Annotated in this window: 63 protein-coding genes and 2 tRNA genes (2 of these 65 cut by a window edge); 27 read left to right on the forward strand and 38 right to left on the reverse strand. The window is 52.9% G+C overall.

Going from position 1 to position 56519, the window contains the following annotated elements; genetic code table 11:
* From HV127_RS03605 to HV127_RS03615, 3 genes are all read left to right on the forward strand, one after another.
* On the forward strand, nt 1–349 hold the end of the coding sequence (locus HV127_RS03605; RefSeq protein ID WP_182235038.1) for a PTS galactitol transporter subunit IIC. Its footprint begins 1025 nt before the window's first position; 349 of the gene's 1374 nt are visible here — the last part of the coding sequence; its start codon lies beyond the left edge, outside the window; it ends in the stop codon at nt 347–349.
* A gap of 48 nt (nt 350–397) precedes the next feature.
* Nucleotides 398–1441, forward strand: coding sequence for a galactitol-1-phosphate 5-dehydrogenase (gatD, locus tag HV127_RS03610; RefSeq protein ID WP_182235039.1), 1044 nt, complete (start codon nt 398–400; stop codon nt 1439–1441).
* A gap of 114 nt (nt 1442–1555) precedes the next feature.
* On the forward strand, nt 1556–2329 hold the full coding sequence (locus tag HV127_RS03615; protein ID WP_182235040.1) for a DeoR/GlpR family DNA-binding transcription regulator: 774 nt from the start codon (nt 1556–1558) through the stop codon (nt 2327–2329).
* Between the two features lie 115 nt (nt 2330–2444).
* On the opposite strand, the gene rsmI is transcribed toward HV127_RS03615, so the two are convergent.
* Nucleotides 2445–3308 (reverse strand): 16S rRNA (cytidine(1402)-2'-O)-methyltransferase, encoded by an 864-nt coding sequence (rsmI, locus tag HV127_RS03620; protein WP_182235041.1) that lies wholly within the window; start codon nt 3306–3308, stop codon nt 2445–2447.
* Between the two features lie 63 nt (nt 3309–3371).
* On the opposite strand from rsmI, the gene HV127_RS03625 reads away from it, so the two are divergent.
* Genes HV127_RS03625 through dolP form a run of 4 tightly spaced genes read left to right on the forward strand, consistent with a single transcriptional unit; the run spans nt 3372 to nt 7019 of the window.
* A complete protein-coding gene (locus HV127_RS03625) occupies nt 3372–5477 on the forward strand; it encodes a penicillin-binding protein activator (RefSeq protein ID WP_182235042.1) in 2106 nt (701 codons plus the stop codon).
* Nucleotides 5435–5821, forward strand: a complete 387-nt coding sequence (locus HV127_RS03630; RefSeq protein ID WP_182235043.1) for a YraN family protein — start codon at nt 5435–5437, stop codon at nt 5819–5821. The genes HV127_RS03625 and HV127_RS03630 overlap by 43 nt, the downstream gene beginning before the upstream one ends.
* Nucleotides 5822–5843: 22 nt before the next feature.
* Complete coding sequence (gene diaA, locus HV127_RS03635) at nt 5844–6434, forward strand: DnaA initiator-associating protein DiaA (protein WP_110272899.1); 591 nt, start codon at nt 5844–5846, stop codon at nt 6432–6434.
* A 9-nt stretch (nt 6435–6443) separates the two neighbouring features.
* Complete coding sequence (gene dolP / locus HV127_RS03640) at nt 6444–7019, forward strand: division/outer membrane stress-associated lipid-binding lipoprotein (RefSeq protein WP_110272898.1); 576 nt, start codon at nt 6444–6446, stop codon at nt 7017–7019.
* 157 nt (nt 7020–7176) lie between these two features.
* Here the strand turns inward: dolP and HV127_RS03645 are convergent, their stop codons facing one another.
* The 3 genes from HV127_RS03645 to HV127_RS03655 form a co-directional block, all read right to left on the reverse strand.
* A complete protein-coding gene (locus tag HV127_RS03645) occupies nt 7177–8217 on the reverse strand; it encodes a permease (RefSeq protein ID WP_182235044.1) in 1041 nt (346 codons plus the stop codon).
* Between the two features lie 46 nt (nt 8218–8263).
* Nucleotides 8264–8908, reverse strand: coding sequence for an NAD(P)H-binding protein (locus HV127_RS03650; RefSeq protein WP_182240555.1), 645 nt, complete (start codon nt 8906–8908; stop codon nt 8264–8266).
* Nucleotides 8909–8998: 90 nt separating this feature from the next.
* Nucleotides 8999–9436: a YhbP family protein gene (locus HV127_RS03655; protein ID WP_182235045.1), complete on the reverse strand. Its 438-nt coding sequence runs from the start codon at nt 9434–9436 to the stop codon at nt 8999–9001.
* Between the two features lie 55 nt (nt 9437–9491).
* Between HV127_RS03655 and HV127_RS03660 the strand changes: the two genes are divergently transcribed.
* Entirely contained in the window at nt 9492–9776 is a 285-nt protein-coding gene (locus HV127_RS03660) for a GIY-YIG nuclease family protein (protein ID WP_182235046.1), read from the forward strand.
* On the opposite strand, the gene HV127_RS03665 is transcribed toward HV127_RS03660, so the two are convergent.
* Nucleotides 9763–10266 carry an N-acetyltransferase gene (locus HV127_RS03665; RefSeq protein ID WP_181484746.1) on the reverse strand — a complete coding sequence of 168 codons (504 nt, stop codon included), beginning with the start codon at nt 10264–10266 and terminating at the stop codon, nt 9763–9765. The genes HV127_RS03660 and HV127_RS03665 overlap by 14 nt on opposite strands.
* Complete coding sequence (locus HV127_RS03670) at nt 10260–10784, reverse strand: SCP2 domain-containing protein (RefSeq protein ID WP_112213587.1); 525 nt, start codon at nt 10782–10784, stop codon at nt 10260–10262. Before HV127_RS03670 ends, HV127_RS03665 begins: the two co-directional genes overlap by 7 nt.
* 221 nt (nt 10785–11005) lie before the next feature.
* On the opposite strand from HV127_RS03670, the gene HV127_RS03675 reads away from it, so the two are divergent.
* From HV127_RS03675 to HV127_RS03685, 3 genes are all read left to right on the forward strand, one after another.
* Nucleotides 11006–12001, forward strand: coding sequence for a peptidase U32 family protein (locus HV127_RS03675; RefSeq protein WP_049014787.1), 996 nt, complete (start codon nt 11006–11008; stop codon nt 11999–12001).
* Nucleotides 12002–12009: 8 nt separating this feature from the next.
* Entirely contained in the window at nt 12010–12888 is an 879-nt protein-coding gene (locus HV127_RS03680) for a U32 family peptidase (protein ID WP_182235047.1), read from the forward strand.
* 143 nt (nt 12889–13031) lie between these two features.
* A complete protein-coding gene (locus HV127_RS03685; RefSeq protein WP_112213585.1) occupies nt 13032–14039 on the forward strand; it encodes a luciferase-like monooxygenase in 1008 nt (335 codons plus the stop codon).
* Nucleotides 14040–14071: 32 nt separating this feature from the next.
* On the opposite strand, the gene mtr is transcribed toward HV127_RS03685, so the two are convergent.
* The 12 genes from mtr to HV127_RS03745 form a co-directional block, all read right to left on the reverse strand.
* Nucleotides 14072–15316 (reverse strand): tryptophan permease, encoded by a 1245-nt coding sequence (gene mtr, locus HV127_RS03690; RefSeq protein WP_182235048.1) that lies wholly within the window; start codon nt 15314–15316, stop codon nt 14072–14074.
* Between the two features lie 145 nt (nt 15317–15461).
* Nucleotides 15462–17432: a DEAD/DEAH family ATP-dependent RNA helicase gene (locus tag HV127_RS03695; RefSeq protein WP_182235049.1), complete on the reverse strand. Its 1971-nt coding sequence runs from the start codon at nt 17430–17432 to the stop codon at nt 15462–15464.
* Nucleotides 17425–17505 carry a protein YrbN gene (gene yrbN / locus HV127_RS03700; RefSeq protein WP_085903200.1) on the reverse strand — a complete coding sequence of 27 codons (81 nt, stop codon included), beginning with the start codon at nt 17503–17505 and terminating at the stop codon, nt 17425–17427. Before yrbN ends, HV127_RS03695 begins: the two co-directional genes overlap by 8 nt.
* A 102-nt stretch (nt 17506–17607) precedes the next feature.
* Nucleotides 17608–18492: a lipoprotein NlpI gene (nlpI, locus tag HV127_RS03705; RefSeq protein WP_110272873.1), complete on the reverse strand. Its 885-nt coding sequence runs from the start codon at nt 18490–18492 to the stop codon at nt 17608–17610.
* Nucleotides 18493–18599: 107 nt separating this feature from the next.
* The gene (pnp, locus tag HV127_RS03710) at nt 18600–20735 is read right to left on the reverse strand and encodes a polyribonucleotide nucleotidyltransferase (protein ID WP_112213570.1); all 2136 of its coding nucleotides are present in this window, start codon (nt 20733–20735) and stop codon (nt 18600–18602) included.
* 241 nt (nt 20736–20976) lie between these two features.
* Nucleotides 20977–21246, reverse strand: a complete 270-nt coding sequence (rpsO, locus tag HV127_RS03715; protein ID WP_004106090.1) for a 30S ribosomal protein S15 — start codon at nt 21244–21246, stop codon at nt 20977–20979.
* A 147-nt stretch (nt 21247–21393) separates the two neighbouring features.
* Nucleotides 21394–22338: a tRNA pseudouridine(55) synthase TruB gene (gene truB, locus HV127_RS03720; protein ID WP_182235050.1), complete on the reverse strand. Its 945-nt coding sequence runs from the start codon at nt 22336–22338 to the stop codon at nt 21394–21396.
* A complete protein-coding gene (rbfA, locus tag HV127_RS03725; RefSeq protein ID WP_110272870.1) occupies nt 22338–22739 on the reverse strand; it encodes a 30S ribosome-binding factor RbfA in 402 nt (133 codons plus the stop codon). Before rbfA ends, truB begins: the two co-directional genes overlap by 1 nt.
* Nucleotides 22740–22830: 91 nt before the next feature.
* Nucleotides 22831–25521, reverse strand: a complete 2691-nt coding sequence (gene infB / locus HV127_RS03730) for a translation initiation factor IF-2 (RefSeq protein ID WP_112213568.1) — start codon at nt 25519–25521, stop codon at nt 22831–22833.
* Nucleotides 25522–25545: 24 nt separating this feature from the next.
* On the reverse strand, nt 25546–27033 hold the full coding sequence (nusA, locus tag HV127_RS03735; RefSeq protein WP_182235051.1) for a transcription termination factor NusA: 1488 nt from the start codon (nt 27031–27033) through the stop codon (nt 25546–25548).
* A gap of 27 nt (nt 27034–27060) precedes the next feature.
* Nucleotides 27061–27513, reverse strand: a complete 453-nt coding sequence (gene rimP, locus HV127_RS03740; RefSeq protein WP_142512701.1) for a ribosome maturation factor RimP — start codon at nt 27511–27513, stop codon at nt 27061–27063.
* 206 nt (nt 27514–27719) lie between these two features.
* Nucleotides 27720–27796 (reverse strand) — tRNA-Met (locus tag HV127_RS03745).
* Nucleotides 27797–28104: 308 nt separating this feature from the next.
* Between HV127_RS03745 and argG the strand changes: the two genes are divergently transcribed.
* Nucleotides 28105–29448, forward strand: coding sequence for an argininosuccinate synthase (argG, locus tag HV127_RS03750; protein ID WP_182235052.1), 1344 nt, complete (start codon nt 28105–28107; stop codon nt 29446–29448).
* 164 nt (nt 29449–29612) lie between these two features.
* Here the strand turns inward: argG and HV127_RS03755 are convergent.
* The 6 genes from HV127_RS03755 to rlmE form a co-directional block, all read right to left on the reverse strand.
* Nucleotides 29613–29699 (reverse strand) — tRNA-Leu (locus tag HV127_RS03755).
* Nucleotides 29700–29713: 14 nt separating this feature from the next.
* Nucleotides 29714–30043, reverse strand: a complete 330-nt coding sequence (gene secG / locus HV127_RS03760) for a preprotein translocase subunit SecG (RefSeq protein WP_004106103.1) — start codon at nt 30041–30043, stop codon at nt 29714–29716.
* A 228-nt stretch (nt 30044–30271) separates the two neighbouring features.
* Nucleotides 30272–31609 carry a phosphoglucosamine mutase gene (glmM, locus tag HV127_RS03765; RefSeq protein ID WP_182235053.1) on the reverse strand — a complete coding sequence of 446 codons (1338 nt, stop codon included), beginning with the start codon at nt 31607–31609 and terminating at the stop codon, nt 30272–30274.
* A complete protein-coding gene (gene folP, locus HV127_RS03770; protein WP_182235054.1) occupies nt 31602–32450 on the reverse strand; it encodes a dihydropteroate synthase in 849 nt (282 codons plus the stop codon). Before folP ends, glmM begins: the two co-directional genes overlap by 8 nt.
* A 97-nt stretch (nt 32451–32547) precedes the next feature.
* Complete coding sequence (ftsH, locus tag HV127_RS03775; RefSeq protein WP_110272863.1) at nt 32548–34482, reverse strand: ATP-dependent zinc metalloprotease FtsH; 1935 nt, start codon at nt 34480–34482, stop codon at nt 32548–32550.
* Between the two features lie 99 nt (nt 34483–34581).
* The gene (gene rlmE / locus HV127_RS03780; RefSeq protein WP_004106110.1) at nt 34582–35211 is read right to left on the reverse strand and encodes a 23S rRNA (uridine(2552)-2'-O)-methyltransferase RlmE; all 630 of its coding nucleotides are present in this window, start codon (nt 35209–35211) and stop codon (nt 34582–34584) included.
* 124 nt (nt 35212–35335) lie between these two features.
* Here rlmE and yhbY point away from each other — a divergent pair, with 124 nt between their 5' ends.
* On the forward strand, nt 35336–35629 hold the full coding sequence (yhbY, locus tag HV127_RS03785; RefSeq protein ID WP_003025016.1) for a ribosome assembly RNA-binding protein YhbY: 294 nt from the start codon (nt 35336–35338) through the stop codon (nt 35627–35629).
* Nucleotides 35630–35781: 152 nt separating this feature from the next.
* Here yhbY and greA read toward each other — a convergent pair whose 3' ends face one another.
* Nucleotides 35782–36258, reverse strand: coding sequence for a transcription elongation factor GreA (greA, locus tag HV127_RS03790; RefSeq protein WP_110272862.1), 477 nt, complete (start codon nt 36256–36258; stop codon nt 35782–35784).
* Between the two features lie 235 nt (nt 36259–36493).
* On the opposite strand from greA, the gene dacB reads away from it, so the two are divergent.
* Complete coding sequence (dacB, locus tag HV127_RS03795) at nt 36494–37927, forward strand: serine-type D-Ala-D-Ala carboxypeptidase (protein WP_182235055.1); 1434 nt, start codon at nt 36494–36496, stop codon at nt 37925–37927.
* A gap of 44 nt (nt 37928–37971) precedes the next feature.
* Here dacB and cgtA read toward each other — a convergent pair whose 3' ends face one another.
* From cgtA to rplU, 4 genes are all read right to left on the reverse strand, one after another.
* On the reverse strand, nt 37972–39150 hold the full coding sequence (gene cgtA, locus HV127_RS03800; RefSeq protein WP_181484725.1) for an Obg family GTPase CgtA: 1179 nt from the start codon (nt 39148–39150) through the stop codon (nt 37972–37974).
* 15 nt (nt 39151–39165) lie between these two features.
* Entirely contained in the window at nt 39166–40131 is a 966-nt protein-coding gene (locus HV127_RS03805) for a DMT family transporter (protein ID WP_182235056.1), read from the reverse strand.
* A gap of 95 nt (nt 40132–40226) precedes the next feature.
* On the reverse strand, nt 40227–40484 hold the full coding sequence (gene rpmA, locus HV127_RS03810; RefSeq protein ID WP_003861831.1) for a 50S ribosomal protein L27: 258 nt from the start codon (nt 40482–40484) through the stop codon (nt 40227–40229).
* 19 nt (nt 40485–40503) lie between these two features.
* On the reverse strand, nt 40504–40815 hold the full coding sequence (rplU, locus tag HV127_RS03815) for a 50S ribosomal protein L21 (protein ID WP_004106123.1): 312 nt from the start codon (nt 40813–40815) through the stop codon (nt 40504–40506).
* A 260-nt stretch (nt 40816–41075) separates the two neighbouring features.
* On the opposite strand from rplU, the gene ispB reads away from it, so the two are divergent.
* Together ispB and sfsB are read left to right on the forward strand one after the other, a co-directional pair.
* Nucleotides 41076–42047, forward strand: coding sequence for an octaprenyl diphosphate synthase (ispB, locus tag HV127_RS03820; RefSeq protein WP_110272858.1), 972 nt, complete (start codon nt 41076–41078; stop codon nt 42045–42047).
* Between the two features lie 187 nt (nt 42048–42234).
* On the forward strand, nt 42235–42507 hold the full coding sequence (sfsB, locus tag HV127_RS03825) for a DNA-binding transcriptional regulator SfsB (protein ID WP_110272857.1): 273 nt from the start codon (nt 42235–42237) through the stop codon (nt 42505–42507).
* Nucleotides 42508–42568: 61 nt separating this feature from the next.
* Here sfsB and murA read toward each other — a convergent pair whose 3' ends face one another.
* The 7 genes from murA to mlaF all read right to left on the reverse strand — a co-directional run bounded on the left by murA (nt 42569) and on the right by mlaF (nt 47374).
* Nucleotides 42569–43828, reverse strand: coding sequence for a UDP-N-acetylglucosamine 1-carboxyvinyltransferase (gene murA, locus HV127_RS03830; protein ID WP_112213559.1), 1260 nt, complete (start codon nt 43826–43828; stop codon nt 42569–42571).
* 54 nt (nt 43829–43882) lie between these two features.
* The gene (gene ibaG / locus HV127_RS03835; RefSeq protein ID WP_110272855.1) at nt 43883–44137 is read right to left on the reverse strand and encodes a BolA family iron metabolism protein IbaG; all 255 of its coding nucleotides are present in this window, start codon (nt 44135–44137) and stop codon (nt 43883–43885) included.
* Between the two features lie 134 nt (nt 44138–44271).
* Nucleotides 44272–44562 carry a lipid asymmetry maintenance protein MlaB gene (gene mlaB / locus HV127_RS03840; RefSeq protein WP_182235057.1) on the reverse strand — a complete coding sequence of 97 codons (291 nt, stop codon included), beginning with the start codon at nt 44560–44562 and terminating at the stop codon, nt 44272–44274.
* A complete protein-coding gene (mlaC, locus tag HV127_RS03845) occupies nt 44562–45197 on the reverse strand; it encodes a phospholipid-binding protein MlaC (protein WP_110272853.1) in 636 nt (211 codons plus the stop codon). The genes mlaB and mlaC overlap by 1 nt, the downstream gene beginning before the upstream one ends.
* Nucleotides 45198–45215: 18 nt before the next feature.
* On the reverse strand, nt 45216–45767 hold the full coding sequence (mlaD, locus tag HV127_RS03850; protein ID WP_112213556.1) for an outer membrane lipid asymmetry maintenance protein MlaD: 552 nt from the start codon (nt 45765–45767) through the stop codon (nt 45216–45218).
* Between the two features lie 4 nt (nt 45768–45771).
* Nucleotides 45772–46554, reverse strand: coding sequence for a lipid asymmetry maintenance ABC transporter permease subunit MlaE (gene mlaE / locus HV127_RS03855; protein ID WP_110272851.1), 783 nt, complete (start codon nt 46552–46554; stop codon nt 45772–45774).
* 7 nt (nt 46555–46561) lie between these two features.
* A complete protein-coding gene (gene mlaF, locus HV127_RS03860) occupies nt 46562–47374 on the reverse strand; it encodes a phospholipid ABC transporter ATP-binding protein MlaF (RefSeq protein ID WP_110272850.1) in 813 nt (270 codons plus the stop codon).
* A 209-nt stretch (nt 47375–47583) separates the two neighbouring features.
* Between mlaF and HV127_RS03865 the strand changes: the two genes are divergently transcribed.
* From HV127_RS03865 to npr, 11 genes are all read left to right on the forward strand, one after another.
* Entirely contained in the window at nt 47584–48561 is a 978-nt protein-coding gene (locus tag HV127_RS03865) for a calcium/sodium antiporter (protein ID WP_182235058.1), read from the forward strand.
* Between the two features lie 14 nt (nt 48562–48575).
* Nucleotides 48576–49562 (forward strand): arabinose-5-phosphate isomerase KdsD, encoded by a 987-nt coding sequence (kdsD, locus tag HV127_RS03870; RefSeq protein WP_182235059.1) that lies wholly within the window; start codon nt 48576–48578, stop codon nt 49560–49562.
* Between the two features lie 14 nt (nt 49563–49576).
* Entirely contained in the window at nt 49577–50143 is a 567-nt protein-coding gene (kdsC, locus tag HV127_RS03875; RefSeq protein ID WP_110272848.1) for a 3-deoxy-manno-octulosonate-8-phosphatase KdsC, read from the forward strand.
* Nucleotides 50140–50715, forward strand: coding sequence for an LPS export ABC transporter periplasmic protein LptC (gene lptC / locus HV127_RS03880; RefSeq protein ID WP_182235060.1), 576 nt, complete (start codon nt 50140–50142; stop codon nt 50713–50715). Before kdsC ends, lptC begins: the two co-directional genes overlap by 4 nt.
* Nucleotides 50684–51229 (forward strand): lipopolysaccharide ABC transporter substrate-binding protein LptA, encoded by a 546-nt coding sequence (lptA, locus tag HV127_RS03885; RefSeq protein ID WP_182235061.1) that lies wholly within the window; start codon nt 50684–50686, stop codon nt 51227–51229. The genes lptC and lptA overlap by 32 nt, the downstream gene beginning before the upstream one ends.
* 6 nt (nt 51230–51235) lie before the next feature.
* Complete coding sequence (gene lptB, locus HV127_RS03890) at nt 51236–51961, forward strand: LPS export ABC transporter ATP-binding protein (RefSeq protein WP_110272845.1); 726 nt, start codon at nt 51236–51238, stop codon at nt 51959–51961.
* A 47-nt stretch (nt 51962–52008) separates the two neighbouring features.
* On the forward strand, nt 52009–53442 hold the full coding sequence (gene rpoN, locus HV127_RS03895; protein WP_112213552.1) for an RNA polymerase factor sigma-54: 1434 nt from the start codon (nt 52009–52011) through the stop codon (nt 53440–53442).
* Between the two features lie 22 nt (nt 53443–53464).
* Nucleotides 53465–53752, forward strand: a complete 288-nt coding sequence (gene hpf / locus HV127_RS03900) for a ribosome hibernation promoting factor (RefSeq protein WP_112213551.1) — start codon at nt 53465–53467, stop codon at nt 53750–53752.
* A gap of 65 nt (nt 53753–53817) precedes the next feature.
* On the forward strand, nt 53818–54306 hold the full coding sequence (gene ptsN / locus HV127_RS03905) for a PTS IIA-like nitrogen regulatory protein PtsN (protein ID WP_182235062.1): 489 nt from the start codon (nt 53818–53820) through the stop codon (nt 54304–54306).
* A 45-nt stretch (nt 54307–54351) separates the two neighbouring features.
* Entirely contained in the window at nt 54352–55206 is an 855-nt protein-coding gene (gene rapZ, locus HV127_RS03910; protein WP_004106169.1) for an RNase adapter RapZ, read from the forward strand.
* On the forward strand, nt 55203–55475 hold the full coding sequence (gene npr / locus HV127_RS03915; protein ID WP_004106170.1) for a PTS phosphocarrier protein NPr: 273 nt from the start codon (nt 55203–55205) through the stop codon (nt 55473–55475). The genes rapZ and npr overlap by 4 nt, the downstream gene beginning before the upstream one ends.
* A gap of 61 nt (nt 55476–55536) precedes the next feature.
* Here npr and mtgA read toward each other — a convergent pair whose 3' ends face one another.
* Together mtgA and elbB are read right to left on the reverse strand one after the other, a co-directional pair.
* Nucleotides 55537–56262 carry a monofunctional biosynthetic peptidoglycan transglycosylase gene (gene mtgA, locus HV127_RS03920; RefSeq protein ID WP_182235063.1) on the reverse strand — a complete coding sequence of 242 codons (726 nt, stop codon included), beginning with the start codon at nt 56260–56262 and terminating at the stop codon, nt 55537–55539.
* Nucleotides 56259–56519: the 3' end of an isoprenoid biosynthesis glyoxalase ElbB gene (gene elbB, locus HV127_RS03925; RefSeq protein WP_182235064.1), read on the reverse strand. It continues 393 nt past the right edge of the window; 261 of the gene's 654 nt are visible here — the last part of the coding sequence; its start codon lies beyond the right edge, outside the window — the gene reads right to left on this strand; its stop codon occupies nt 56259–56261. Before elbB ends, mtgA begins: the two co-directional genes overlap by 4 nt.

Raw genomic sequence — 56519 nt, forward strand, 5'->3', positions numbered from 1 at the left:
GGCAATGGCGGTTGCGGTGCATCAGGGGAACCTGTTCCGTACGCTAATTTCCGGAATCATCCTGATGGGGATCACGCTATGGATAGCGACGCAGACCATCGGCCTGCATACCCAGCTGGCGGCTAACGCCGGGGCTCTGAAAGCGGGTGGTCTGGTGGCCTCCATGGACCAGGGCGGTTCGCCGATTACCTGGCTGCTCATCCAGCTCTTCACCTGGCAAAACGTGGTCGGTTTTGCGGTTATCGGCGTCATCTATGTTGCCGGCGTGCTGCTGACGTGGCGTCGAGCGCGCAATTTTGCAGCCGCAGAGAAAGCTGCCACAGCCCAACAAAGCCCAACCGTTTCTTAATCTCAGGGGGGAGCATTCGCTCCCCCGGACATTTCTGGAGAATTTTTTATGCAATCAGTGGTAATCCATGCTGAGGGGACAGTGTGCGTTGAAGAACGCCCAATACCTACTCTGCAAACGGAAAACGATGTCCTGGTAAAAGTCGTCAGCTCCGGGTTGTGCGGTTCTGATATTCCGCGCATTTTCGCCAAAGGCGCACACTACTACCCCATCACGCTGGGCCACGAGTTCAGCGGCTATGTTGAATCTTACGGCGCCGCAGTGACCGATCTGCAGCCGGGCGATGCGGTGGCCTGCGTGCCCCTGCTCCCCTGCTTTAACTGCCCGCAGTGCCAGCGCGAATATTTCTCGCTGTGCAAACAGTACCAGTTCGTCGGTTCGCGTAGCGAAGGCGGGAATGCGCAATACGTAGTAGTCAAACGCGCCAACCTGTTCCGCCTGCCGGATCAGATGCCGATTGACGACGGCGCGTTTATCGAGCCAATCACCGTTGGCCTGCACGCCTTCCATCTGGCACAGGGCTGCGAAGGGAAAAACGTCATTATTATTGGCGCAGGCACCATCGGCCTGCTGGCGCTGCAGTGCGCCCGCGAACTGGGCGCCAAAAGCATTACGGCAATTGATATCAACCCGCAGAAGCTGGAGCTGGCAAAAACGCTCGGCGCAACCCGCGTCTTCAACAGCAGAGAGATGAGCGGTAAAGAGATTCAGGCGGCGCTGGAAGAGATTCAGTTCGATCAGTTGGTGCTTGAAACCGCCGGTACGCCACAAACTGTGGCGCTAGGCATTGACGTCGCCGGGCCGCGCGCGCAGCTGGCGCTGGTCGGCACGCTGCACCATGATTTGACCCTGCCTTCCGCCACCTTTGGTCAGATTTTACGTAAAGAGCTGACTATCGTCGGCAGTTGGATGAACTACTCCGGCCCGTGGCCTGGGGAAGAGTGGCAAACGGCAGTACGCCTGTTAACTGAAAAACGTATTCAGCTTGCCCCGCTTATCGCCCACATAGGTGATGCAGAAAGCTTTGCCCGCGAAGTCCAGGCGCTCAACGGTGCGCCGATGCAGGGAAAAATCCTGCTTAAACTCTCCTGACCGATCGCCTGAGCCAGCAATCAGAGCTGGCTCACATAACCTTTCGAAAATTATCGTTCAACTTTCGTTACCCTTCGATTACACTGAGATTAGTTAATAATCAGGCAAAGCAATATGAACTCATTTGAGCGAAGGAATAAAATCGTCGAAATGGTCAATGCGCAGGGTAGCGTATTGGTACTGGACCTTTCGAATCTCTTTGGCATCTCCGAAGTCACCATCCGGGCCGATCTACGCTTGCTGGAAGAAAAGGGTTTACTCACCCGCTTTCACGGCGGCGCAGCCAGACCGGGCAGCAATTTGACCGAAGGGGATAGCCAGGAAGTTGTACTTGAGGACCGCTATCAGCTGGCCAGCGACCCTAAAAAACGGATTGCCCAGGCCGCAGCGACGATGATTAGCGAAGGGATGACGGTGATCCTTGATAGCGGCAGCACCACCCTGCTGATTGCCGAGGAACTGGTACGTATGACCAATATCACGGTGATTACTAACAGTCTGCCTGCGGCCTTTACGTTATCGGAAAACAAAGATATCACCCTGGTGGTTTGCGGCGGTACCGTGCGCCATAAAACCCACTCCATGCACGGGACTATCGCCGAACGCTCGCTACAGGGTATCAGCGCCGACCTGATGTTTGTCGGTGCTGACGGTATCGACACCACCAACGGCATCACCACCTTTAATGAAGGTTACTCCATCAGCGGCGTTATGGCTGCAGCTGCCCATAAGGTGGTTGCCGTGCTGGATGCCAGCAAATTTAACCGTCGCGGGTTTAATCAGGTCCTGCCGATGGAGAAGATCAACTGCGTCATTACCGATAACGGGATAACCGAAGAGCATTGTAATGCGCTAAAAAACACGTCGATTGAGTTACAGATCGTATAGATATAAGGCAGATGTGGTGACATCTGCCTTATTGATAATATCGCTTCCAACTCTGATATCCAGCTAAAGAATCCGCCCGTCAACGTCGTCACTTTTTCTTCCGACAGAACTGCGGTTATTCTCCCTGCTGCTCCAGGGCATATTTATACAGCGCATTTTTCTTCACACCGTGGATCTCTGCTGCCAGAGCGGCGGCTTTCTTTAACGGCAGTTCAGCCTGCAACAGGGCCAGAGTACGCAGCGCGACCGCTGGCAGCGCCTCTTCCTGCGCTTTAAAGCCTTCAACGATCAGCACCATCTCGCCTTTGCGGCGGTTCTCGTCCTCTTTCACCCACGCCAGCAGCTCGCCGATTGGCGCGCCGTGGATAGATTCCCAGGTTTTGGTCAGCTCGCGCGCCAGCACCACGTAGCGGGATTCGCCCAACACGGTGCAGATATCGTCCAGACTTTCCAGCAAGCGGTGGGTGGACTCATAAAAGATAATCGTGCGCGGCTCTTCTTCCAGCGCCTTGAGCGTATCGCGACGCCCTTTTGACTTAGCGGGCAGAAAACCTTCATAGCAGAAACGATCCGAAGGCAGCCCGGCAGCACTTAGCGCCGCAATCGCTGCGCAAGGGCCTGGCAGCGGTACTACGCGGATATTGGCTTCACGGCAAACGCGCACCAGATGGTAGCCAGGATCGTTGATCAACGGCGTTCCGGCGTCAGAAACCAGGGCGATGTTTTGCCCTTGTTTTAATTTCGCCAGAAGTGTTTCAGCCTTTTGCTGCTCATTATGGTCGTGAAGCGCAAATAAACGGGCGTTAATCGCGAAATGCTGCAACAGCAAACCGGTATGGCGAGTGTCCTCCGCCGCAACTAAATCAACGGCTTGCAACACTTCCAGTGCGCGTTGCGTGATATCAGACAGATTTCCTATCGGAGTGGGTACAATATAGAGCTGTCCCTGAGAATTATCCGCTGATTCGTGTTGTTTCATTGTCTCGTCCGTATTGCCGATTTAATATTGAGCATTGAGCCAAAAAAATATCACTGGATACATATGGTACCGTCAACATTTCTTCGTTCTAAACCCGTGCGTTGTCTGCCCGTACTGCTGGCCGCTCTGATCTTTGCTGGCTGCGGCACCCATACTCCGGACCAAAGCACGGCGTATTTGCAGGGTACGGCACAAGCAGACTCCAGTTACTACCTGCAACAAATGCAGCAAAGCGCGAATGATAGCAAGACCAACTGGCAATTACTCGCCATTCGTGCACTGCTGAAGGAAGGTAAGAAACCGCAGGCCATCGACCTGTTCAATCAGCTACCGTCTAACCTCAACAGTACGCAAAGCCGCGAACAATCGCTGCTGGCGGTTGAAGTAAAGCTGGCGCAGAACGATTTCCAGGGCGCGCAGGCGCTGCTGAGTAAACTCAACCCAGCAGGCCTTGAGCAAAATCAACTGCCGCGCTACTGGCAGGCGCAAATCGACGCCAGCCAGGGGCAGCCCTCACTAAACCTGCTGCGGGCCCTGATCGCCCAGCAGCCGCTGCTGAGCCTGCCCGCGCAAAAGCAGAAGAATATCGACGCGACCTGGGCAGCGCTCACCGCGATGACCCAGGATCAGGCCAACGCGCTGGTCATTAACGCCGATGAGAACGTTTTACAGGGCTGGCTGGATCTACAGCGCATGTGGTTTGATAACCGCAGCGACCCGACAATGCTGAAAGCGGGCGTTAAAGACTGGCAGACCCGATATCCGCAAAATCCTGGCGCAAAAATGCTGCCCACGCAGTTAGGTAATATGCAAAATTACCAGGCCGCATCGACCAATAAAATCGCCCTGCTGCTGCCGCTAAACGGTCAGGCGGCGATATTTGGTCGCACAATCCAGCAGGGTTTTGAAGCGGCGAAAAACGGCGCACCAGCCGTTACCGGAAGCGCAGTGCCTGCTCAGGTCGCTCAGGCGGCAAACGTTGCTGATAGCGCCGTTGTGAGTCCGTCACAGGCGGAAGTGACCGATCTCACCACCACCAATAATGCACAAACCCCGGTACAGGCCCCGGCAGCCGATCAGGTACAAACTGCGGCTCCGGTCACCGCACCGGCGGCGGTTCAGGCCTCGACGCATCAAACTACCGACGCGACAGCAGAAACCACCAGTCAACCGGCAACGACAGCTCCGCAAACTCAGACAGTGGCAGCCACTCCGGCGAACCCTTCCGCCGAGCTGAAAATTTACGACACCACCACCCAGCCGATGAGTCAACTGCTGGCCCAGGTGCAGCAGGACGGCGCAACCATCGTTGTTGGTCCGCTGCTGAAAGAGAACGTCGAAGATGTTATCAAGAGCAATACTTCACTGAACGTGCTGGCGCTGAACCAGCCGGAGAAAGTCGAAAGCCGGGCTAATATCTGCTATTTCGCGCTCTCACCGGAAGATGAAGCCCGCGATGCGGCGCACCACATTCACGATCAGGGCAAGCAGACTCCGCTGCTTCTGGTGCCGCGCGGCGCATTAGGCGATCGGGTGGTTAGCGCCTTTGCCAACGAGTGGCTGAAGCTGGGCGGCGGTACGGTACTGCAACAGCGTTTAGGTTCAACCGCCGAACTGCGCGGCAGCGTCAACAGCGGTATCTCGTTGAGCGGCTCTCCGGTATCAACCCTGCCATCAGCGCAGGATAGCACCCTGGGTAGCCCGAGCGACGTGCCTGTCAGCAGTGGCGGCAGCGTCGACGCCGCGTATATCCTGGCAACGCCGGAACAGATTGGCTATATCAAACCCATGATTGCCCTGCGTAACGGCAGCCAAAGCGGTGTGACGCTGTATGCCAGCTCCCGCAGCTCTCAGGGCACTTCAGGTCCTGATTTCCGTCTGGAGATGGAAGGCTTACAATATAGCGAGATCCCGATGCTGGCAGGCAGCAACCCGGCGCTGCAACAACAAGCGTTAGCCGCCGTTCGCAACGACTACTCGCTGGCGCGCCTGTATGCCATGGGTGCCGACGCCTGGTCGCTGGCCAACCATTTTTCGCAAATGCGCCAGGTTTCCGGCTTTGAATTGAATGGCAACACCGGCGATCTCACGGCCACGCAGGATTGCGTGATCAACAGGAAACTGTCATGGCTCAAGTACCAGGGTGGACAAATCGTCGCAGCCAACTAAGTAAGCAGACCGGCGACGCCTGGGAAATCCAGGCTCGCCGCTGGCTGGAGAGCCAGGGTCTGCGTTTTATCGCCGCTAACGCTCATGAACGCGGCGGCGAGATTGACCTCATCATGCGCGACGGCAGCGTCACCGTGTTTGTGGAAGTGCGCTATCGTCGCAGCGCAAACTACGGTGATGCCGCTGCCAGCGTCACGCCGCAAAAGCAACAAAAACTGCTCAAAGCCGCGCGTCTGTGGCTCTCCCGACATAATGGGAGTTTTGAGACTGTGGATTGCCGTTTCGATGTGGTAGCCTTCACCGGAAACGACATCCAATGGCTAAAAAACGCCTTTGGCGAATAGCGTATATGAATTAAGGGATCCCGTGCTCGACAGAATTAAAGCCTGCTTCACCGAAAGCATTCAAACCCAAATTGCAGCAGCGGAAGCACTCCCGGACGCCATCTCCCGTGCGGCTATGACGCTCGTCCAGTCGCTGTTGAACGGCAACAAAATCCTCTGTTGTGGTAATGGTACTTCCGCCGCCAACGCACAGCATTTTGCTGCCAGCATGATTAATCGTTTTGAAACCGAGCGCCCTGGTTTACCTGCCATTGCACTAAATGCCGATAATGTGGTCTTAACCGCGATTGCCAACGATCGCCTGCACGACGAAATTTACGCCAAGCAGGTGCGCGCGTTGGGACACGCTGGCGACGTACTGCTGGCGATTTCTACGCGCGGCAACAGCCGGGATATCGTGAAAGCCGTGGAAGCGGCGGTCACCCGCGATATGACTATCGTGGCGTTTACCGGTTATGACGGCGGTGAACTGGCCGGCCTGCTGGGTCAGCAGGATGTCGAAATCCGTATTCCCTCGCATCGCAGCGCGCGAATTCAGGAAATGCACATGCTCACCGTCAATTGTTTGTGTGATTTGATTGATAACACGCTTTTTCCACACCAGGACGATTAAGGAGAACACATGAAGGCTCTCTCGCCCCTCGCCATTCTGCTTTCTGCGCTACTGCTTCAGGGATGCGTTGCTGCAGCGGTAGTCGGAACGGCAGCCGTTGGCACAAAAGCCGCGACGGACCCGCGTTCAGTGGGGACTCAGGTTGATGACAGTACGCTTGAGCTGCGCGTCAACAGCGCCTTGTCGAAAGATGAACAAATCAAAAAACAAGCTCGTATTAACGTTACTGCGTACCAGGGGAAAGTTCTGTTAACCGGGCAAACTCCGGTCGCCGACCTCTCTGCCCGCGCCAAGCAAATTGCTATGGGTGTTGAAGGGACAACGGAAGTGTTTAACGAAGTGCGTTCGGGCCAGCCGATCGGCTTAGGTACCGCCTCTTCGGACACCTGGATTACCACCAAGGTCCGCTCCCAGCTTCTGACGACCGACCAGGTGAAATCATCCAACGTGAAAGTGACGACCGAAAACGGTGAAGTGTTCCTGATGGGTCTGGTGACCGATCGTGAAGGACGCGCGGCGGCGGATATCGCCAGCCGGGTGAGTGGCGTATCTCGCGTGACAACCGCCTTTACCTATATCAAATAAGCCCTAATACATCCCGGCTGGCGCTACGCACCGCCTCCGGGAAACCACATCCAACGCGGCTTCTGATTATCTCCCCGGTGGCGGCTGACGCCTTACCGGGGCTACAAGTTCATCATCGTCTACTGTCACGTAGCCCGCGCCGCCTCCGGGGAAACCATCAGATTAATGCCAGCCCGCCGACCACCGCGCCGCATAGCGCCACCAATCCACCGGTCAACCACAGCGCCTTCGCCGGAAACGCTTTACGCAGCATAACCAACGACGGCACGCTAACCGCAGGCAACGTGATGAGCAGCGCCAGCGCGGGCGCGACGCCCATTCCCGCCAGCATCATGGTCTGAACGATGGGGATCTCCGCCGCCGTCGGGATAACAAACAGGCAGCCCGCAATCGCCATCGCTATCACCCAGAACAGCGTATTATCAACGACGCCATCGGCATGCGGGAATAGCCACACCCGTGCGGCTCCCAGCACCAGCACCGCCAGGATATAGACCGGGATCGTATTCCAGAACAGCGTCCACAGTGCACGCAGCCAGCGGCTAAAGAAACCATCCTGCGTCGTTTCCATCGGCAACTCAGGTACCTTAGAGGGCTGCGTCGCCGCCTCTTTTACCCATTTCTGCACCAGCGTTGCCACCACCAGCACGGTCGCCAACCCGGCGACTAACCGAATCAATGCAAACTGCCAGCCCAGCACAAAGCCCATAAACACCAGGGTCGCGGGATTGAGCAACGGGTTACCCATCCAGAATGCCAGCGCGCCGCCCATAGAAACCTGCTGCTTACGCATTCCCGCCGCCACTGGCGCGGCGCAGCAGGTGCACATCATACCAGGCAGCGAAAAGACTGCCCCAAGCAGCGTACCGCGAAAACGTGATTGTCCTAGCGTGCGCAGCAGCCAGTCGCGGGGAATCAGCACCTGAATTAATGACCCCAACAGTACACCTAATACCGCCGCTTTCCATACTGCAAGGAAATAAACTAGCGCGTAGTTCCAGGCCGCATGTAAGGGGTTGGCATCGCTATTGGCAAGAATGGATTTACCGATGCTGTGCGTCTCGGCCGCAGTAAATGCTTTACCGTAATAGGGCTGCCATTTGACGAACCACAGGCCGATGATAACGACGAGAAAAAAGAGCGCGGGTTTCCACCATTGAAATGATGATGCCGCCTGAGATGAAGACTGACCAGCCATAGCATTCCCCAGCAAAGAGTGAGCTTATAAATTGAAGCGCTGAATACTACGCCTCGCGGGCAGCGATTTCACGCAGTTTTGCTGATGGCAGAATGGTGACGCCTTCTGATGAGGGATTAAGGGCTTCAGCGAGCATTGCTCGCGCGACGTCACGGGCATCGATTGACTTCCAGTTGCCCGGCAGCAGGCGAAAAAGCGGTGCCAACACCACTTCATTGCCCCGCTTCTTCTGACGATCCCCAAGCAGCATGGAGGGACGGGCAAAGGTTAGCTGCGGCCATGCTTGGGCACGCAGGGCCTGTTCCATCTCGCCCTTGACGCGATTGTAGAAAAACATTGAATGCGGATCGGCCCCCATCGCGCTAACCACCAACATATGCTTCGCGCCCAGTCGAAGCCCAGTCAGCGCAGTATCGACCACCAGCGTATAATCAGCATGAATAAATGCCTCTTTACTGCCCGCCTCCCGCAGCGTCGTTCCCAGGCAGCAAAAAACGATCTCCACCGGATCGACAACCTGCGCCAGCGCGTCGCTTAATTGCGGATCGTGCGGATTGAGAATTCCTTGTGCATCAGCTAGCGGACGACGGGTTGGCGCAGTTATCGCGGTGATTCGCGGCTCCTGAACCAACATTCGAAGTAAGTGCCCACCAACCAGGCCGGTAGCCCCGGTTATCAGTACCTGAGTCATCATTGCTCCTTCAGCTAACCCGTCATTCAACAGCGGACAGCTTAGCGAAAGTATGTCGTAAACGGAGGGATCTGCACGCCAAAGCGGAGGTTACTGAGCTGGAGAATCACGCAGCCAGTATAGCTTCTTACCGAAGCCGAGCGTGTTATCGGTAAACTTAAGCTCATCGGGACGAATCTCCCACACCGGAGCCGATAACATGCGAGCTACCGGGAAGCGGCTGACGTAGCGCTTGCGCATCGCCACGGCTTCTTCACCTGCCAGCAGGCGGATTTCACCTTTAAACTGCACGCCGCGGATCAGCGCGACGGTTTTCGGCTGACCGTTGACCGTCCCGGCCACTTTGGCACGCACTCCGGTCATTTGACCATGGCGCGTCTTTTCATCGCTGAGCAGATAAAAAGCGACCGTTTCCGGGTCATAAACGTAAAAGGCATTGGCGCACCACAGCTCGTCATCACGGGTGACGCACCAGGTCACGACATGCTGCTTGCCCAGCCAGCGGCTGATAGCGGCGAGCGTATCCATCTTTACTCTCCAGTATGTTATGGTGCTCACACCTTAACATAGCGACCTTGGTACCGTGTGCTGGTTTCTCTATCTGATTCGTACTGCCGATAATCGGCTCTATACCGGAATTACCACCGATGTTTCGCGCCGCTTTTGCCAGCACCAGGATGGCAAGGGAGCGAAAGCGTTGCGGGGCAAAGGAGAGCTTCAGCTGGCTTTTAGTCATGAAGTTGGTGAACACTCACTAGCACTGCGGCTGGAGTATCGAATCAAGCAGCTAACGAAGCGCCAGAAAGAACGCCTCGTTGCTGGAGATGGTTCGTTTGAGACCCTGCTGGAGGATCTCAGAAGCGGTTAAAGTGGTCGCTATACTCAACCAGTCCGTGCACGCCTTCCAGCGCATCGTCGGCCAGGCGATGGACCTGGAAAGCCTCGGCGGTATCCGGCCAGCGGCAGCGCAGGTCAAAATTAGCGGCGGCTTCAAAGCCCAGGCGACCATATAGCGCCGGGTCGCCAAGCGTTACCACGGCGGCATAGCCAAACTCATTGAGTGAATCCAGCCCTTCGTAAACCAGCTGACGCCCAATGCCCTGACCACGGTAGCTTTCATCCACCGCCAACGGTGCAAGACCAACCCACTGTAGCTCTTCGCCTTCAACGGCGACCGGGCTAAAGGCCACATAGCCCACGACCTGACCTTCGTCATCCGTCGCCACCACGCCCAGCGTGATCAGGCCATCTTCACGCAGACTGTGCACCAGATCGGCTTCCGCATCGCTGCCGAAGGTGCGACGCAATAACGCGTCGATTCCCGGTGCATCAATCCCAATCTCTACTCGAATCAGCATGCCTCACCTACCGATGTCTGTTCAGGTTTCCGCGGGCCTTTCAGGCCAGCTTCAACAAAATCCGCCAGCTGTAGCAGCATCACGCGCAGCGCTTTTGGCATCTGCTCCAGCTCAATGGCATCCATCAGGTTTTTTACATACAGTCCCAGCTCGGTATCGCCTTCGATAACCAGCCGACGCTGGAAGAACAGCGTATCCGGATCCTGCTTACGCGCCGCAATCATCAGCAGATCGCTGGCATCGGCGCTAAAGCTGACGTCAGCTTCAGCCGTAGGACTCACCACCAGACGACCGTCAACAACCGAGGTATACCACAGCAGGCCGATATCACGCACATTAATACTTAACCAGCGCCCCTCGAGAAAATCCAGTTCCCCATCCGCCAGCGCCTGACGAAACTGCCAGCTTAATACTTGTTCCAGCACCTGGCGCTTGAGGGCAAAAGGCGCCAGCTTAACCGGCACGCTCATCATTGACGGGCCAAAGTGAACCAGTTTGGAACGCAGTTTATCCAACACAAGCTTTACTCCATGAATGCAATAGTTCCTCTATTGTGCCATATCAAATAAACGACATAGCGGCGTAAATCAACAAAATCACAATGTCGGGTACCTGGTATTGATTCCGCCAATACGCTTTTAACTGCCTCAAATCAAAAATTGTCACCAGAAGGTTAACTAAAATCCCTGCTCATTAACCATCCAGCGTCCCTGACGGGCCGCGTTTTTCAGGAAAAATTATGGAGCTGCTCTGCCCAGCCGGTAACCTTCCGGCGCTTAAGGCGGCCATCGAAAACGGCGCCGATGCCGTCTATATCGGGCTGAAAGATGACACCAACGCCCGCCACTTTGCCGGCCTTAATTTCACCGAAAAGAAACTGCAGGAAGCCGTCAGCTTTGTGCATCAGCATCGCCGTAAGCTGCATATTGCCATCAACACCTTTGCTCATCCTGATGGCTATGCCCGCTGGCAGCGTGCGGTCGACATGGCAGCCCAACTCGGGGCCGACGCGTTAATCCTCGCCGATATCGCGATGCTGGAGTACGCCGCCGAGCGCTATCCGCATATTGAGCGACACGTCTCCGTTCAGGCCTCGGCCACCAACGAAGAGGCAGTGAAGTTTTATCATCGCAATTTTGACGTTGCCCGCGTGGTGCTGCCGCGCGTCCTGTCGATTCATCAGGTCAAACAACTGGCGCGCGCCACGCCAGTACCGCTGGAGGTTTTCGCTTTCGGTAGCCTGTGCATCATGGCGGAAGGCCGCTGCTATCTCTCCTCATACCTGACCGGTGAATCACCAAATACCGTCGGCGCATGCTCACCCGCGCGTTTCGTTCGCTGGCAGCAAACGCCGCAGGGACTGGAATCACGGCTTAACGAAGTGCTGATAGACCGCTATCAGGATGGTGAAAACGCCGGTTATCCGACGCTGTGTAAAGGCCGTTATCTGGTCGACGGCGAGCGCTATCACGCGCTGGAAGAGCCCACCAGCCTGAACACCCTCGAGCTGCTGCCGGAACTAATGGCAGCAAATATCGCCTCAGTGAAAATCGAAGGCCGCCAGCGCAGCCCGGCGTACGTCACCCAGGTGGCAAAAGTCTGGCGTCAAGCGATCGACCGCTGCAAAGCCGATCCGCAGAACTTCGTGCCGCAATCGGCGTGGATGGAAACCCTCGGTTCCATGTCCGAAGGGACGCAAACCACCCTTGGCGCTTATCACCGTAAATGGCAGTGAGAACAGCAATGAAATATTCATTAGGGCCAGTGCTCTACTACTGGTCAAAAGAGACGCTGGAAGATTTTTACCAGCAGTCGGCAGGCTCCAGCGCGGATACGATTTATCTCGGTGAAGCGGTATGCAGCAAACGTCGCGCCACCAAAGTCGGCGACTGGATCGAGATGGCGAAAACGCTGGCGGGCAGCGGCAAGCAGGTGGTGCTCTCTACCCTCGCGCTGGTGCAGGCGTCCTCTGAACTGGGCGAACTGAAGCGCTATGTCGATAACGGCGAATTTCTGATTGAAGCCAGCGACCTTGGCGTCGTCAACTTGTGCGCAGAGCGTAAGCTGCCGTTCGTCGCCGGCCATGCGCTCAACTGCTATAACGCCGTCACCCTGCGTCTGCTGCTCAAACAGGGCATGGTTCGCTGGTGCATGCCGGTTGAGCTTTCCCGCGACTGGCTGGCGAATCTGCTGACCCAGTGCGACGAGCTGGGCATTCGCAACCAGTTCGAGGTTGAGGTCCTGAGCTACGGCCATCTGCCGCTGGCCTACTCCGCCCGCTGCTTTACCGCCCGCTCGGAAGACCGGCCAAAAGACGAATGCGAAACCTGCTGTATCAAATACCCCAACGGGCGCGACGTGCTCTCGCAGGAGAACCAACAGGTGTTCGTGCTCAACGGCATTCAGACCATGAGCGGCTACGTCTACAACCTCGGGAATGAGCTGAGCACCATGAACGGGCTGGTGGATATGGTTCGCCTGTCGCCGCTGGGCAATGAGACCTTCGCGATGCTGGATGCCTTCCGCGCCAATGAAAATGGCGCAGCGCCGCTGCCGCTGACGGCGAACAGCGACTGTAACGGTTACTGGCGACGCCTCGCCGGGCTGGAATTACAGAGCTGATATACCGCTCACTTTGTTAATGGCTATCGCTGCTTTTTAATGCACTATTAAAGTCGCAGCTTTTCTGGCTGGTGCATCCCGGATGCGCCAGGCTGGAAGAAGACCTTCAATCTGATGACGATGCTGTTGCAAAGTGAGCCTTTATGACTGACAAATCTATTCCGTTCTCGGTGCTCGATCTGGCGCCGATCCCGCAAGGTTCTTCCGCCAAGGAAGCCTTTTCCCATTCATTAGACCTGGCGCAGCTGGCTGAAAAACGCGGCTATCATCGCTACTGGCTGGCAGAGCACCATAATATGGTTGGTATCGCCAGCGCCGCGACCTCGGTACTGATTGGCTATCTTGCCGCTAATACTACCACCCTACATTTAGGCTCCGGTGGGGTAATGCTGCCCAACCATTCGCCACTGGTGATTGCTGAGCAGTTCGGCACGCTCAACACGCTCTATCCCGGACGTATCGATCTTGGCCTTGGCCGCGCGCCGGGCAGCGATCAGCCCACCATGCGCGCGCTGCGTCGCCATATGAGCGGCGATGTTGATAACTTCCCGCGCGATGTCGCGGAGCTGGTGGATTGGTTTGACGCTCGCGATCCGAATCCGCACGTGCGCCCGGTTCCCGGTTATGGTGAGAAGATCCCGGTCTGGCTGCTTGGTTCCAGCCTGTACAGCGCTCAGTTGGCAGCCCAGCTTGGCCTGCCGTTCGCCTTCGCCTCGCACTTCGCGCCGGATATGCTCTTCCAGGCCCTGCATCTCTATCGCTCTCATTTCAAACCGTCGGAACGGTTAGAGAAGCCGTACGCCATGGTGTGCATTAACATTATTGCTGCCGACAGCGACAGAGATGCGGAATTCCTGTTCACCTCGATGCAGCAGGCGTTTGTTAAACTACGCCGCGGCGAAGCCGGACAGCTGCCACCTCCGGTGCAAAATATGCATCAGCTGTGGTCTGCCTCTGAACAATATGGCGTCCAGCAGGCGCTGAGCATGTCGCTGGTGGGTGATAAGGCGAAAATCCGCCACGGGCTGGAGTCCATCCTGCGGGAAACTCAGGCCGATGAAATCATGGTCAACGGGCAAATCTTCGATAATCAGGCACGCCTGCATTCATTTGATTTGGCGATGCAGGTGAAAGAAGAGCTTCTCGGATAGTGAGCAATGCGGCATTTTCGCCGCATTTTCAATTATTGATAAGTCGGTAATACATTAAAACTCGACAGGAAATGCACGATGACGTTACCCAGACCGAACAGTAAAACCAGCGCAATCATCGGCTTTCCACCCCAAACGCGAAACAACGGGCTACCAAAGCGTTTACGCGATGCGCGAGCTAACAGCGCCGGTACAATTGCCGCCCAGATTGTGGCTGCCAGACCCGCATATCCGATGGCATACAGGAAACCATTCGGCCACAGCAGGCCACCAACCATCGGCGGAACAAAGGTCAGAATCGCGGTTTTAAAACGACCCAGCGCGGAATCGTCGAAACCGAACAGATCTGCCAGATAGTCGAACAGGCCGAGGGTCACGCCGAGAAATGAGCTGGCAACGGCAAAGTTTGAGAACACGACCAGCAGCAAATCCAGACTACGACTGTTCAGTACGCCACTCAGTGCCTGAACCAGCACATCGATATTACCGCCCTTCTGTGCAATGCCAACAAACTCTGGACGTGGGATATTACCCATCGTCACCAACAACCAAACCACATACAGACCCAGCGCCAGCAGCGTACCGTAAACCAGGCACTTAACGATAGTGCGTGGATCCTTGCCGTAATACTTCATCAGGCTCGGCACGTTGCCGTGATAGCCAAAAGATGCCAGGCAGAAAGGCAGCGTCATCAGCAAGTACGGCATATACGACGCATTTTGTTCGGCGACGTTAAACAATGTTGTCGGCTGAACGTGTCCCAGCAGGCTACCGAAGGTCAGAAAGAAGGTAATGACCTTCGCACCCAGCACAATGGCCGTCATTCGACTTACCGCTTTAGTACTCAACCAGACGATAAACGCCACCAACAAGGCAAAGCCAAAGCCAGCAGCCCGTGCCGGAACGTTCAACGACATTTCCGCAAAAGTATGATGCAGGATCGAGCCGCTGGCGGAGATGTAAGCGTAGGTCAGGATATAAAGTACAAAAGCAATAGATACGCCATTGATTAGATTCCAGCCTCTACCAAGCAGATCTTTAGTAATAGTATCGAAGCTGGAACCAATCCGATAATTCAGGTTTGCTTCAAGGATCATCAACCCGGAATGCAACATGCAAAACCAGGTAAAAACCAGTGCTGCCAGCGACCAGAAAAACCACGCACCGGACATGACCACCGGCAGCGAGAACATACCCGCACCAATAATTGTCCCGCCGATAATCACCACGCCGCCAAACAAGGACGGTCGGGTTGCCGTAGTGGTAAGTGTCGCCATTTGCCGAAATCTCCAGTCGAAAATACTTTATCTCATTATTAACGTGACGCACTGTACCAGTACACGAGTACAAAAGAAATAAAAAAAGCCCCAATCATAAAGATCGGGGCTGTATCATTTACTTTACGTTAGCGGATAACGCTAATTACGCATCGCCACCGAAACGACGACGGCCTGCGGAGTCATCACGACGCGGAGCAGCACCAGCATCATCGCGGCGCGGCACACGGTTACCACCGTCACGACGCTCGCCGCTGAAACGACGACCATCACCACGACCACCTTCACGACGCTCGCCGCTGAAACCACGGCCTTCACGACGTTCACCGCCGCCACCGAAGCTACGGCCACCTTCACGACGCTCACCACCACCACGGCGTTCACCGCCACGGTCTGGACGCGGCTGAGCATCACCCAGCAGCTGCATGTTCATCGGCTTGTTCAGGATGCGAGTACGAGTAAAGTGCTGTAATACTTCGCCCGGCATACCTTTCGGCAGCTCGATAGTCGAGTGGGTACCGAACAGCTTGATGTTGCCGATATAACGGCTGCTGATGTCGCCTTCATTGGCAATAGCACCAACGATATGACGAACTTCAACACCATCATCGCGGCCAACTTCAATGCGGTACAGCTCCATATCGCCAACTTCACGACGCTCACGCTTCGGACGATCTTCGCCACTACGCTCAGGACGATCGCCACGCGGACCACGGTCATTGCGGTCGCCGCGACGTTCGAAACGATCGTCACGATCGCGGAACTCGCGCTTAGGACGCATCGGCGCATCCGGCGGCAGGATCAGCGGACGCTCACCCTGAGCCATTTTCAGCAATGCTGCGGCCAGAGTTTCAACATCCAGCTCTTCGCCTTCAGCTGACGGCTGAATATTTGCCAGCAGTGCGCGGTACTGATCCAAATCGCTGCTTTCCAGCTGCTGCTGAACTTTCGCTGCGAATTTTTCCAGACGACGTTTGCCCAGCAGTTCTGCGTTCGGCAGCTCTACTTCTGGAATAGTCAGCTTCATAGTGCGTTCAATGTTACGCAGCAGACGACGCTCGCGGTTCTCAACGAACAGCAGAGCACGACCCGCGCGACCCGCACGGCCGGTACGACCAATACGGTGAACATAAGATTCTGAATCCATAGGGATATCGTAGTTAACAACCAGGCTGATACGCTCAACGTCCAGACCACGTGCTGCTACGTCGGTTGCAATCAGAATATCCAGACGGCCATCTTTCAGACGTTCCAGAGTCTGCTCGCGCAGGGACTGGTTCATGTCACCGTTCAGCGCTGCGCTGTTATAACCGCTACGCTCCAGCGCTTCGGCCACTTCCAGGGTCGCGTTTTTGGTACGCACGAAAATAATCGCCGCATCAAAATCTTCCGCTTCCAGGAAACGCACCAGCGCTTCGTTTTTACGCATACCGTAAGCAGTCCAGTAGCTCTGGCTGATGTCCGGGCGAGTAGTGACGCTGGACTGGATGCGAACTTCCTGCGGCTCTTTCATAAAGCGGCGGGTAATACGACGAATCGCTTCCGGCATGGTGGCGGAGAACAGAGCGGTCTGATGACCTTCCGGGATCTGCGCCATAATAGTTTCTACGTCTTCGATAAAGCCCATGCGCAGCATTTCGTCAGCTTCATCCAGTACCAGACCGCTCAGTTTAGAGAGATCCAGCGTACCGCGTTTCAGGTGATCCAGCAGACGACCCGGGGTACCGACAACGATCTGTGGCCCCTGACGCAGTGCGCGTAGCTGCACGTCATAACGCTGGCCGCCGTAAAGGGCAACCACGTTTACGCCGCGCATATGTTTAGAAAAATCCGTCATTGCTTCGGCTACCTGTACCGCCAGTTCGCGGGTCGGTGCCAGCACCAGAATCTGTGGCGCTTTCAGCTCAGGATCAAGGTTGTTCAGCAGCGGTAAAGAAAACGCTGCGGTTTTACCGCTACCCGTCTGGGCCATACCCAGAACGTCACGGCCGCCCAGAAGATGCGGAATGCACTCAGCCTGGATCGGAGATGGTTTTTCGTAACCCAGATCGTTAAGCGCTTCAAGGATGGGAGCCTTCAGGCCCAGATCTGCAAAAGTGGTTTCGAATTCAGCCATGTAGTACGTGTGCCTCAAAATTAATGGCGGCCAGTCTACATAACTCATCGTGAAAATTTACGGTAATTTTCATTGAAAAGTGTGAACCGGCTCAAAGTAGGTGTATTAACGAACAACAACGCCCTCACCCGTTAAGGTGATGGCAATAAAAAAATTGGGCTGATGTGTTCGTCAGCTATTGCTGGTCCGATTCTGCCAGGTCATCTTGCTCCTGGCCCAAGAGCGATAATTCCAACAATGCGTATCGGTGCTCAACGTAGTTATGAACGTTGTTTGCGACCGCCAGTTTGAACAGTGCCGTAGCGCTGTCCTTGTCCCCCAGACTTAGGTAGTACTTACCTAAATAGAAGTTGGTTTCACTGAGATGCTCAGCGAGCGAGGTGTTATCCGTTGCGTCTGCCTTCAGACGATCCATTAGCTCTTTTTCGCTAATGTCGCCAAGGTAGAACCCGACAATGTTCCATCCCCATTGTTCTTTGTCCGACTTGTCTAAGCGCTGTCTCAGTGCTTCAAGCGCCTGCTTCTCATCGAGCTTACGCTCAGCGAGATAAAGCCACAGGCTTCGGAAAGGATCATTGGGATCGTCTTGATAAAACGCCAGCAGATCATCTTGCGCTAACTTAGCACGACCACCGTAATACAGAGCGATGCCGCGATTTAAGTGCGCGTAGTTGTAAGTTGGATCAAGCTCAAGTACAGAATCAAACGCTTCATAGGCAGCGTCAAAATTGCCTGCCTGCGTTAAATAAATGCCTAAGTAATTGAATACTTCAGGCATATCTGGTCGGATTGCCAGCGCTTGTGAAAAATCATTTCGCGCTAATGCCCTCAGACCGAGACTATCATACAACACTCCGCGCTCATATAAAAGCTGTGCGCGTTCGTCATCGGTTAAAGCCCGACTGGCAAGAATTTGTTCCATGCGCGCCAGAATCACTTCTTGCTGCAAAGTCGGTTGCAATGGCACCGCGAGGACTGCGTCCTTACGCCAGGCAGAATTGCTGCATCCTGCCAGCGTGAGAGCTGTCGCCACGAAACACCAGCGCAAAAAAGGCTTCATTTCCCACTCCCGAAGACAACGATTGGATGAACGTCCAGTTCCCCGGCTGCAAACAAGGCGTCCTGCCCGTAATACGCCCTCCGCAATGCGGAGGGCAAACGGCAACCTTACTCGCCCTGTTCAGCGGCCGGAGCTTCCGGCGCGTTCGCAGGCTGAGTTTGTTCAGTTGCTTCTTTAATGCTCAGACGGACACGGCCCTGGCGGTCAACTTCCAGAACTTTAACCGGCACTTCCTGACCCATCTGCAGGTAGTCAGTCACTTTCTCAACGCGCTTATCGGCGATTTGAGAAATATGAACCAGACCCTCTTTACCGCCGCCAATGGCAACAAACGCGCCAAAGTCAACGATACGAGTCACTTTACCATTGTAGATACGGCCAACTTCGATCTCAGCAGTGATCTCTTCGATACGACGGATAGCATACTTCGCTTTCTCACCGTCGGTCGCTGCGATCTTCACAGTACCGTCATCTTCGATTTCGATAGTAGTGCCGGTTTCTTCGGTCAGAGCACGAATAACAGAACCGCCTTTACCGATAACGTCTTTGATCTTGTCTGGGCTGATCTTAATGGTATGGATACGCGGAGCGAACTGAGAGATGTCGCCGCGCGGCGCGTTGATCGCCTGTTCCATCACGCCCAGGATGTGTAGACGCGCACCTTTAGCCTGGTTCAGAGCAACCTGCATGATCTCTTTGGTGATACCTTCAATTTTGATATCCATCTGCAGCGCAGAGATACCATCGCGGGTACCCGCCACTTTGAAGTCCATATCGCCCAGGTGATCTTCATCGCCAAGGATGTCAGACAGAACAACAAAGTTTTCGCCTTCTTTCACCAGACCCATTGCGATACCCGCAACGGCGGCTTTAATCGGCACACCTGCGTCCATCAGCGCCAGAGAAGCACCACACACGGAAGCCATGGAAGAAGAACCATTGGATTCGGTGATTTCAGACACAACACGTACGGTGTACGGGAATTTGTCCAGATCCGGCATCACTGCCAGCACGCCGCGTTTCGCCAGACGACCATGACCGATTTCACGACGCTTCGGAGAACCAACCATGCCAGTCTCGCCTACGCAGTACGGAGGAAAGTTGTAGTGGAACAGGAAGTTGTCAGTGCGCTCGCCCATCAGCTCGTCGAGGTTCTGTGCATCACGGGTGGTGCCCAGGGTCGCGGTAACCAGCGCCTGAGTTTCGCCACGGGTGAACAGTGCAGAACCGTGAGTACGTGGTAGTACGCCAGTACGAACGTCCAGACCGCGGATCATGTCTTTTTCGCGACCATCGATACGCGGCTCGCCTGCCAGTACGCGGCTACGAACAACGTTTTTCTCGATAGCGTGCAGGATTTCACCCAGTTCGTTAGCGTCCAGGGTTTCATCTTCCGCAACCAGAGTAGCGATAGTTTCAGATTTGATCACGTCAACCTGAGCATAACGCTCTTGTTTGTCAGTAATGCGGTAAGCATCGCTCAGGCGTGCTTCAGCCAGCGCAGCAACGCGCGCATTCAGCGCTTCGTTTACGGCTTCAGGCTGCCAATCCCAACGTGGTTTACCGGCTTCTTTTACCAGGTCGTTGATCGCCTGGATAACAACCTGCTGCTGATCATGACCAAACACAACAGCACCCAGCATCTGGTCTTCACTCAGCAGTTCTGCTTCGGATTCAACCATCAGCACAGCGCCTTCTGTACCGGCAACAACCAGGTTCAGCTTGCTTTCCTTCAGCTCGTCCTGAGTCGGGTTCAGTACGTACTGGTCATTGAGATAACCAACACGTGCAGCGCCGATAGGGCCGTTGAACGGAATGCCGGACAGGGACAGGGCAGCGGATGCACCAATCATTGCCACGATATCCGGATTAACCTGCGGGTTAACGGAAACGACAGTTGCAATAACCTGGACTTCGTTAACGAAGCCTTCCGGGAACAGCGGACGAACCGGGCGGTCAATCAGACGCGCGATCAGTGTTTCGCCTTCACTCGGACGGCCTTCACGACGGAAGAAGCTACCCGGAATACGACCAGCAGCGTAGGTACGCTCCTGATAGTTAACGGTCAGCGGAAAGAAGTCCTGGCCTGGTTTCGCTTTTTTCTGACCAACAACGGTAACAAATACCGCAGTGTCATCCATGCTTACCATTACGGCGGCAGTTGCCTGACGCGCCATCATGCCAGTTTCCAGCGTTACGGTATGTTGGCCGTACTGGAATTTACGAACGATCGGATTAAGCAAAGTTCTATCCTTTTTATATATCGATGACATCGTATCCACGATACGATATCTAATGACCCGATCCCCTGCATCCTCGCGACTAATGACAACCTTTACCCGCCCCTGCGGATGAAGCCTCTCATTAGCCGCGCGAACCTCTGCACGAAGATCATTAATAGCAACAATACATGAGTTTCCAGTGAATTGCTGCCGCCCGGTCGAAAAAAGGGGCCGTGAGGCCCCTTTTCTGAAACTCGCAGAATTAGCGACGCAGACCCAGACGCTCGATCAGCGAAGAGTAACGTGCAACATCTTTACGTTTCAGGTAGTCGAGCAGTTTACGACGCTGAGAAACCATACGCAGCAGACCACGACGGCTGTGGTGATCTTTTTTGTGCTCTGCAAAGTGACCTTGCAGGTGGTTGATCTGTGCAGTCAGCAGGGCAACCTGAACTTCAGTAGAACCGCTGTCGTTTTCGCCACGACCAAACTCAGAAACGATTTTTGCTTTAGCTTCAACGCTTAGAGACATTTTCAAACTCCAAAATTAAAAGAAAGAAAGGGTGCCGATCTCTAATTCAGCAACCCCTGATATAACACCCGAAAATGTTAAAACACTTTGGCGGGCATTAAGCGGCGATATTCTACTCGCAGCAGCCTTTTATCGCAAGAAAAGCACTCAGGCAGGGTATTCAACCACCAGCCGACGGGGAGCCACACGGCCTTCGTCGTCAATCTCACCCATGCCAAGAAACTTTTCTTCTTCACCTTCGGTTACGCGAACTAATCCGTGCAGCCCCGCACTCGAGGTACGAACGGGGTTACCGTTTTTAAAGTATACTGCCGAAGTTTCCGGAATATTAACCAGCGGATAATCCGAAGCGGGACTGTCCATTGGCATCAGTAACGGGTCCAAAAGCTGCGCTGCTGGAATATCTTGCGTATTAGCCTGCTCAACCAGAGCCTGCAGCTGCTCCAGTGTCACCATCCGCTCAACCGGGTATTTACTGACCGCTAGACGACGCAGGAAAATCACATGCGCACCGCAACCGAGTTTCTCACCTAGATCATCGATAATTGTGCGAATGTAGGTACCTTTAGAACAGTGAATTTCCAGTTCAAGTTCATCACCTTCATGACGGATGAACAGTAGCTCATAGACTGTAATTGGTCGTGATTCACGCGGTACTTCAATCCCCTGACGGGCATATTCGTACAGTTTTTTTCCCTGGTATTTCAGCGCCGAATACATCGACGGCACCTGCTGGGTTTCCCCACGGAAACTGTCGAGTGTCGCAGCAAGCTGTTCCGCGCTAAAGGTCATCGCACGTTCTTCCACGACCTGCCCATCAGCATCAGAAGTATCAGTACGCTGACCAAGCTTAGCAATCACACGGTAGCGCTTATCAGAATCCAGCAGATACTGGGAAAACTTGGTCGCTTCCCCAAGGCAAATCGGCAGCATACCGGTCGCAAGCGGATCCAGTGCGCCAGTGTGCCCGGCCCGGTTGGCGTTATAAATACGTTTTACTTTCTGTAGCACGTCGTTACTGGACGCACCTTGCGGTTTATCCAGCAACAATACGCCGTGCACATCACGACCGCGACGACGAGGACGACTCATTAGTCCTCCTTGCTGTCGTCCGGGTTCACACGACGTTCATCATCATGCTTCACCACGCTGGTTACCAGATTCGACATGCGCATCCCTTCTACTAATGAATTGTCGTAGAAGAACGTCAGCTCAGGAACGATACGCAGGCGCATTGCTTTCCCCAGCAGCGAGCGGATAAAACCGGATGCTTCCTGCAACGCTTTGATACCCGCTTTTACAGCGGCTTCATCCTGGTCGTTCAGAAAGGTAACAAACACTTTGGCATAGGCCAGATCGCGAGACATTTCCACGCCGGAAACGGTCGTCATCATGCCCAGACGCGGGTCTTTAATTTCGCGCTGCAGGATGATAGCAATCTCTTTTTGCATCTCCTGAGCTACGCGCTGCGGGCGACCAAATTCTTTCGCCATAATAAATTCTCCAGACAAATAAGGGGGCCACGCGGCCCCCTTTAATTTTGTATAACCGGGTGGCGCTGCGCTTCCCCGGCCTACTAAACGATTAATCGATGGTACGTTGAATCTCGATAATTTCGAACACTTCGATCATATCGCCAACGCGAACATCGTTGTAGTTCTTAACACCGATACCACATTCCATGCCGTTACGGACTTCGTTAACGTCATCTTTGAAGCGACGCAGGGATTCCAGCTCGCCTTCATAGATAACCACGTTGTCACGCAGTACGCGGATTGGGTTATGACGTTTAATCGTCCCTTCGGTAACCATACAGCCCGCGATGGCACCGAATTTCGGTGATTTGAACACATCACGCACTTCAGCAAGACCAATAATCTGCTGTTTCAGTTCCGGAGACAGCATGCCGCTCATTGCCGCTTTCACTTCGTCGATCAGATGATAGATGACGGAGTAGTAGCGCAGATCCAGACTTTCCGCGTCGATAACTTTACGAGCAGATGCATCGGCACGTACGTTAAAGCCAACCAGAATAGCGTTGGATGCAGCCGCCAGGGTTGCGTCGGTTTCGGTGATACCACCTACGCCGGAACCGATAATCTTCACTTTCACTTCGTCGGTAGACAGTTTCAGTAAAGAATCGGAGATCGCTTCCACAGAACCCTGAACGTCCGCTTTCAGTACGACGTTCACTTCGTGAACTTCGCCTTCGGTCATGTTAGCAAACATGTTCTCGAGTTTAGACTTCTGCTGACGCGCCAGCTTAACTTCGCGGAATTTACCCTGACGATACAACGCAACTTCACGCGCTTTTTTCTCGTCACGAACAACGGTCACTTCATCGCCGGCAGCCGGAACGCCGGACAGACCGAGGATTTCAACCGGAATGGACGGACCCGCTTCCAGTACTTCCTGACCCAGTTCGTTACGCATTGCACGAACGCGACCATACTCGAAGCCACACAGAACGATATCGCCCTTATGCAGCGTGCCTTCACGAACCAGAACGGTAGCAACCGGGCCACGACCTTTATCAAGGAAGGATTCGATAACCGCACCGCTCGCCATACCATTGCGAACCGCTTTCAGTTCCAGAACTTCAGCCTGCAGCAGGATAGCATTCAGCAAATCGTCAATGCCGGTACCCGCTTTTGCAGATACAGGGATGAACTGCGCTTCGCCGCCCCACTCTTCCGGCATAACACCGTACTGGGACAGTTCGTTCTTAACGCGATCCATATCGGCTTCTGGTTTGTCGATTTTGTTTACCGCAACGACTAAAGGAACCTGCGCCGCTTTCGCGTGCTGGATAGCTTCAATAGTCTGCGGCATAACGCCATCATCGGCAGCAACAACCAGAACAACAATATCTGTCGCCTGCGCACCACGAGCACGCATGGAAGTAAATGCGGCGTGACCCGGGGTATCCAGGAAGGTGATCATACCGTTATCAGTTTCAACGTGATAAGCACCGATATGCTGGGTAATACCACCCGCTTCGCCGGATGCGACTTTAGTTGAACGAATATAGTCAAGCAGAGAAGTTTTACCGTGGTCGACGTGACCCATGATGGTCACAACCGGTGCCCGCGGTTCAGCCGCAGCGCCAGTATCACGGTCGCTCATTACCGCTTCTTCCAGCTCATTCTCACGACGCAGGGTCACTTTGTGGCCCATCTCTTCGGCAACCAGCTGTGCGGTTTCCTGGTCGATGACCTGGTTGATGGTAGCCATTGCGCCCAATTTCATCATTGCTTTGATGACCTGAGAGCCTTTGACTGCCATTTTGTTCGCCAGATCGCCAACGGTGATGGTTTCGCCAATCACAACATCACGGTTAACTGCCTGAGCTGGCTTCTGGAAACCTTGTTGCAGAGCAGAACCTTTACGATGCTTGCCGCCTTTGCCACCGCGAACAGCAGCACGGGCTTCTTCACGATCGGCTTTAGACTCAGCGTGTTTATTACCTTTCTTCGCCGGACGCGCAGCCTTAGTACTACGGGTACGACCACGACCACCTTCTACTTCACGATCGTTATCATCTTCAGCCTGACGCGCATGCTGAGAAGTCGTTACGTGATAGTCGGTAGTTTCTTCAGGGGTTTCTGGAGTTTCAGTCCAGTTCTTTTCATTTTCTTGAGCCATACGGCGTGCTTCTTCCGCTACACGGCGCGCTTCTTCTTCAAGTTTGCGGCGTGCTTCTTCTTCCGATTTGCGCTTCAGCTCCGCAGCTTCGTTCTCGCGGCGGGACTTCTCAGCCTGGGCGGTTTTGGTCATATCGTCGGTTTGTTGATTGCTCACTTTGTCTTTTTCCGCGGCTTCACGTTTCGCTTTCTCAGCGAGTTCACGTTTAGCTTGTTCTGCGGCCTCACGTTCAGCTTTTAATTGCGCCTCGCGTTTGGCCGATTCTTCTGCCTCACGACGGGCTTGCTCTTCCGCTTCACGCTGCGCCTGCTCTTCCGCGGCAAGGCGTTCAGCCTCTTGCGGATCGCGTTTCACAAAGGTGCGTTTCTTGCGGACTTCGATTTGTACCGATTTACTCTTTCCACCGGTACCTGGAATATTTAACGTGCTGCGCGTTTTGCGCTGCAGCGTCAGCTTGTCGGGCGCCGAGCCGTGTTCACGGTTCAGGTGCGTCAACAAGGTTTGCTTCTCTTGCGCGGTCACAGAATCATCAACCGATTTGCGGATCCCTGCATCAGCAAATTGCTGTATCAGGCGATCCACAGAGGTCTGAATTTCTGAGGCCAGCGCTTTAATGGTCACATCTGTCATGCTGTTCCTTCCTGCTACAGTTTATTACGCTTCGTCGCCGAACCAACAAATATTACGTGCGGCCATGATGAGCTCTCCGGCTTTTTCGTCAGTTAAGCCTTCGATATCAGCCAGATCATCAATGCCCTGCTCGGCGAGATCTTCCAGCGTACAAACACCACGGGCAGCCAGGGTAAATGCCAGAGAACGATCCAAACCTTCCAGATTCAATAAATCATCTGCAGGTTTGCTGTCTCCCAGGCTTTCTTCCTTAGCCAGCGCCAGCGTGGTCAGCGCATTTTTCGCACGCTCACGAAGTGCTTCAACGGTGGATTCATCCAGACCGTCAATTTCTAGCAGTTCTTTCATTGGCACGTAGGCCAGTTCTTCCAGAGTGGCGAAACCTTCTTCAACCAGCAGTGTGGCGAAATCTTCATCAATATCAAGATATTTAGTGAAGGTATCAATTGCTGCATGGGCTTCAGCCTGATGCTTAGCCTGTAGGTCGCCAACGGTCATAACGTTGAGTTCCCAACCACTCAGTTGCGAAGCAAGACGCACGTTTTGACCATTACGACCAATCGCCTGCGCCAGATTGCCTGCTTCTACTGCGATATCCATGGTGTGTTTGTCTTCATCCACCACGATAGACGCAACGTCAGCCGGTGCCATCGCGTTAATCACGAACTGCGCCGGATTATCGTCCCAAAGAACGATATCGATACGTTCACCACCCAGCTCAGTTGAAACTGCCTGAACGCGCGCACCGCGCATACCTACACAAGCACCGACCGGGTCAATACGCTTGTCGTTGGTTTTCACTGCGATTTTAGCACGAGAGCCAGGGTCGCGAGCGGCGGCTTTAATTTCGAGAACTTCTTCACCAATTTCTGGAACCTCGATGCGGAACAATTCGATCAGCATTTCTGGTTTAGAGCGGGTGACAAACAGCTGAGCGCCGCGTGCTTCTGGGCGTACTGCATACAGTACACCACGGATACGATCGCCCGGACGGAAGTTTTCACGCGGCAGCATATCTTCACGCAGGATCACAGCTTCAGCATTACTGCCCAGATCCAGCGTAATATTGTCGCGATTCACCTTTTTCACTACGCCGGTGATAATTTCACCTTCGTGCTCACGGAACTGATCGACGACCATTGCACGCTCGGCTTCACGCACTTTTTGTACGATAACCTGCTTCGCTGTCTGTGTAGTGATACGGTCAAAAGTGACGGATTCGATCTGATCTTCGACGTAGTCGCCAGGATTCATGCTTTCGTCTTCGTAACGTGCAGCTTCCAGCGTGATCTCACGAGTCGGCATTGTCACTTCTTCGACGACCAACCAGCGACGGTAGGTATCGAAATCACCGCTTTTACGGTCGATTTCTACGCGAACATCGATCTCTTGCTCGTATTTTTTCTTGGTAGCCGTTGCTAGCGCACTTTCCAACGCTTCGAAAATCTTCTCACGTGGCAGCGCCTTTTCGTTGGAAACGGCTTCAACAACAGCCAAAATTTCTTTGTTCATCGGGGCCTTTCACCTCAATCCAGACTGTTAAAAGTGGGGAACCAGGTTCGCCTTCTGGATGTTACTCAGCGCGAACACTTCATCTTTGCCTTCGACGGTTACCGTGATCATCTCACCGTCTACCGCTTTGATAATGCCCTGCCATTTGCGTCGGTTTTGTACCGCCATGCGCAGAACCAGCGAAACCTCTTCACCGGAGAAACGCTCATAGTGTTCGGCGGTAAACATTGGACGCTCAAGACCTGGGGAAGAGACCTCCAGATTATAAGCGACGGTGATCGGGTCTTCGACATCCATGACAGCACTGACCTGGTGGCTCACATCAGCACAATCATCAACATTGATGCCATTTTCACTATCAATATAGATGCGCAGTGTGGATGTGCGACTGCGAATAAATTCGATGCCAACCAGCTCAAAGCCAAGCGCTTCAACTGGCGCAGTGAGCATCTCTGTTAATTTTTGCTCTAATGTGGACAAACCCACCCCCAAGACATAAAAAAAGGGCGTATAGCCCAGTTATTCTGAAGTCAGATAACAAAAAACCCCGATAAATCGGGGCTTTAGATAACTGAACCCTGAGATCGCAACTGCGATCTGGAACACTTTCCAGAAGAATTCTTTCAAATTCGGCTACGAAGGACCCGGTCCTCACAGTATATTTGAAAAAGTACTTAATGGGAAAGTGGTTGCGGGGGCCGGATTTGAACCGACGACCTTCGGGTTATGAGCCCGACGAGCTACCAGGCTGCTCCACCCCGCGCCTGAAACGTGGCATATTTTACTCGCTTTGAGTAAAAGACGCAAATACTGCTGGGATTTGGTACCGAGGACGGGACATAAAATCGTGGTGAATTGTATTGATACATCATATATTTTGTCAACAAGAATTTCACATTACCCGGTTTTCGTTTGTACTGGTATTTCAGGGGTTTTTTAGTAAAAAGACAATCAGCCCCTTCCTGTCTCCAGCAAAAGATGATTAAATGAAAACTCACAATTAATGCATAAACATGCAATTAAGATTGTTGAGTCGAACTCACCACAGTCTATCTAGCAGGGTTTTATTTTATGACGACGATTCTCAAGCATCTCCCGGTTGGTCAACGTATTGGTATCGCTTTCTCTGGTGGACTGGATACCAGTGCCGCACTGCTTTGGATGCGCAAAAAAGGCGCAGTCCCTTATGCATATACCGCCAACCTCGGCCAGCCAGACGAAGACGATTATGATGCCATTCCTCGTCGTGCTAAAGAATATGGTGCAGAAGGCGCTCGCCTGATCGACTGCCGTAAGCAACTGGTCGCTGAAGGCATCGCCGCCATTCAGTGTGGTGCATTTCATAACACCACCGGTGGATTGACCTACTTTAACACGACGCCTTTGGGTCGCGCTGTCACCGGCACCATGCTGGTTGCCGCGATGAAAGAAGATGGTGTGAACATCTGGGGCGACGGTAGCACCTATAAAGGCAACGATATCGAACGCTTCTATCGTTATGGCCTGCTAACCAACGCCGAGTTGCAAATTTACAAACCATGGCTGGATAGCGACTTTATCGATGAGTTAGGCGGCCGCCTGGAAATGTCCGAGTTTATGATTTCCTGTGGCTTCGATTACAAAATGTCCGTTGAAAAAGCCTACTCCACTGACTCCAATATGCTGGGCGCGACGCACGAAGCCAAGGACCTTGAATTTCTGAACTCCAGCGTCAAAATTGTTAATCCAATCATGGGTGTTAAGTTCTGGGATGAGAGCGTGAAGATCCCAGCAGAAGAAGTCATCATTCGTTTTGAACAGGGTCATCCAGTGGCGCTGAACGGACAGACCTTCAGTGATGACGTTGAGCTGATGATGGAAGCTAACCGTATCGGCGGTCGTCACGGTTTGGGTATGAGCGACCAGATTGAAAACCGTATTATCGAAGCGAAGAGCCGCGGAATTTATGAAGCACCGGGAATGGCTCTGCTGCATATTGCGTACGAGCGTCTGCTGACCGGTATCCATAACGAAGATACCATTGAGCAATATCACGCACACGGTCGCCAGTTGGGCCGTCTGTTGTATCAAGGTCGCTGGTTCGATTCCCAGGCATTGATGCTGCGTGATGCGTTGCAGCGCTGGGTAGCAAGCCAAATTACTGGCGAAGTTACTCTTGAGCTACGTCGCGGTAACGACTATTCCATCCTTAACACCGTCTCTGACAACCTGACCTACAAAGCAGAGCGACTGACCATGGAAAAAGGTGATTCGATGTTCTCTGCCGAAGACCGTATCGGCCAGTTGACGATGCGTAATCTGGATATTACCGATACCCGTGAGAAGCTGTTTGGTTATGCGCAGTCTGGTTTGCTTAGCGCATCTTCCGCCACTGGTTTACCGCAGGTGGAAAATCTGGAAAATAAGAGCAAGTAACCAACCTGATAAAACACAGAAGGCCGCATCTGCGGCCTTTTTTATGCACGAAATCTAAACATACGGCTAATGATGCTTGAGCGGAGAATATGACCTGGCACGCATCCAGTGCTCTTTTCAAGGCGAAAAAAAAGACGCTTTTCAGCGTCTTTTCTTCGAAATATTGGTACCGAGGATGGGACTCGAACCCACAAGCCCGTTAGGGCACTACCACCTCAAGGTAGCGTGTCTACCAATTCCACCACCTCGGTACGGATACTATTTATTAGTGCGGGATATCACTGCTCGGCTGGGCCGGAGCTGTCGGCTGAGTTTGCTCAGTTTTTGGAGCACTCAGATTATCCCACTCACTTCCTTTATTGGTCTTGTTGCTGTTGATGTTACCCAGCGCCAGACTGATGATGAAGAACAGCGCAGCAAGAATGCCTGTCATGCGGGTCATGAAGTTACCTGAACCACTAGAACCAAACAACGTGCCGGAAGCGCCTGCTCCGAAGGAGGCTCCCATATCAGCGCCTTTACCTTGCTGCAGCATAATCAGACCAACCAGGCCAATCGCCACAATAAGGAAAACAACTAAAAGAGCTTCGTACATAATCAACCTGTTCCTTGCGGATTCGCCGCATACCAAGTGCTTCGACCAATAAAGCGGGACGTTTTTATGTTTCCCACTGAAGCGGGTGTGAATACTAACCAAAGCGAATGACCTTCGCAAGGGCAATTTCAGCGCATTGTATCAAGTGCGGAAAAAAACAGCAAAAAACGTTTATTTGTCGATTATAAGGCGACAAGCGCCGCCTTTTTAATCACTTAGCCAGATATATCAAACGCTCTTAACTGCATCAGCGATACGATGAGCAAACTCATGTACCTGCTCTTGATGTTCACCTTCTACCATCACACGAATTAGCGGCTCAGTTCCTGATTTACGCAGTAACACACGCCCCCGGTTACCCAGCGCGGTTTCCAATTCTGCCGTTACCGCTTTCACATGTTCATGTTCCAGTGGATTGCCGCTGCCTTCAGTAAAGCGGACATTGACCAGAATTTGCGGGAACATTTTCATACCACTGCATAAGTCATGCAGGCTCATGTGGTTACGCGCCATTGCCGCAACCACCTGCAGGCTGGCGACGATACCATCCCCCGTCGTGGTCTTATCCAACAGAATCACGTGACCAGAGTTCTCCGCACCGATACGCCAGCCTTTCTCCTGAAGTTTCTCCAGTACATAGCGGTCCCCTACTTTTGCACGAACAAAAGGAATACCTAGCTGTTTGAGCGCCAGCTCCAGACCCATGTTGCTCATGAGTGTCCCAACGGCACCGCCTCGTAGCTGCCCCTGACGTAACCCTTCACGGGCAATGATGTAGAGAATCTGGTCACCATCAACTTTGTTGCCTTCATGGTCAACCATAATGACGCGGTCGCCATCACCATCATAAGCAATACCCAAGTCAGCTTTTTCTGCCAATACACGGGCCTGTAGAGCACGAACGTCTGTCGCCCCAACTTCTTCATTGATATTGAGGCCATCAGGCTCACAGCCCATTGTAATAACCTGAGCACCCAGCTCACGGAAAACGCTTGGGGCAATATGGTAAGTCGCCCCATGAGCACAATCGACAACGACTTTCAGAGCATTCAGGCTCAGCTCGTTCGGGAAGGTTCCCTTACAAAATTCAATATAGCGACCTGCGGCATCAACAATACGGCTGGCTTTACCAAGTTCTGCAGAATCTACGCAGGTGAGCTCCTTTTCCATCTCGGCTTCAATGGCTTCTTCAACTTCATCCGGTAACTTAGTGCCCTCGATGGAGAAAAATTTAATACCATTGTCATAGAACGGATTATGCGAGGCGGAAATCACAATCCCGGCTTCGGCACGGAACGTACGCGTCAGATAGGCGATTGCCGGAGTTGGCATCGGCCCGGTAAAGGAAGCAGATAGCCCCGCAGCAGCCAAACCGGCCTCCAGCGCAGACTCCAGCATATAGCCAGAAATACGTGTATCTTTACCTATAATAATTTTACGCGATCCATGGCGTGCCAGCACTTTTCCTGCCGCCCAGCCTAGTTTCAATACAAATTCCGGCGTAATCGGCGCGTCGCCTACGCGGCCACGAATACCATCAGTCCCAAAATATTTACGGTTACTCATAACGTTTATTTTCCTTAGCGGCCAGGGTAGCTTCCACCACGCGCAGCGCTTCTACCGTTTCTTTGACATCATGGACACGGATAATCTGCGCGCCCTGCATTGCTGCAATGACTGCGCAAGCCAGGCTACCATTCAGGCGCTCTGTCGGCCCAACATTAAGTAGCTGACCTACCATTGACTTACGCGACATACCTACCAGTAGCGGGAGACCGAAATGATGGAATTCCCCAAGCCGGGCAAGCAGCTCATAATTATGAGAAAGATTTTTACCGAAACCGAATCCCGGGTCGAGCAGCAATTTCTCTTTTGAGATACCAGCCTGCTCGCAGCGCACAATATGTTCGACAAAAAAGCGCTCAACATCAGCAAAGACATCGGCATACTTTGGCGCTTCCTGCATTGTTTTCGGCTGTCCCTGCATGTGCATGAGACATACTGGCAACCCGGTTTCGGCTGCCGCTTCCAGCGCACCTGGTTCCGTGAGCGAACGAATATCATTGATGATATGCGCGCCGACCCGCGCTGACTCGCGAATGACTTCCGGCTTCGAGGTATCAACGGAAATCCACACCTCAAAACGCTGAGCAATCGCTTCCACCGCCGGAATCACTCGTGCCAGCTCCTCCTCAACGCTGACATCCGCAGCCCCCGGACGTGTCGATTCTCCGCCGATATCAATGATAGTTGCCCCTGCATTGATCATCAGATTGGCATGTTTAACCGCTTCCACCAACGTATTGTGGGTTCCGCCGTCAGAGAACGAGTCCGGTGTAACGTTGAGAATCCCCATCACATGTGGATGAGAGAGATCGAGGGTCGAACCCTGGGCTACGAGTTTCATCACAAAATCCCTGAATCAGAGAGAGGTTGAAAAAGAAAAACCCCGGAGCGGATGCCCAGGGGTTTTAGAAAAGTACAGCAGATCAATAGCGGCTAACTTATTTGTCGCCTAGCTGTTCTGACATGGTGTTGCCCGGGTTTGGCGTACGCGGTTCATCGACCGGACGCGGCGCACTCGGGGTGCCATTATTGCCAGAATTATTAGATGAACCCGGTTCTTCCCAGCCAGCTGGCGGGCGAACATCGCGGCGAGCCATCAGATCATCAATCTGCGGTGCATCGATGGTCTCATATTTCATGAGCGCATCTTTCATCGAATGCAAAATATCCAGATTGTCGTTCAGCAAATGGCGTGCACGATCGTAGTTGCGCTCAATCAGTAATTTCACTTCTTGATCGATAATACGCGCGGTTTCATCAGACATATGTTTCGCTTTCGCAACGCTGCGACCGAGGAACACTTCCCCCTCTTCTTCCGCATACAACAACGGACCGAGTTTTTCAGAGAAGCCCCACTGGGTCACCATGTTACGTGCCAGATTAGTCGCAACTTTGATGTCGTTTGAAGCCCCGGTAGAAACATGTTCTACGCCGTAGATAATCTCTTCTGCAAGACGACCACCGTACAGAGTTGAGATCTGACTTTCCAGTTTCTGGCGGCTGGCGCTGATTGCGTCGCCTTCAGGTAAGAAGAAGGTCACACCCAACGCACGTCCGCGCGGAATAATGGTCACTTTATGCACCGGATCGTGTTCCGGAACCAGACGACCAATAATCGCGTGGCCAGCTTCGTGATAAGCGGTGGATTCTTTCTGCGCTTCGGTCATCACCATGGAGCGACGTTCCGCGCCCATCATGATTTTGTCTTTCGCTTTCTCGAACTCAACCATCGAAACAACACGCTTGTTGCCACGCGCAGCGAACAATGCCGCTTCGTTCACCAGGTTTGCCAGGTCAGCACCGGAGAAACCAGGTGTTCCGCGGGCAATGATTGCTGCATCGATATCAGGAGACAGCGGTACGCGACGCATGTGAACTTTAAGAATCTGTTCACGGCCACGGACATCCGGCAGACCCACCACAACCTGACGGTCAAAACGGCCTGGACGCAGCAGAGCCGGGTCAAGTACGTCAGGACGGTTAGTCGCAGCAATCACGATAATGCCTTCATTACCTTCGAAGCCATCCATCTCAACCAGCATTTGGTTCAGAGTCTGCTCACGTTCATCATGACCGCCGCCAAGACCGGCGCCACGCTGGCGACCAACGGCATCGATTTCATCGATGAAGATAATGCATGGAGCCGCTTTCTTAGCCTGTTCGAACATGTCACGCACACGTGATGCACCGACACCCACAAACATTTCAACAAAGTCAGAGCCCGAAATAGTAAAGAACGGTACTTTAGCTTCGCCAGCGATCGCTTTCGCCAACAGCGTTTTACCCGTACCCGGAGGACCAACCATTAGGACGCCTTTCGGGATTTTACCGCCCAGTTTCTGGAAGCGGCTTGGCTCGCGCAGGTATTCAACCAGTTCAGCCACTTCCTCTTTTGCTTCGTCACAACCCGCAACGTCGGCAAAAGTGGTTTTGATCTGATCCTCCGTCAACATGCGCGCTTTGCTCTTACCGAACGACATGGCACCTTTGCCACCGCCGCCCTGCATCTGACGCATGAAGAAGATCCAGACACCAATCAACAACAGCATTGGGAACCAGGAAATGAAGATAGAAGCCAGCAGGCTTGGCTCTTCTGGCGGTTCGCCAACCACTTTGACGTTTTTCGTCAACAGGTTATCGAGCAGCTTCGGATCGTTAACCGGAATGTAAGTCGTGTAACGGTTACTATCTTTCTTGGTAACGTTAATCTCACGTCCGTTGATACGCGCTTCGCGAACCTGGTCCTGATTGACCTCTTGCAGGAAGGTTGAATAATCTACCTTTCGGCCATTCGACTCGCTGGGCCCAAAGCTCTGGAATACTGACATCAGCACAACGGCAATGACCAGCCAGAGTATTAGGTTTTTCGCCATGTCACTCAAGGGATTAACCTCTTATTACAACTGTGTTAAAAACAGCGTCAGGATACTCTATATCCAGTTTCTTTCAAACTTTCGTTTGAAATCTACCGGTTATGGTTTACGCCCGGTCGCTACAATGTACACTTCACGCGAACGGGCGCGAGAAGAGTCCGGCTTACGAACTTTGACCTTCGTAAACAGGGAGCGAATCTCTCTTAGATACTCATCGAAGCCTTCGCCCTGGAACACCTTCACTACAAAACTACCACCTGGCGCTAATACATCACGAGCCATTCCAAGCGCCAATTCCACCAGATACATGGCCCGGGGAATATCCACCGCCGGTGTTCCACACATATTTGGTGCCATATCGGACATGACCACTTGTACTTTACTGTCACCTACGCGCTCAAGTAACGCTTTCAGGACTAATTCATCACGAAAGTCACCCTGAAGGAAGTCCACACCAACGATTGGATCCATAGGTAAAAGATCGCAAGCAATGATGCGGCCGCTGTTACCGATCTGCGTAACCGCGTATTGCGACCAGCCACCGGGTGCAGCGCCGAGGTCAACAATCGTCATCCCCGGTTTAAAAATTTTGTCACTTTGCTGTATTTCATCAAGTTTAAACCAGGCACGGGAACGTAACCCCTTTTTCTGTGCCTGTTGAACATATTTATCGCTAAAGTGTTCCTGGAGCCAACGACTTGAGCTGGCAGAACGCTTTTTACCTGTCATTTAACATTCCCATTTCGGGTTCATCATACTTTGCGACGTAAAAATCGACACGGTAGTTTGGCGATATATGGGAGATGGCGGTAGAATGAACCGTTTTCAATCCCAACGTAAGCAAAAAAATACGATGAATCTGAGTACTAAACAAAAACAGCACCTGAAAGGTCTGGCACATCCGCTCAAGCCGGTAGTTATGCTTGGCAACAATGGTTTGACCGAAGGGGTACTGGCCGAGATTGAACAAGCGTTAGAGCACCATGAACTTATCAAGGTGAAGATCGCCTCGGAAGATCGCGACACTAAAACCTTGATCGTGGAAGCCATCGTGCGCGAAACCGGCGCCTGTAACGTACAGGTCATCGGTAAAACGCTGGTCCTGTATCGCCCGACTAAAGAGCGTAAAATCTCGCTGCCACGCTAAGAATATCCTGGTTATCGACACAACTTTGTGTAAATCGAGGGTTTTCTGCGGGTAGACGAGCAAAATGCCATGCTCCGGACGTTGATAAAAGGCCGCTATGCGGCCTTTTTCCTTTCTTTACAATCCATCAACATCGTAGCCGTAAATTCGGATTAAAGGTACTCAACCTTAATAATTTCGAATTCGACTTCACCGCCTGGTGTACGGATTACGACAACATCATCCTGTTCTTTACCGATCAGGCCACGTGCAATCGGCGAGTTTACAGAAATCAGATTTTGCTTAAAATCAGCTTCATCGTCGCCAACGATACGGTAAGTCTGCTCTTCATCGGTATCAAGATTCAAAACACTGACTGTTGAAGCAAAAATCACCCGGCCATTGTTTGGCATTTTGGTGATATCGATAACCTGCGCATTCGACAGTTTCGCTTCGATATCCTTAATGCGACCTTCACAAAAACCCTGCTGTTCACGAGCTGCATGATACTCAGCATTCTCTTTCAGATCGCCGTGTTCACGGGCATCAGCGATAGCAGCAATAATTTCAGGGCGACGCACGGACTTCAGAAAATCCAGTTCTTCGCGCAATTTTTCAGCGCCACGTAAGGTCATCGGAATAGCTTGCATTTGTTATACCTCTTTATCATTCTTTCATGGAACGGACACCGCCGTTCCGCAACCGGTCAAGCCTTAAGCAAGACAGGAGCAAAAAGAAAACCGACCCGGAAAGCAATCCCCAGGCCAGCAGCAATTTTCAATTTGATATGTATTTTACCCTGAAGTTCACTATGGGTCATCGTTTACTTTACAGGGTGTTGCACCGTAGTATGACGGCTCGGTTTCAGGTTGTTAGCGCGAGATTATGCGATTTTCCAGATTTATCATCGGATTGACTGCCGGCATAGCGATTAGCGCTCAAGCGGCGAACATTGACGAGTACATCAACCAGCTTCCTGCGGGTGCGAACCTTGCCTTTATGGCGCAAAAGGTAGGCTCCCCGACGCCGGAGATAGACTTTCACAGCCAACAAATGGCGCTCCCAGCCAGTACCCAGAAAGTGATAACCGCTCTGGCCGCGCTGCTGCAACTGGGTCCGAATTTCCGCTTCACTACGACGCTGGAAACTAAAGGCAATCTTGAAGGTGGCGTACTAAAGGGCGATCTTATTGCGCGTTTCGGCGGCGATCCAACGCTCAAACGCCAGGATATACGTAATATGGTCGCCACGTTGAAAAAAGCGGGTGTCCAGCGTATTGAAGGCAATGTGCTTATCGATACTTCTGTGTTTGCCAGTCATGACAAAGCGCCAGGCTGGCCGTGGAATGATATGACACAATGCTTTAGCGCGCCCCCAGCGGCGGCTATTGTCGATCGCAACTGCTTCTCCATTTCACTCTACAGCGCGCAAAAGCCGGGAGATCTGGCGTTTATCCGTGTGGCATCCTACTACCCGGTGACGATGTTCAGTCAAGTGCGCACCCTGGCGCGAGGCTCTTCTGAGGCGCAATACTGCGAGCTAGACGTGGTCCCAGGCGATCTAAATCGATATACCCTGACCGGATGTCTACCACAGCGCAGCGAACCTTTGCCATTGGCCTTCGCCATCCAGGATGGTGCTGGCTATGCCGGTGCGATTCTGAAGTCTGAACTGACTGATGCCGGTATTACCTGGAGCGGTACACTGCTGCGCCAGACATTGGCTAACGACCCCGGTACCGTGCTCGCAACAACCCAATCTGCACCGCTGCACGACCTGCTGCGGATCATGCTGAAAAAATCAGACAATATGATTGCCGATACCGTATTTCGTACCATTGGACACGCTCGTTTCGGCGTACCGGGTACCTGGCGAGCGGGTTCCGATGCAGTACGGCAAATCCTGCGCCAGCAGGCCAGTGTCGATCTCGGGAATACCATTATTGCGGATGGCTCAGGTCTGTCGCGCCATAACCTCATCGCACCCGCGACGATGATGCAGGTGCTACAGTACATTGCTCAGCACGATACTGAACTCAACTTTATTTCAATGCTGCCTCTGGCAGGGCACGATGGCTCTCTGCAATATCGCGCGGGTCTACATCAGGCTGGCGTTGATGGCAAAGTTTCCGCCAAAACGGGCTCTCTGCAAGGAGTTTACAATCTGGCTGGTTTCATCACCACGGCCAGCGGACAGAAGATCGCATTTGTGCAATATTTATCAGGCTATGCTGTGCCACCAGCCGATCAACGCAATCGACGTATTCCACTCGTGCGTTTCGAAAGTCGGTTGTACAAAGATTTGTATCAGAATAACTAAGACAAAGGGCCGCATCACATGCGGCCCTTTTAGATTGCTCAGAATTAACGTTTGTAGATGAATTCGACGCCTTCTTCGTCGTCTTCGTCCCAATCATCATCCCAGTCTTCGTCATCTTCCACTTCGACTTCCGCTTCTTCAAGCTGCTGACGATGGTAGTCGTCCCACATAAACTCGACTTTTTCCGCCGACTTCGCTTCTTCAGCGTGAACGATTGGATTTTCGATGATAAAGGTCATCACGTCCCAGCACAGGTCCTTCACCCCCTGCTGGCTGGCGGCAGAAATCAGATAGAACTTATCTTCCCAGCCCAGCGCTTCAGCGATGGTTTTCGCTTTGGCTTCTGCCTCGGCTTTATCCATCAGGTCGATCTTGTTAAAGACCAGCCAGCGCGGTTTAGAAGCCAGTTTCTCGCTGTATTTCTCCAGCTCACCGATAATGATCCGCGCGTTCTCAACCGGATCGGAGCCGTCAATCGGTTCGATATCAATGAGGTGCAAGAGTACACGGCAGCGTTCAAGGTGCTTCAGGAAGCGAATACCAAGACCGGCCCCCTCTGCAGCGCCTTCAATCAGTCCAGGGATATCCGCAACGACGAAGCTCTTCTCGTTGTCCATACGCACAACACCGAGGCTCGGTACCAGCGTAGTAAACGGATAGTCTGCGACTTTGGGCTTCGCTGCAGAGACTGCACGAATAAAGGTGGATTTACCTGCATTCGGCATCCCCAGCATCCCTACGTCCGCCAGCAGCATCAGCTCCAGTTGCAGATCGCGTTTATCGCCTGGTGTACCCATGGTTTTCTGACGCGGAGTACGGTTGACGGACGATTTGAAGCGGGTGTTACCCAGACCGTGCCAGCCGCCTTTTGCGACCATCAGGCGCTGACCGTGCTTGGTCATATCGCCCATCGTCTCACCGGTCCCCTGGTCAATCACACGTGTCCCTACCGGCACCTTCACCGTCACATCTTTACCGCGCTTACCAGTACAGTCGCGACTCTGACCATTCTGTCCACGCTCAGCGCGGAAGGACTTCTCAAAACGGTAGTCGATCAAGGTATTCAGGTTCTCATCCGCTTCAAGCCAGACATCACCACCATCACCACCATCACCGCCGTCCGGGCCGCCTCTCGGGATATATTTTTCGCGGCGGAAGCTAACGCAACCATTGCCGCCATCACCTGCTACGACCAGGATCGTTGCTTCATCAACAAACTTCATTTTACTCTCCGTAAATCATTCGCCTGAGCGGGGCATCGGCACAACCGCTCCTCGCTTTCGCCACCGTCCCCAAAGACGATGGCCGACGGCGGAATACATCGCGCCCGCAACCACGACAAACGCACCGAGATAACCCATCAGGTTCAACAGCGGTCTGGCGAAAACGTCTGGCCAGGCCAGTGATAATAAATCTGAAAATAGCAGCGTAAACAGCGGCGTTAAGGTAATCAACGCGCTCACTTGCGCCGCCTGCCAGCGCGCCATAGCTTCCGCCAGCGCACCGTAGCCCACCAGAGTATTCAACCCGCAAAAAACCAGGCAGGCCAGTTGCCAGTCGCTTAATGCCAGTACCTGCGATGGCGTCGCCAACGGCAGAAGCGCTATCGTACATAAAGTGTACAGCAAAAACAGGATCTGCTGTGATGCCAGACGGCGTAATAACACCTTTTGCGCGACGCCATAACTCACCCATACCGTCGCGGCCCCAACACCGAAAATTACCCCCCACGTGTAATCAGTCAGGCGGGTAAAAATCTCAATCAGGCTGGTGTTGAAGAACATCACCAGACCGCTAACCAGCATCATCGCCCCCACAATCTGAGTGCCGCGCATTCTCTCTTTGAGGATAAACACGCTGGCAACCATCATACCGACAGGGGACAACTGACCAATCACCTGGGAAGCGGTGGGGCTGAGATATTGCAGGGAAGAACTAAACAGAATGAAGTTACCGAACAAACCACCTGTCGCAATGGCCAGTAGTATTAACCAGCGCGGCTTGCGAAAGATGCGCAGCGGAGGTAGCTTCCCTTTGATGACCAGGATGGTCCCAAGACCAAAACTTGCCATCAAAAAGCGATAAAAGACCACCGTCGGCGGCTCCATCACTTCAAGAACCTGCTTCATAGCGATCGGCAAAGCACCCCAGCACATTGCAGTGGTGAGCGCTAAAAGAATGCCGATGCCGGCCTGCTGCTTCATGCCCGTTTTCCCTGCAGAAAATTTTCCGGGTTTTCAATGTAAAAAGCCCCGCAACACGTTGCGGGGCTTTAATCCGTTACCGGACCACGAAAAACTTACTCAGCAACGATGCTGATGTATTTACGGTTGTTCGGGCCTTTAACTTCAAATTTCACTTTACCGTCTGCTTTAGCAAACAGAGTGTGGTCACGACCGCAACCTACGTTAGTGCCAGCGTGGAATTTGGTACCACGTTGACGAACGATGATGCTACCCGCCAGAACGGATTCGCCACCGAAACGCTTAACGCCAAGGCGTTTAGCTTCTGAATCGCGACCGTTACGAGTTGAGCCGCCAGCCTTTTTATGTGCCATTTAAATCTCTCCTCAGGTCTTAGGCGCTGATGCCAGTAATTTTCACATCAGTGAACCACTGACGATGGCCCTGCTGCTTACGGTAGTGTTTACGACGACGAAACTTAACGATTTTAACTTTCTCGCCACGACCATGAGCAACAACTTCAGCTTTGATTACGCCGCCCTCAACGAAAGGAACGCCGATCTTAATTTCTTCACCGTTTGCGATCATCAGCACTTCAGCGAACTCAACAGCTTCGCCAGTTGCGATGTCCAGCTTTTCCAGGCGAATGGTTTGACCTTCGCTTACTCGGTGTTGTTTACCACCACTTTGGAAAACCGCGTACATATAGAACTCCGCTTCCGCGCACCTCTTCGTATGATTCAGAGTGCGCTATAAATATTCACAATAGGGCGCGAATATTACGCAAAACGCGAGCCTTTGACAAGAGCGATCAACGATCAACGCAGAAAAAAAACACAACTTTCACTACAACGTTTATCTACGCCAATTTTTCAGTACAATCACATATTCTTTTAATTCTATCTTAATCCTTCTGTGATCCCATTCGGATACGCGGTAACAGGACATTTAGCCCGGCTTTTGCGATGAATTTAGAAAAAATCAATGAGTTAACCGCGCAGGATATGGCGGGCGTCAATGCGACAATCCTTAAGCAACTCGACTCTGATGTTCAGCTTATCAATCAGTTAGGCTATTACATCGTCAGTGGAGGCGGCAAACGTATTCGTCCGATGATCGCCGTGCTGGCCGCACGAGCCGTCGGTTACCAGGGTAACGCGCACGTCACCATCGCCGCTCTGATCGAATTTATCCATACCGCCACCCTCCTGCATGATGACGTCGTCGATGAGTCAGACATGCGCCGAGGAAAAGCCACAGCAAACGCCGCTTTTGGCAACGCAGCAAGCGTACTGGTGGGTGATTTCATCTATACACGCGCCTTTCAGATGATGACCGCTCTTGGTTCATTGAAGGTTTTGGAAGTGATGTCAGAAGCCGTTAACGTCATTGCTGAAGGCGAAGTTCTGCAATTAATGAACGTCAACGATCCCGACATCACTGAAGAAAACTATATGCGGGTTATTTACAGCAAGACCGCCCGCCTGTTTGAAGCCGCTGCCCAGTGTTCCGGGATTCTGGCCGACTGTACTGCAGAACAAGAGAAAGCGTTGCAGGATTACGGACGCTATCTGGGTACTGCTTTCCAGCTAATCGATGATTTACTCGACTACAGTTCCGATGGCGAGCGTCTTGGCAAAAACGTCGGGGATGATCTCAACGAAGGCAAACCCACCCTTCCGCTGCTGCACGCAATGCGTCATGGCACAGTAGAGCAATCCGCTATGATTCGCGGCGCGATTGAGCAAGGTAACGGCCGTCACCTGCTGGAAGCTGTACTGGAAACCATGGCGGCCTGCGGTTCGCTTGAATGGACCCAAAAACGTGCGGAGGAAGAGGCGGATAAAGCAATTGCCGCGCTTCAGGTCCTTCCTGACTCCCAGTGGCGCGAAGCGCTAATTGGTCTCGCCCATATTGCGGTACAACGCGACCATTAATCCCCCCTCACTTTCCCGCGCACTGCGCGGGAAAGTTCCAATAAAATCCAATAACGCCTCCCATAACTTGATATATTCCTAATATTCCATTCCATTAAAAGAACTTGTTAGAACAATACTGGAACTCGAGGTATAGTCATTTCGTCGCTCGTTAAGGACGATCGGATCTTTATTACCAGGAGAATTTATGGATAAGTTCATTGACTGGCATCCGGCGGATATCATTGCCGGATTACGCAAAAAAGGGACGTCGCTGGCGGCTGAATCGCGGCGTAATGGTTTGAGTTCCTCCACGCTTGCCAATGCGTTAACCCGCCCCTGGCCCAAAGGTGAGCTAATTATTGCGAACGCGCTGGAGACAACGCCATGGGTCATTTGGCCATCGCGCTATCACGATCCCAATACCCATCAGTTTATCGACAGGACGCAGATGATGCGTCAAAGGAAGAATAACAAGTAAAGCGAGGTCATACAGACAACAGCCCCCGGACAAGCGTCAGAGGGCTGCTGCCGCTACAGGTTTATTCGCCTTTGACGCGTTCGATATTTGCGCCCAACGCCTGCAGTTTATCTTCAATACGTTCGTACCCACGGTCAATGTGGTAGATACGATCGACAATCGTCGTACCCTCCGCAATGCAGCCCGCCAGCACCAGACTTGCTGACGCACGTAAATCGGTCGCCATCACCTGAGCACCAGAAAGCTGCTCTACGCCGTGACAAATCGCCGTATTGCTCTCGATTTCCGCATGAGCGCCCATACGGATCAGTTCCGGTATGTGCATAAAGCGGTTTTCAAAGATGGTTTCAGTGATCACACCCGTTCCCTCTGCAACCAAATTCAGTAAGGTGAACTGAGCCTGCATATCGGTCGGGAAACCCGGGTGTGGAGCAGTGCGAACGTTGACGGCCTTCGGACGATGACCATGCATATCCAGACTAATCCAGTCCTCACCGGTTTCAATATCTGCCCCGGCATCACGCAGCTTCGCCAGAACAGCATCCAGGGTATCAGGCTGGGCATTACGGCACAGGATCTTACCGCCAGAAATGGCGGCAGCCACCAGGAAAGTACCCGTTTCAATACGGTCTGGTAGAACACGGTATACGCCGCCGCCCAAACGCGCGACGCCTTCGATGGTGATACGATCGGTACCCTGACCTTTGATCTTCGCACCCAGCGTATTCAGGAAGTTCGCGGTATCGACAATTTCCGGCTCGCGCGCGGCGTTTTCGATAACAGTAGTACCTTCCGCCAGCGTCGCAGCACTCATGATGGTCACGGTCGCACCAACGCTGACCTTATCCATCACGATATGCGCACCCTTTAAACGCCCATTGACCGACGCTTTAACATAGCCTTCTTCCAGTTTAATTTCCGCGCCCAGTTGTTCAAGACCGGTGATATGCAAATCAACCGGACGAGCGCCAATGGCACAGCCGCCTGGGAGTGAAACCTGGCCCTGGCCAAAACGCGCCACCAGCGGGCCCAATGCCCAAATAGAAGCACGCATGGTTTTAACCAGATCGTACGGAGCACAGAAGACGTCAACCGGGCCAGCATCGATCCATACAGAACCATTACGCTTAACGTTCGCGCCCAACTGGCTCAGCAGTTTCATGGTGGTATCGATGTCTTTCAGCTTCGGTACGTTTTGGATCTCAATCGGCTCGTCGGCTAACAGCGCGGCAAAGAGGATTGGCAGGGCGGCGTTTTTCGCACCGGAAATCGTGACTTCGCCCTGAAGACGAGTCGGCCCCTGAACACGGAATTTATCCATTGATTCTGTTCTCTGTTAAGAATTCACATACGCTGTGGGGAACATCCCCACAGCTTATAAGCCATTTAGTTTGCGGTCACGCGCCCACTCCTGCGGGGTAAACGCTTTAATCGACAGAGCATGGATGCGGTTGTCGGCAATAAATTCCATTAACGGGGCGTAGATAGCCTGTTGCTTCTTCACCCGGCTCATGCCGTCGAACATCTCACCCACAGCAATAACCTGAAAGTGGCTGCCATCGCCAGAGACGTGGACTTCCTGAAGGGAGAGTGCGTTCATCAGCACGGTCTGAATTTCATGATTTTCCATGGGCTAGTTTTATCTGATAGTGAAAACAGCCCAACATCTTAGAGGAAAGTGGCGCGGTCTTAAACAAGCAAAAAGCCCCATCGAAAAGTTTGATGGGGCTTTCAGAATAGCTTTAGCAGTAAGACACTGAAAAATTATGGGATCATGTCGTCCGGGAGGTTGTAAAGCCCGATCAGGGTTTGCACATTTTCGCTTTTACCTGCTAATTGCGCTTCCCGGCCCTGACGACGAATCAGAGCAATGAAATGCACCAATAGCGCCAGACCTGCTGTGTCCACGCGGGTCACCTCATTCAGATCAATTACCGACACGCCATCCGTCGCCTGCGAGCGAGCTTCCCAGAGCGGGACCAGCAGATCCTGGTCCAGCTCCCCGTGCAGCACCAGCGTCTCACCATCGCGAGTCCAGCTCAGCTGCCCGGTCATTATTTTTTCTGTTCCAGGGTAATCGGCTGTGCGGAGCTTGTCTTCAGCTGCGCCGTCAGACCATCAATACCTTTAGTGCGCAGCAGGTCACTCCACTCGTTTTGCTTGGTGGTGATCATGCTCACCCCTTCCGCAATCATATCGTAAGCCTGCCAGTGACCTGTTTGGGTATTTTTACGCCATTGGAAATCCAGACGAACCGGCGGACGGCCATTCGGATCGAGGATAGTCACGCGGATTGGAATAATAGTTGCCTCGCCAAGAGGTTGTTCTGGCGCAATCTGGTAAGTCTGCCCGTGATACATTGCCAGCGCCTGGCCGTAAGCCTGTTTCAGATATTCACGGAAAGCGGCGAAATAAGCATCGCGCTGAGCAGGAGTAGCCTCTTTGTAATAACGGCCCAGCACCAGCGCCCCAGCGTATTTTACCTGAACATACGGCAGCAGTTCCTGATCGACGATATCGCGCAGGTAGTTCGGGTTAGCCTGGATCTTCGGCTGCTCATTCTTCAGGCGATCGAAGGTTTTCTGCGCCGCTTCATCCATCAGCTTGTACGGATTAGATTGATCCGCAGCGGTCGCGGCAGTCAAGGGGGCAATCACCAGCATGGCGACCATTAGTAAGCGTTTAAACATGTCTTATCTCTCCTGAAATTAATGCGTCGTACCGGCTGGCTGCGTAGCGTCAGTATGACTCTCTCCCGCCGCCTGATCATCGCCAGAATTCTTATTGTCACTCCCCTTACTGTTGTAAAGGAACTGACCTATCAGATCTTCCAGTACCATTGCAGACTTGGTGTCCTGAATGGTGCCACCATCTTTAAGGATAGAAGTTCCCAGCTCAGGGTCTTCAAAACCAATGTTCATCGCCAGATACTGTTCACCCAGCAGGCCGGAAGTTCTGATTGCCAGCGAGCTGGTATCCGGAATGTGGTTGTAACGCTCATCGATATCGAGAGCCACACGCGGCAGATAGGTTTTCGGGTCGAGCGTGATATCCGCCACGCGCCCTACGACAACACCACCAATACGTACCGGGGACCGCGCTTTCAGACCGCCAATATTGTCAAAGGTGGCGTAGAGTCGATAGGTCGGTTCGGTACGCAAAGAGGTCACGTTTGCCGCCTTGAGGCAGACAAACAGCGCGGCCAGCAGCGCGACCAGTAAGAACACCCCTACCCAGATTTCATTTTTTCTCGTTTGCATGAACTCAATTCCCAAACATCAGCGCAGTCAGCACAAAATCCAGCCCCAGAACCGCCAGCGACGCATGTACCACGGTACGCGTTGTCGCCCGGCTAATCCCGGCGGAAGTGGGGATAGCGTCATAACCGTTAAATAACGCGATCCATGTTACCGTAATGGCGAAAACCAGACTCTTAATCAGGCAGTTAACCAGGTCCATCCGCCAGTCGACGGCATTTTGCATCGCGGTCCAGAAGAATCCACCGTCGATACCCTTCCAGCTAACGCCGACCAGCGATCCCCCCCAGACGCCGACTGCCACGAAAATGATCGTCAACAACGGCAGTGAAATCACCCCGGCCCAGAAACGCGGAGAAATCACGCGGCGAAGCGGATCAACCGCCATCATCTCCATACTGGAGAGCTGCTCGGTCGCACGCATCAGGCCGATTTCAGCAGTCAGCGCCGAACCGGCACGCCCGGCGAACAACAGCGCGGCGACAACCGGCCCCAGTTCACGCAGCAGGGACAGCGCCACCAGCATGCCCAGACTGGTTTCGGCGCTATAGGTGGTTAAGACCAGATACCCCTGCAGCCCCAGAACCATACCAATAAACAGCCCCGAGACGATGATGATCAGCATCGACAGCACGCCGACGTTGTATAGCTGACGCATCAGCAGCGGCGCATGCTTACGAAACTCAGGCTTGCCCACTACGGCGTTGAAGAGCATTAATCCAGCACGCCCAAACGTCGCGATACTTTTAATACCACGATGTCCGAGCGCGGCCAGCGCATTTAACAGCATGAGTCGCTTAACTCCCTTTGCCTAATAAATCATGGTGATAGTCGCCCGCAGGATAGCGGAACGGCACAGGGCCGTCGGCAATACCATCAATGAACTGACGAACCCGAGGATCGGCATTTTCACGCAGCGACTGTGCGCTCCCATGCGCCACAACTTTTTTGTCCGCCACAATATACGCAAAGTCCGCAATGCTGAGCACTTCCGGCACATCATGCGAAACTACGATACAAGTGACACCCAGGGTACTGTTGAGTTCAGAAATCAGCTTCACCAGCACTCCCATGGTAATGGGATCCTGCCCGACAAAAGGCTCATCGAACATGATTAGATCAGGTTCCAGCGCAATGGCTCTCGCCAAAGCGGCGCGGCGCGCCATCCCACCGGAGAGCTCGGAAGGCATCAGCTTCGCGGCACCACGCAACCCGACAGCTTCCAGCTTCATCATCACCGTGGTGTGCAGGAGCGCTTCCGGCAGGCGGGTATGTTCGCGCAACGGATAAGCCACGTTATCAAACACGTTCATATCTGTGAACAGCGCGCCGGACTGAAACAGCATGCTCATTCGCTTGCGCACGGTATACAGGCGCGAACGAGACATCTGCGGCACATTTTCACCATCAAACAGGATCTCTCCCTTGTCTGGTGGGATCTGGCCGCCGATCAGGCGTAACAGGGTAGTTTTGCCGATCCCTGATGGTCCCATGATCGCAGTGATCTTACCGCGAGGCACCGACAGCGAGATGTCGTCGAAAATCACGCGGTCGCTTCTTGAGAAGCGAATACCGCGCACTTCGACTAAATTCGCCAAAGTTTGGCTCATAAAATCATCCTTACTAGACACCCATTGAGCTAAGCATGGCGCTTTCTTTCACCACGAACCCAACATTTTTACAGAATCTTACCTGCCCAGGTTAGCGAAAGCTGGCATTTGTTTTACTTTTGGCACACATAAAGTCAAAATTAAGAATTCGTTACGCTGCCTACGGACGGCCAGCAAGGCGACGATTATACCTGAAGAAAGGACTTTAGATGCTCTTAGCGACGGCTCTGTTAATTATTGGTTTATTGCTGGTTGTCTACAGCGCCGATCGTCTGGTTTACGCCGCTTCAATACTCTGTCGCATGCTGGGGATCCCGCCGCTCATTATCGGTATGACGGTCGTCAGCATCGGTACCAGTCTACCGGAGATCATCGTATCTGCCGCCGCTTCTCTGCATGGTCAAACCGATCTGGCAATTGGTACGGCACTGGGATCCAACATCACCAATATTTTACTGATCCTTGGTCTCACCGCGCTATTCCAGCCATTTACCGTGCATTCTGATATCCTGCGCCGCGAATTACCGCTAATGTTGCTGGTCAGTTTACTGGCGGGCTTTGTGCTATATGACGGTCAGCTGACGCGTATGGATGGCCTTTTTTTGCTGGCGCTGGCAATACTGTGGCTAGTGTTCACGATTAAAATAGCCCGTCTCGCTGAGCGTCAGGGTAACGACAGCCTGACCCGAGAGCAGCTCGCGGAGCTACCGCGCGAAGGTTCGCTTCCCGTCGCCCTACTGTGGTTGGGTGTCGCGATGATTGTGATGCCGATGGCTACGCGTATGGTGGTCGATAACGCTACGGTGCTGGCGAACTTTTTTGCCATCAGCGAACTGACCGTCGGCTTAACGGTGATTGCTATCGGTACCAGTTTGCCAGAGCTGGCAACCGCCATTGCCGGCGCGCGAAAAGGTGAAAACGATATCGCCATCGGCAATATCATTGGCGCTAATATTCTTAATATCGTGCTGGTTCTCGGACTACCCGCGCTGATTGCGCCAGGCACTTTCGCCGCCGAGGCCTTTACTCGCGACTATGGCGTCATGCTGCTGGTCAGCCTGATCTTTGCCCTACTGTGCTGGCGGCGTAAACAGCAGCCAGGTCGGCTAGCAGGCCTACTACTGGTGGGCGGATTTATGCTTTGGTTGGCGATGCTGTTCTGGACAGCGCCGCTCTTCGTTGAATGATTCGGGATAACATTATGTCGCAAATAGATTTGCCAGCGGATTTTGACTTTCAACGGGCAGGCCGTGAGGTTCTGGAAATTGAACGTGAAGGTCTGGCCCAGCTTGATCAATATATCAATGAAGATTTCACCCGCGCCTGTGAGAGCATTTTTCACTGCAGCGGCAAAGTTGTCGTGATGGGGATGGGCAAATCTGGTCATATCGGGCGAAAAATGGCGGCTACCTTTGCCAGCACCGGAACTTCATCATTTTTTGTTCATCCGGGCGAAGCCGCACATGGCGATTTAGGTATGGTCACCCCACGTGATGTGGTTATCGCACTCTCAAATTCGGGTGAGTCAAACGAAATCCTCGCGCTTATCCCCGTTCTTAAACGTCAACAGGTTTCGCTTATTTGTATCACCAGCCGCCCGGAAAGCAGCATGGCGCGCGCGGCAGACATTCATCTGTGCGTGAAGGTGCCAAAAGAGGCTTGCCCATTAGGGTTGGCGCCAACTTCAAGCACCACTGCCGCGCTGGTGATGGGCGACGCGCTTGCCGTCGCGCTGCTGGAAGCACGCGGTTTTACCGCTGAAGATTTTGCCCTGTCACACCCTGGCGGCGCGCTGGGACGTAAGCTGCTGCTGCGGGTCAATGACATCATGCATACCGGAGATGAAATCCCGCACGTAGGCCTTCAGGCCACGCTGCGCGATGCGCTGCTGGAAATCACGCGCAAAAATTTAGGCATGACCGCTATCTGTGATGATGAAATGAATATCATCGGTATCTTCACCGATGGCGATCTGCGTCGGGTATTTGATACCGGCGTCGATATGCGCAATGCCAGTATTGCCGAGGTGATGACCCGAGGTGGCATCCGTATTCGCCCCGGAATCCTGGCCGTCGATGCGCTGAACCTGATGCAATCTCGTCATATCACCTGCGTGTTGGTTGCTGATGGCGACCGTCTGGTAGGTGTGGTACATATGCACGATCTCTTGCGCGCGGGCGTAGTGTAAGTAAGGAAAAAATAATGAATAATGCTGATGCCCTGATCGCGACCTGTTATGGGCCGGTAAGTCAGGGCTTTATTGATCGCGCAGCGAAGATCCGTTTACTGATCCTCGATGTCGATGGCGTCCTGTCCGATGGGCTTATCTTCATGGGCAACCACGGCGAAGAGCTAAAAGCGTTTAACGTACGTGATGGCTACGGGATCCGTTGCGCCCTGACTTCAGATATTGAAGTGGCGATAATTACCGGACGAAAAGCTAAACTGGTAGAAGACCGTTGCCAAACTCTTGGCATCACGCATTTGTACCAGGGGCAGTCTAATAAACTGCTGGCATTTCATGAATTACTGAACAAACTGGCCGTTCGCGCTGATGAAGTGGCCTATATCGGTGACGATCTGATCGATTGGCCGGTGATGGCTGAGGTTGGTTTAAGCGTAGCGGTGGCAGATGCGCACCCGTTGCTGATCCCGCGCGCAGATTACGTCACTCGCATTAATGGCGGTCGCGGGGCGGTACGGGAAGTTTGCGATTTGCTACTATTGGCGCAGGGCAAGTTGGATGAGGCCAAAGGGCAATCTATATGAGTAAAACCAGACGTTGGGTTATCATTTTACTGTCGCTGGTCGCGCTGATCCTGATCGGCCTGAATCTGGCGAGTACGGACGAGACCACCCAGCAAGCGGTCAATCCTGATGAGCCAACGTATACCAGTGAGCATACCGACACCGTCGTTTATAGTCCGGAAGGGGCGCTTAATTACCGGCTGATCGCTGAACACGTGGAGTATTTTTCCGAACAGCAACTGTCGTGGTTCGCAAAACCGGTAATGACCACCTTCGATACTAACAAAGTACCAACCTGGTCTATCAAAGCGGATAAAGCCAAGTTGACGAATGACCGCATGCTGTATCTTTACGGGCACGTTGAAGTGAATGCGCTGACGGCGGATTCTCAACTGCGCAAAATTACGACGGATAACGCCCAGATAAACCTGGTGACGCAGGATGTTACCTCCGATGACATGGTGACGTTGTACGGAACAACATTTAATTCCAGCGGCCTGAAAATGCGCGGGAACCTGCGCAGCAAAAATGCCGAGCTGATTGAAAAGGTTAGAACCTCATATGAAATTCAGAACAAACAAACTCAGCCTTAAGATTGCGCTCGCCAGCGCCTTACTGGCCGCCAGCCTGCCGGCACTGGCAAAGACCGGTGACACCGATCAGCCGATTCACATCGGCTCCGATCAGCAGTCTCTGGATATGCAGAGCAACGTGGTAACTTTTACCGGAAACGTTGTTGTCACTCAGGGAACGATTAAAATCAACGCTGATAAGGTTGTTGTCACTCGTTCAGATGGTGAAAAAGGCAAAGAGGTGATCGACGCCTATGGTAATCCAGCAACCTTTTACCAGATGCAGGATAACGGTAAACCTGTAAAAGGACACGCCGCAAAAATGCGCTACGAAGTGCAAAACGACTTCGTTACCCTCACTGGCAATGCCTATCTGGAGCAACTGGATAGCAATATCAAAGGTGACAAAATCACCTATCTGGTAAAAGAGCAAAAAATGCAGGCGTTCAGCAATAAAGGTGGGCGAGTGACCACTGTTCTGGTTCCTTCGCAGCTGCAGGACAAAGGCACCGACCAGTCAAAGAAGGGTAAGTAATTCGTTATGGCAACGTTAACTGCAAAGAATCTCGCCAAAGCTTACAAAGGCCGCCGCGTGGTGGAAGATGTCAGTCTGACCGTGAATTCAGGTGAGATTGTTGGCCTGCTCGGCCCGAACGGTGCGGGTAAAACCACTACCTTCTATATGGTCGTCGGTATCGTTCCGCGCGACGCTGGCAACATCATTATTGACGATGAAGATATCAGCCTGCTGCCACTACATGCTCGCGCACGTCGCGGTATAGGCTATCTGCCGCAGGAAGCCTCCATATTCCGTCGCCTGAGCGTGTACGATAACCTGATGGCGGTATTGCAGATCCGTGACGACTTAAGCAACGAGCAGCGTGAAGATCGCGCGAAAGAGTTGATGGAAGAGTTTCACATTGAGCACCTGCGCGATAACCTCGGCCAGGCGCTCTCCGGTGGTGAACGTCGCCGCGTCGAAATCGCCCGTGCGCTGGCCGCTAACCCGAAATTTATCCTGCTGGATGAACCTTTTGCTGGCGTCGACCCTATTTCCGTCATCGATATCAAACGTATCATTGAGCATCTGCGCGATAGCGGCCTGGGCGTCCTGATTACCGACCATAACGTTAGGGAAACGCTCGCCGTTTGTGAACGTGCCTATATCGTCAGCCAGGGTCATCTGATAGCTCACGGTACACCTCAACAAATCCTTGAAGACGAGCAGGTTAAGCGCGTGTATCTTGGGGAAGACTTCAGACTCTGATAGGGTAGAGGTTACAGACGTTTTAGCCGGAGATATTGGCCCTGAATATGAAGCAAGGTTTGCAATTAAGGCTAAGCCAACAGCTTGCCATGACGCCACAACTGCAGCAGGCGATTCGTTTACTGCAGTTGTCCACGTTAGAACTCCAGCAAGAACTCCAGCAGGCGCTGGATAGCAACCCGTTGCTGGAGCAAACCGATCTTCACGATGAGGTAGAAACCAAAGAGGCCGAGGATCGCGAATCTCTGGATACCGTCGATGCCCTTGAGCAAAAAGACATGCCTGAAGAACTGCCGCTTGATGCCAGCTGGGATGAGATTTATACAGCGGGAACGCCATCAGGTAACGGCGTCGATTATCAGGATGACGAACTGCCCGTCTACCAGGGTGAGACCACTCAAAGCCTGCAAGATTACCTGATGTGGCAGGTTGAACTTACGCCGTTCACTGATACCGATCGCGCCATCGCGACCTCGATCGTCGATGCCGTTGATGATACCGGCTACCTCACTATTTCTGTCGAAGACATCGTTGAGAGCATTGGCGATGATGAAATCGGACTTGAAGAAGTTGAAGCCGTCCTCAAGCGCATTCAGCGTTTCGACCCCGTCGGCGTAGCGGCAAAAGATCTGCGTGACTGCCTGCTGGTTCAACTTTCGCAGTTTGCCAGAGAAACACCCTGGATTGATGAAGCACGTCAGATCATCAGCGATCACCTTGATCTACTAGCGAATCATGATTTCCGCTCTCTCATGCGCGTAACCCGCCTCAAAGAAGAAGTATTAAAGGAAGCGGTAAGCCTGATCCAATCCCTGGATCCGCGCCCTGGTCAATCCATTCAAACCGGCGAACCAGAATATGTCATTCCTGACGTGCTGGTGCGTAAGGTGAATGATCACTGGGTCGTTGAACTCAATTCAGATAGCCTACCGCGCCTGAAGATCAATCAGCACTATGCTGCCATGGGTAACAGCACGCGCAATGATGCCGACGGCCAGTTTATCCGCAGCAATCTGCAAGAGGCTCGCTGGCTGATCAAAAGCCTGGAGAGCCGTAACGATACGCTCCTGCGCGTTAGCCGCTGCATTGTTGAGCAGCAGCAGGCCTTTTTCGAGAAAGGTGAAGAGCATATGAAGCCGATGGTACTGGCTGATATTGCCCAGGCCGTCGAAATGCATGAATCGACCATTTCACGCGTTACTACCCAAAAATACCTGCATAGTCCACGCGGTATTTTTGAGCTGAAGTATTTCTTCTCCAGCCATGTAAGCACAGAAGGCGGCGGCGAAGCATCGTCGACAGCCATTCGCGCGCTGGTGAAGAAATTAATCGCCGCGGAGAACCCCGCGAAGCCGTTGAGCGACAGTAAGCTCACCACCATGTTATCCGATCAGGGTATTATGGTGGCGCGCCGCACCGTCGCTAAGTATCGAGAGTCTTTATCCATTCCGCCGTCGAATCAGCGTAAACAACTGGTTTGACCCAACCGATAAGGAAGACACTATGCAGCTCAACATTACAGGACACAACGTAGAAATAACCCCTGCTCTGCGCGATTTTGTTAATACGAAATTTAGCAAGCTGGAGCAGTTTTTCGATAGGATCAATCAGGTCTACATTGTGTTAAAGGTAGAGAAGGTAACGCAAATTGCGGATGCCAACCTGCATGTCAACGGTGGTGAAATCCATGCCAGTGCGGAAGGGCAGGATATGTATGCCGCTATCGATGGTCTTATTGATAAGCTGGCAAGACAGCTAACAAAACATAAAGATAAACTGAAACAACGCTAATTGTCCGGGCATAACCTACGCCAACCGCCAGCAGGCGGTTGGTCAGGGCGAGCTCAGGTGAAATTATGATAAATAACGATTCGGCTCTACAACTGAGCAATGTCCTTAACCAGGAATGTACCCGTAGCCAGGTTCACTGCCAGAGCAAGAAACGTGCCCTGGAAATCATCAGCGAGCTGGCAGCAAAACAGCTAGGCTTGCCGCCTCAGGTGGTGTTCGAAGCGATCCTCACTCGTGAGAAAATGGGCAGCACCGGGATCGGTAACGGTATCGCGATCCCACACGGAAAACTCGAAGAGGATACGCTGCGGGCCGTTGGCGTTTTTGTCCAACTGGAAACCCCGATCGCTTTTGATGCGATCGATAATCAACCTGTCGATCTCCTGTTTGCGCTTCTCGTTCCCGCCGATCAGACCAAAACTCATCTGCATACGCTTTCACTGGTCGCAAAACGTCTGGCGGATAAAGCAACCTGTCGCCGACTACGCGCCGCCCAAAGCAACGAAGAGTTGTATGAAATTATCACCGAAGCAGGAAGCAACGATGGGGCATAACGGGAGTCGCACCTTACTCTTTATCGTACTGAGGAGAAACGGTACATGGTACTGATGATCGTCAGCGGCCGTTCAGGATCGGGGAAATCCGTCGCCCTGCGAGCGCTGGAAGATATGGGTTTCTACTGTGTGGACAACCTACCGGTGGTTTTGTTACCCGAACTGGCACGCTCGCTTGCAGATAGAAATATCTCAGCTGCCGTCAGCATTGACGTACGTAACATGCCTGAGTCACCGGAAATCTTTGAGCAGGCAATGAAAAATCTGCCCGCAGAATTTTCGCCTCAGTTGCTGTTTCTTGACGCCGATCGCAACACCTTAATTCGCCGCTACAGCGATACGCGCCGCTTACACCCGCTGTCGAGCAAAAATCTGTCGCTCGAAAGCGCTATTGATGAAGAGAGCGACCTGCTGGAACCACTGCGTTCTCGCGCCGATCTGATCGTCGATACTTCCGAGATGTCGGTGCATGAGCTGGCAGAAATGCTGCGTACCCGTTTGCTAGGCAAACGCGAACGTGAGCTGACGATGGTCTTCGAATCTTTCGGCTTCAAGCATGGTATCCCTATCGATGCCGACTACGTTTTCGATGTGCGCTTCCTGCCTAATCCGCACTGGGATCCAAAACTGCGCCCGATGACAGGTCTGGACAAACCTGTCGCCGCCTTCCTCGACCGACACACGGAAGTTCACAATTTTATCTACCAGACTCGTAGCTATCTTGAACTATGGTTACCCATGCTGGAAACCAATAATCGCAGCTATCTGACGGTGGCCATTGGTTGTACTGGCGGTAAACACCGTTCGGTCTACATCGCCGAACAGCTGGCTGACTACTTCCGCTCGCGCGGTAAGAACGTGCAGTCTCGTCATCGGACGCTGGAAAAACGTAAATCATGACCGTTAAGCAAACCGTTGAGATCACCAATAAGCTGGGCATGCATGCCCGCCCGGCAATGAAGTTGTTTGAGTTAATGCAGAACTATGATGCTGAAGTCCTGCTGCGCAATGATGAAGGCACTGAGGCAGAGGCCAATAGCGTAATTGCCCTGCTGATGCTTGACTCAGCCAAAGGACGTCAGATTGAGATTGAAGCGAATGGCCCGCAGGAAGTTGAAGCGCTGGCAGCGGTTATCGCGCTGTTCAACGCCGGTTTTGATGAAGACTAGCACGACCCCCGGTTGCGTCGCGTGATGCTTACCGGGGTTATAAATTTAGCCACTATAAACATCAATGTAGCTTATTTTTCTGCATAAACCCTTCCCCACCCAACTGACGCATCTGGCGTAAAATCCACGCTTGCCGACTACGGACGTATCCTGACGGTGCGTCTGCGCGAAAGCGAATCGGGTTAGGTAAGACCGCAGCTAACAGCGCCGCTTCAGAAGCGGTCAACTTACTGGCCGGTTTATGAAAATAGCGCTGTGATGCAGCTTCCACACCAAACGTTCCTTCACCAAACTCAGCAATATTCAAATAAACCGTGAGGATGCGTTTTTTGCTCCAGACGGTCTCGATACCAACGGTCAGCCCAGCCTCCAGCCCTTTTCTCAGCCAGCTGCGACCATCCCACAAGAACAGATTCTTTGCTGTCTGCTGTGATAGCGTTGAGGCACCGCGAATGCGGCTCTCGTTGCGCTCATTATGTGCCAACGCCTTCTCAATGGCGGAAACATCAAAACCCCAGTGCTCAGGGAATTTCTGATCTTCAGCAGCAATAACCGCAAGCCCCATCCAGGGAGATATCTCATCCATCCCCACCCAATCAGAATGGGCGGCGTAATGAAAATTTCCAGAGGCCCAGGCACTGACCTGCCGCTCCAGCATCACAGCCGAAAAAGGAACCGGCACGATGCTAAACAGCACAATGCCACCGCCCCATACCACCAAACATGCCAACAACAACCGCAGCAAAAGACATTTGATCATTCGCAGCGGGGAAAAACGAGACTTCATGCAGTCAGCACCAGCACGCGAGCGACCAGTTTTTCAATTCCGCTCGCCGCTTCAGCAATATTCTGCGCCAGCATATATGCCGGAGTCGTCACCACTTTGTGGTCTTCATCAACCACTATGTCATCGACCGGGCAAGGCACGTGTTCAGCGCCCATCTCCTCTAATGCATCTGCTGTATCCAGATCGGTGCCGATAGTCACGCGTAGCGGAAATGAGAAAATTTTAGGTAGCAACGCCGGAGCGATACAGATAAAACC

It is taken from the genome of Klebsiella sp. RHBSTW-00215, assembly GCF_014103785.1.
Taxonomy (GTDB): Bacteria; Pseudomonadota; Gammaproteobacteria; order Enterobacterales; family Enterobacteriaceae; genus Klebsiella.

Coding starts and splice junctions, on each gene's coding strand:
- rbfA (WP_110272870.1), bottom strand. CDS start 22,739: ATGGCGAAAGAATTTGGTCGCCCGCAGCGCGTAGCTCAGGAGATGCAA.
- rlmE (WP_004106110.1), bottom strand. CDS start 35,211: ATGACAGGTAAAAAGCGTTCTGCCAGCTCAAGTCGTTGGCTCCAGGAA.
- rpoN (WP_112213552.1), top strand. CDS start 52,009: ATGAAGCAAGGTTTGCAATTAAGGCTAAGCCAACAGCTTGCCATGACG.
- mtr (WP_182235048.1), bottom strand. CDS start 15,316: ATGGCGACACTTACCACTACGGCAACCCGACCGTCCTTGTTTGGCGGC.
- gatD (WP_182235039.1), top strand. CDS start 398: ATGCAATCAGTGGTAATCCATGCTGAGGGGACAGTGTGCGTTGAAGAA.
- HV127_RS03675 (WP_049014787.1), top strand. CDS start 11,006: ATGGAGCTGCTCTGCCCAGCCGGTAACCTTCCGGCGCTTAAGGCGGCC.
- ibaG (WP_110272855.1), bottom strand. CDS start 44,137: ATGGAAAATCATGAAATTCAGACCGTGCTGATGAACGCACTCTCCCTT.
- ptsN (WP_182235062.1), top strand. CDS start 53,818: ATGATAAATAACGATTCGGCTCTACAACTGAGCAATGTCCTTAACCAG.
- rsmI (WP_182235041.1), bottom strand. CDS start 3,308: ATGAAACAACACGAATCAGCGGATAATTCTCAGGGACAGCTCTATATT.
- kdsC (WP_110272848.1), top strand. CDS start 49,577: ATGAATAATGCTGATGCCCTGATCGCGACCTGTTATGGGCCGGTAAGT.
- HV127_RS03695 (WP_182235049.1), bottom strand. CDS start 17,432: ATGGCTGAATTCGAAACCACTTTTGCAGATCTGGGCCTGAAGGCTCCC.
- HV127_RS03615 (WP_182235040.1), top strand. CDS start 1,556: ATGAACTCATTTGAGCGAAGGAATAAAATCGTCGAAATGGTCAATGCG.
- HV127_RS03685 (WP_112213585.1), top strand. CDS start 13,032: ATGACTGACAAATCTATTCCGTTCTCGGTGCTCGATCTGGCGCCGATC.
- HV127_RS03630 (WP_182235043.1), top strand. CDS start 5,435: ATGGCTCAAGTACCAGGGTGGACAAATCGTCGCAGCCAACTAAGTAAG.
- lptB (WP_110272845.1), top strand. CDS start 51,236: ATGGCAACGTTAACTGCAAAGAATCTCGCCAAAGCTTACAAAGGCCGC.
- folP (WP_182235054.1), bottom strand. CDS start 32,450: ATGAAACTCGTAGCCCAGGGTTCGACCCTCGATCTCTCTCATCCACAT.
- argG (WP_182235052.1), top strand. CDS start 28,105: ATGACGACGATTCTCAAGCATCTCCCGGTTGGTCAACGTATTGGTATC.
- HV127_RS03625 (WP_182235042.1), top strand. CDS start 3,372: ATGGTACCGTCAACATTTCTTCGTTCTAAACCCGTGCGTTGTCTGCCC.
- mlaE (WP_110272851.1), bottom strand. CDS start 46,554: ATGCTGTTAAATGCGCTGGCCGCGCTCGGACATCGTGGTATTAAAAGT.
- yrbN (WP_085903200.1), bottom strand. CDS start 17,505: ATGAAAATTACCGTAAATTTTCACGATGAGTTATGTAGACTGGCCGCC.
- ftsH (WP_110272863.1), bottom strand. CDS start 34,482: ATGGCGAAAAACCTAATACTCTGGCTGGTCATTGCCGTTGTGCTGATG.
- nusA (WP_182235051.1), bottom strand. CDS start 27,033: ATGAACAAAGAAATTTTGGCTGTTGTTGAAGCCGTTTCCAACGAAAAG.
- murA (WP_112213559.1), bottom strand. CDS start 43,828: ATGGATAAATTCCGTGTTCAGGGGCCGACTCGTCTTCAGGGCGAAGTC.
- HV127_RS03655 (WP_182235045.1), bottom strand. CDS start 9,436: ATGGATACGCTCGCCGCTATCAGCCGCTGGCTGGGCAAGCAGCATGTC.
- glmM (WP_182235053.1), bottom strand. CDS start 31,609: ATGAGTAACCGTAAATATTTTGGGACTGATGGTATTCGTGGCCGCGTA.
- npr (WP_004106170.1), top strand. CDS start 55,203: ATGACCGTTAAGCAAACCGTTGAGATCACCAATAAGCTGGGCATGCAT.
- HV127_RS03865 (WP_182235058.1), top strand. CDS start 47,584: ATGCTCTTAGCGACGGCTCTGTTAATTATTGGTTTATTGCTGGTTGTC.
- mlaD (WP_112213556.1), bottom strand. CDS start 45,767: ATGCAAACGAGAAAAAATGAAATCTGGGTAGGGGTGTTCTTACTGGTC.
- greA (WP_110272862.1), bottom strand. CDS start 36,258: ATGCAAGCTATTCCGATGACCTTACGTGGCGCTGAAAAATTGCGCGAA.
- lptC (WP_182235060.1), top strand. CDS start 50,140: ATGAGTAAAACCAGACGTTGGGTTATCATTTTACTGTCGCTGGTCGCG.
- dacB (WP_182235055.1), top strand. CDS start 36,494: ATGCGATTTTCCAGATTTATCATCGGATTGACTGCCGGCATAGCGATT.
- mlaB (WP_182235057.1), bottom strand. CDS start 44,562: ATGACCGGGCAGCTGAGCTGGACTCGCGATGGTGAGACGCTGGTGCTG.
- mtgA (WP_182235063.1), bottom strand. CDS start 56,262: ATGAAGTCTCGTTTTTCCCCGCTGCGAATGATCAAATGTCTTTTGCTG.
- yhbY (WP_003025016.1), top strand. CDS start 35,336: ATGAATCTGAGTACTAAACAAAAACAGCACCTGAAAGGTCTGGCACAT.
- infB (WP_112213568.1), bottom strand. CDS start 25,521: ATGACAGATGTGACCATTAAAGCGCTGGCCTCAGAAATTCAGACCTCT.
- mlaC (WP_110272853.1), bottom strand. CDS start 45,197: ATGTTTAAACGCTTACTAATGGTCGCCATGCTGGTGATTGCCCCCTTG.
- sfsB (WP_110272857.1), top strand. CDS start 42,235: ATGGATAAGTTCATTGACTGGCATCCGGCGGATATCATTGCCGGATTA.
- dolP (WP_110272898.1), top strand. CDS start 6,444: ATGAAGGCTCTCTCGCCCCTCGCCATTCTGCTTTCTGCGCTACTGCTT.
- rplU (WP_004106123.1), bottom strand. CDS start 40,815: ATGTACGCGGTTTTCCAAAGTGGTGGTAAACAACACCGAGTAAGCGAA.
- rpsO (WP_004106090.1), bottom strand. CDS start 21,246: ATGTCTCTAAGCGTTGAAGCTAAAGCAAAAATCGTTTCTGAGTTTGGT.
- HV127_RS03680 (WP_182235047.1), top strand. CDS start 12,010: ATGAAATATTCATTAGGGCCAGTGCTCTACTACTGGTCAAAAGAGACG.
- HV127_RS03645 (WP_182235044.1), bottom strand. CDS start 8,217: ATGGCTGGTCAGTCTTCATCTCAGGCGGCATCATCATTTCAATGGTGG.
- kdsD (WP_182235059.1), top strand. CDS start 48,576: ATGTCGCAAATAGATTTGCCAGCGGATTTTGACTTTCAACGGGCAGGC.
- lptA (WP_182235061.1), top strand. CDS start 50,684: ATGAAATTCAGAACAAACAAACTCAGCCTTAAGATTGCGCTCGCCAGC.
- hpf (WP_112213551.1), top strand. CDS start 53,465: ATGCAGCTCAACATTACAGGACACAACGTAGAAATAACCCCTGCTCTG.
- ispB (WP_110272858.1), top strand. CDS start 41,076: ATGAATTTAGAAAAAATCAATGAGTTAACCGCGCAGGATATGGCGGGC.
- truB (WP_182235050.1), bottom strand. CDS start 22,338: ATGAGTCGTCCTCGTCGTCGCGGTCGTGATGTGCACGGCGTATTGTTG.
- rpmA (WP_003861831.1), bottom strand. CDS start 40,484: ATGGCACATAAAAAGGCTGGCGGCTCAACTCGTAACGGTCGCGATTCA.
- HV127_RS03665 (WP_181484746.1), bottom strand. CDS start 10,266: ATGCTGATTCGAGTAGAGATTGGGATTGATGCACCGGGAATCGACGCG.
- cgtA (WP_181484725.1), bottom strand. CDS start 39,150: ATGAAGTTTGTTGATGAAGCAACGATCCTGGTCGTAGCAGGTGATGGC.
- HV127_RS03805 (WP_182235056.1), bottom strand. CDS start 40,131: ATGAAGCAGCAGGCCGGCATCGGCATTCTTTTAGCGCTCACCACTGCA.
- nlpI (WP_110272873.1), bottom strand. CDS start 18,492: ATGAAGCCTTTTTTGCGCTGGTGTTTCGTGGCGACAGCTCTCACGCTG.
- mlaF (WP_110272850.1), bottom strand. CDS start 47,374: ATGAGCCAAACTTTGGCGAATTTAGTCGAAGTGCGCGGTATTCGCTTC.
- HV127_RS03650 (WP_182240555.1), bottom strand. CDS start 8,908: ATGACTCAGGTACTGATAACCGGGGCTACCGGCCTGGTTGGTGGGCAC.
- secG (WP_004106103.1), bottom strand. CDS start 30,043: ATGTACGAAGCTCTTTTAGTTGTTTTCCTTATTGTGGCGATTGGCCTG.
- rapZ (WP_004106169.1), top strand. CDS start 54,352: ATGGTACTGATGATCGTCAGCGGCCGTTCAGGATCGGGGAAATCCGTC.